This is a genomic window from Rhodoferax sp. GW822-FHT02A01, assembly GCF_038784515.1.
Lineage (GTDB): Bacteria > Pseudomonadota > Gammaproteobacteria > Burkholderiales > Burkholderiaceae_C > Allorhodoferax.
The window spans coordinates 3,135,535-3,193,205 of record NZ_CP152376.1 but is presented as its reverse complement, the minus strand read 5'-3'; the positions used below and the strand labels follow the sequence as shown (position 1 = coordinate 3,193,205).

53 protein-coding genes, 2 tRNA genes, 2 pseudogenes and 1 riboswitch (2 of these 58 only partly in view) are annotated in these 57,671 nt (G+C 55.1%); of the genes and pseudogenes, 22 read left to right on the top strand and 35 right to left on the bottom strand.

The window, feature by feature from the left end:
• Positions 1–29, bottom strand: partial view of a hypothetical protein gene (locus AAGF34_RS14935; protein WP_342616513.1) — the start only. The gene continues 349 nt to the left of window position 1, outside the view; only the first 29 of its 378 coding nucleotides appear in the window; its start codon is at positions 27–29; the stop codon falls past the left edge of the window.
• A gap of 141 nt (positions 30–170) precedes the next feature.
• On the opposite strand from AAGF34_RS14935, the gene AAGF34_RS14930 reads away from it, so the two are divergent.
• Positions 171–434, top strand: a complete 264-nt coding sequence (locus AAGF34_RS14930; protein WP_342616512.1) for a hypothetical protein — start codon at positions 171–173, stop codon at positions 432–434.
• Between the two features lie 111 nt (positions 435–545).
• Here the strand turns inward: AAGF34_RS14930 and AAGF34_RS14925 are convergent.
• Positions 546–622 (bottom strand) — tRNA-Arg (locus AAGF34_RS14925).
• Between the two features lie 86 nt (positions 623–708).
• Here AAGF34_RS14925 and dmeF point away from each other — a divergent pair.
• The 3 genes from dmeF to AAGF34_RS14910 all read left to right on the top strand — a co-directional run bounded on the left by dmeF (position 709) and on the right by AAGF34_RS14910 (position 3,251).
• Entirely contained in the window at positions 709–1,680 is a 972-nt protein-coding gene (gene dmeF, locus AAGF34_RS14920; protein WP_342616511.1) for a CDF family Co(II)/Ni(II) efflux transporter DmeF, read from the top strand.
• Between the two features lie 42 nt (positions 1,681–1,722).
• Positions 1,723–2,877, top strand: a complete 1,155-nt coding sequence (locus AAGF34_RS14915) for an MFS transporter (RefSeq protein ID WP_342621104.1) — start codon at positions 1,723–1,725, stop codon at positions 2,875–2,877.
• Between the two features lie 167 nt (positions 2,878–3,044).
• Positions 3,045–3,251 carry a CsbD family protein gene (locus AAGF34_RS14910; protein ID WP_342616510.1) on the top strand — a complete coding sequence of 69 codons (207 nt, stop codon included), beginning with the start codon at positions 3,045–3,047 and terminating at the stop codon, positions 3,249–3,251.
• A 57-nt stretch (positions 3,252–3,308) separates the two neighbouring features.
• Here the strand turns inward: AAGF34_RS14910 and AAGF34_RS14905 are convergent, their stop codons facing one another.
• The 19 genes and pseudogenes from AAGF34_RS14905 to AAGF34_RS14815 all read right to left on the bottom strand — a co-directional run bounded on the left by AAGF34_RS14905 (position 3,309) and on the right by AAGF34_RS14815 (position 25,902).
• Positions 3,309–3,683, bottom strand: a complete 375-nt coding sequence (locus AAGF34_RS14905) for a hypothetical protein (RefSeq protein WP_342616509.1) — start codon at positions 3,681–3,683, stop codon at positions 3,309–3,311.
• Between the two features lie 713 nt (positions 3,684–4,396).
• A complete protein-coding gene (locus AAGF34_RS14900; RefSeq protein WP_342616508.1) occupies positions 4,397–5,986 on the bottom strand; it encodes a methyl-accepting chemotaxis protein in 1,590 nt (529 codons plus the stop codon).
• A 55-nt stretch (positions 5,987–6,041) separates the two neighbouring features.
• Positions 6,042–8,066: a transketolase gene (gene tkt, locus AAGF34_RS14895; protein ID WP_342616507.1), complete on the bottom strand. Its 2,025-nt coding sequence runs from the start codon at positions 8,064–8,066 to the stop codon at positions 6,042–6,044.
• A gap of 62 nt (positions 8,067–8,128) precedes the next feature.
• Positions 8,129–9,085, bottom strand: coding sequence for a transaldolase (gene tal / locus AAGF34_RS14890; RefSeq protein ID WP_342616506.1), 957 nt, complete (start codon positions 9,083–9,085; stop codon positions 8,129–8,131).
• On the bottom strand, positions 9,082–9,876 hold the full coding sequence (locus tag AAGF34_RS14885) for an SDR family oxidoreductase (RefSeq protein WP_342616505.1): 795 nt from the start codon (positions 9,874–9,876) through the stop codon (positions 9,082–9,084). The genes tal and AAGF34_RS14885 overlap by 4 nt, the downstream gene beginning before the upstream one ends.
• 23 nt (positions 9,877–9,899) lie before the next feature.
• Entirely contained in the window at positions 9,900–10,667 is a 768-nt protein-coding gene (locus AAGF34_RS14880; protein WP_342616504.1) for an SDR family oxidoreductase, read from the bottom strand.
• 45 nt (positions 10,668–10,712) lie between these two features.
• Positions 10,713–11,615 carry a sugar-binding domain-containing protein gene (locus AAGF34_RS14875; RefSeq protein ID WP_342616503.1) on the bottom strand — a complete coding sequence of 301 codons (903 nt, stop codon included), beginning with the start codon at positions 11,613–11,615 and terminating at the stop codon, positions 10,713–10,715.
• A 116-nt stretch (positions 11,616–11,731) separates the two neighbouring features.
• A complete protein-coding gene (locus tag AAGF34_RS14870; protein WP_342616502.1) occupies positions 11,732–13,243 on the bottom strand; it encodes a sugar ABC transporter ATP-binding protein in 1,512 nt (503 codons plus the stop codon).
• 69 nt (positions 13,244–13,312) lie between these two features.
• On the bottom strand, positions 13,313–14,245 hold the full coding sequence (locus AAGF34_RS14865) for a substrate-binding domain-containing protein (protein ID WP_342616501.1): 933 nt from the start codon (positions 14,243–14,245) through the stop codon (positions 13,313–13,315).
• Between the two features lie 30 nt (positions 14,246–14,275).
• Positions 14,276–15,256, bottom strand: coding sequence for an ABC transporter permease (locus AAGF34_RS14860; RefSeq protein WP_342616500.1), 981 nt, complete (start codon positions 15,254–15,256; stop codon positions 14,276–14,278).
• Positions 15,257–15,308: 52 nt separating this feature from the next.
• Entirely contained in the window at positions 15,309–16,775 is a 1,467-nt protein-coding gene (locus AAGF34_RS14855; RefSeq protein ID WP_342616499.1) for an FGGY family carbohydrate kinase, read from the bottom strand.
• Between the two features lie 13 nt (positions 16,776–16,788).
• Complete coding sequence (locus AAGF34_RS14850) at positions 16,789–17,739, bottom strand: transketolase C-terminal domain-containing protein (RefSeq protein ID WP_342616498.1); 951 nt, start codon at positions 17,737–17,739, stop codon at positions 16,789–16,791.
• A complete protein-coding gene (locus tag AAGF34_RS14845) occupies positions 17,736–18,659 on the bottom strand; it encodes a transketolase (protein WP_342616497.1) in 924 nt (307 codons plus the stop codon). The genes AAGF34_RS14850 and AAGF34_RS14845 overlap by 4 nt, the downstream gene beginning before the upstream one ends.
• A gap of 420 nt (positions 18,660–19,079) precedes the next feature.
• The gene (gene ribBA, locus AAGF34_RS14840) at positions 19,080–20,195 is read right to left on the bottom strand and encodes a bifunctional 3,4-dihydroxy-2-butanone-4-phosphate synthase/GTP cyclohydrolase II (RefSeq protein ID WP_342616496.1); all 1,116 of its coding nucleotides are present in this window, start codon (positions 20,193–20,195) and stop codon (positions 19,080–19,082) included.
• 227 nt (positions 20,196–20,422) lie between these two features.
• Positions 20,423–20,569, bottom strand: a riboswitch (FMN riboswitch).
• A gap of 129 nt (positions 20,570–20,698) precedes the next feature.
• A pseudogene (locus AAGF34_RS14835) lies at positions 20,699–21,421 on the bottom strand (hypothetical protein); the annotation flags it as partial.
• A gap of 33 nt (positions 21,422–21,454) precedes the next feature.
• Positions 21,455–21,982 (bottom strand): annotated as a pseudogene (locus AAGF34_RS14830) (pyruvate kinase); the annotation flags it as partial.
• Between the two features lie 137 nt (positions 21,983–22,119).
• Positions 22,120–23,352 (bottom strand): glycerate kinase, encoded by a 1,233-nt coding sequence (locus AAGF34_RS14825; protein ID WP_342621103.1) that lies wholly within the window; start codon positions 23,350–23,352, stop codon positions 22,120–22,122.
• Between the two features lie 98 nt (positions 23,353–23,450).
• The gene (locus AAGF34_RS14820; RefSeq protein WP_342616495.1) at positions 23,451–24,755 is read right to left on the bottom strand and encodes a dicarboxylate/amino acid:cation symporter; all 1,305 of its coding nucleotides are present in this window, start codon (positions 24,753–24,755) and stop codon (positions 23,451–23,453) included.
• Between the two features lie 79 nt (positions 24,756–24,834).
• Positions 24,835–25,902: a tartrate dehydrogenase gene (locus AAGF34_RS14815; protein ID WP_342616494.1), complete on the bottom strand. Its 1,068-nt coding sequence runs from the start codon at positions 25,900–25,902 to the stop codon at positions 24,835–24,837.
• A 98-nt stretch (positions 25,903–26,000) separates the two neighbouring features.
• Between AAGF34_RS14815 and AAGF34_RS14810 the strand changes: the two genes are divergently transcribed.
• Complete coding sequence (locus AAGF34_RS14810; protein ID WP_342616493.1) at positions 26,001–26,918, top strand: LysR family transcriptional regulator; 918 nt, start codon at positions 26,001–26,003, stop codon at positions 26,916–26,918.
• A 509-nt stretch (positions 26,919–27,427) separates the two neighbouring features.
• Here the strand turns inward: AAGF34_RS14810 and AAGF34_RS14805 are convergent.
• The 4 genes from AAGF34_RS14805 to AAGF34_RS14790 form a co-directional block, all read right to left on the bottom strand.
• Positions 27,428–28,360 (bottom strand): hypothetical protein, encoded by a 933-nt coding sequence (locus AAGF34_RS14805; RefSeq protein ID WP_342616492.1) that lies wholly within the window; start codon positions 28,358–28,360, stop codon positions 27,428–27,430.
• A 1-nt stretch (position 28,361) separates the two neighbouring features.
• Positions 28,362–29,465, bottom strand: a complete 1,104-nt coding sequence (locus tag AAGF34_RS14800) for a ParB N-terminal domain-containing protein (RefSeq protein WP_342616491.1) — start codon at positions 29,463–29,465, stop codon at positions 28,362–28,364.
• Positions 29,462–30,292 carry a DNA adenine methylase gene (locus AAGF34_RS14795; protein WP_342616490.1) on the bottom strand — a complete coding sequence of 277 codons (831 nt, stop codon included), beginning with the start codon at positions 30,290–30,292 and terminating at the stop codon, positions 29,462–29,464. The genes AAGF34_RS14800 and AAGF34_RS14795 overlap by 4 nt, the downstream gene beginning before the upstream one ends.
• Before the next feature lie 68 nt (positions 30,293–30,360).
• Positions 30,361–30,615, bottom strand: coding sequence for a hypothetical protein (locus AAGF34_RS14790; protein ID WP_342616489.1), 255 nt, complete (start codon positions 30,613–30,615; stop codon positions 30,361–30,363).
• Positions 30,616–31,198: 583 nt separating this feature from the next.
• Between AAGF34_RS14790 and AAGF34_RS14785 the strand changes: the two genes are divergently transcribed.
• From AAGF34_RS14785 to AAGF34_RS14775, 3 genes are all read left to right on the top strand, one after another.
• Complete coding sequence (locus AAGF34_RS14785; protein WP_342616488.1) at positions 31,199–32,692, top strand: PIN domain-containing protein; 1,494 nt, start codon at positions 31,199–31,201, stop codon at positions 32,690–32,692.
• 67 nt (positions 32,693–32,759) lie between these two features.
• Entirely contained in the window at positions 32,760–33,356 is a 597-nt protein-coding gene (locus tag AAGF34_RS14780; RefSeq protein WP_342616487.1) for a hypothetical protein, read from the top strand.
• A 53-nt stretch (positions 33,357–33,409) separates the two neighbouring features.
• Positions 33,410–33,547, top strand: coding sequence for a hypothetical protein (locus tag AAGF34_RS14775; protein ID WP_342616486.1), 138 nt, complete (start codon positions 33,410–33,412; stop codon positions 33,545–33,547).
• 345 nt (positions 33,548–33,892) lie between these two features.
• Here AAGF34_RS14775 and AAGF34_RS14770 read toward each other — a convergent pair whose 3' ends face one another.
• Positions 33,893–36,451, bottom strand: a complete 2,559-nt coding sequence (locus tag AAGF34_RS14770; RefSeq protein WP_342616485.1) for an LPD7 domain-containing protein — start codon at positions 36,449–36,451, stop codon at positions 33,893–33,895.
• A complete protein-coding gene (gene mobC, locus AAGF34_RS14765; protein ID WP_342616484.1) occupies positions 36,441–36,782 on the bottom strand; it encodes a plasmid mobilization relaxosome protein MobC in 342 nt (113 codons plus the stop codon). Before mobC ends, AAGF34_RS14770 begins: the two co-directional genes overlap by 11 nt.
• Before the next feature lie 432 nt (positions 36,783–37,214).
• Here mobC and AAGF34_RS14760 point away from each other — a divergent pair, with 432 nt between their 5' ends.
• The 8 genes from AAGF34_RS14760 to virB5 all read left to right on the top strand — a co-directional run bounded on the left by AAGF34_RS14760 (position 37,215) and on the right by virB5 (position 41,609).
• On the top strand, positions 37,215–37,748 hold the full coding sequence (locus AAGF34_RS14760; protein WP_342616483.1) for a hypothetical protein: 534 nt from the start codon (positions 37,215–37,217) through the stop codon (positions 37,746–37,748).
• A gap of 2 nt (positions 37,749–37,750) precedes the next feature.
• Positions 37,751–38,446 carry a StbB family protein gene (stbB, locus tag AAGF34_RS14755; protein WP_342616482.1) on the top strand — a complete coding sequence of 232 codons (696 nt, stop codon included), beginning with the start codon at positions 37,751–37,753 and terminating at the stop codon, positions 38,444–38,446.
• A gap of 32 nt (positions 38,447–38,478) precedes the next feature.
• Complete coding sequence (locus AAGF34_RS14750) at positions 38,479–38,889, top strand: hypothetical protein (RefSeq protein WP_342616481.1); 411 nt, start codon at positions 38,479–38,481, stop codon at positions 38,887–38,889.
• A gap of 210 nt (positions 38,890–39,099) precedes the next feature.
• A complete protein-coding gene (locus tag AAGF34_RS14745; protein ID WP_342616480.1) occupies positions 39,100–39,438 on the top strand; it encodes a hypothetical protein in 339 nt (112 codons plus the stop codon).
• The gene (locus tag AAGF34_RS14740) at positions 39,438–39,635 is read left to right on the top strand and encodes a hypothetical protein (RefSeq protein ID WP_342616479.1); all 198 of its coding nucleotides are present in this window, start codon (positions 39,438–39,440) and stop codon (positions 39,633–39,635) included. Before AAGF34_RS14745 ends, AAGF34_RS14740 begins: the two co-directional genes overlap by 1 nt.
• Complete coding sequence (locus AAGF34_RS14735; protein WP_342616478.1) at positions 39,632–40,717, top strand: type IV secretion system protein; 1,086 nt, start codon at positions 39,632–39,634, stop codon at positions 40,715–40,717. The genes AAGF34_RS14740 and AAGF34_RS14735 overlap by 4 nt, the downstream gene beginning before the upstream one ends.
• Positions 40,714–40,905: an antitoxin VbhA family protein gene (locus tag AAGF34_RS14730; RefSeq protein ID WP_342616477.1), complete on the top strand. Its 192-nt coding sequence runs from the start codon at positions 40,714–40,716 to the stop codon at positions 40,903–40,905. Before AAGF34_RS14735 ends, AAGF34_RS14730 begins: the two co-directional genes overlap by 4 nt.
• On the top strand, positions 40,902–41,609 hold the full coding sequence (gene virB5, locus AAGF34_RS14725) for a P-type DNA transfer protein VirB5 (protein WP_342616476.1): 708 nt from the start codon (positions 40,902–40,904) through the stop codon (positions 41,607–41,609). Before AAGF34_RS14730 ends, virB5 begins: the two co-directional genes overlap by 4 nt.
• A 1,706-nt stretch (positions 41,610–43,315) precedes the next feature.
• Here the strand turns inward: virB5 and AAGF34_RS14720 are convergent.
• The 6 genes from AAGF34_RS14720 to AAGF34_RS14695 all read right to left on the bottom strand — a co-directional run bounded on the left by AAGF34_RS14720 (position 43,316) and on the right by AAGF34_RS14695 (position 50,790).
• On the bottom strand, positions 43,316–45,295 hold the full coding sequence (locus AAGF34_RS14720; protein ID WP_342616475.1) for an AAA family ATPase: 1,980 nt from the start codon (positions 45,293–45,295) through the stop codon (positions 43,316–43,318).
• A 99-nt stretch (positions 45,296–45,394) separates the two neighbouring features.
• Positions 45,395–45,700 (bottom strand): hypothetical protein, encoded by a 306-nt coding sequence (locus AAGF34_RS14715; RefSeq protein ID WP_342616474.1) that lies wholly within the window; start codon positions 45,698–45,700, stop codon positions 45,395–45,397.
• A 1,162-nt stretch (positions 45,701–46,862) separates the two neighbouring features.
• Positions 46,863–47,207: a hypothetical protein gene (locus AAGF34_RS14710; protein WP_342616473.1), complete on the bottom strand. Its 345-nt coding sequence runs from the start codon at positions 47,205–47,207 to the stop codon at positions 46,863–46,865.
• 157 nt (positions 47,208–47,364) lie between these two features.
• Positions 47,365–47,679 (bottom strand): GFA family protein, encoded by a 315-nt coding sequence (locus AAGF34_RS14705; protein ID WP_342616472.1) that lies wholly within the window; start codon positions 47,677–47,679, stop codon positions 47,365–47,367.
• Between the two features lie 844 nt (positions 47,680–48,523).
• Positions 48,524–48,721 carry a hypothetical protein gene (locus AAGF34_RS14700; RefSeq protein ID WP_342616471.1) on the bottom strand — a complete coding sequence of 66 codons (198 nt, stop codon included), beginning with the start codon at positions 48,719–48,721 and terminating at the stop codon, positions 48,524–48,526.
• Between the two features lie 1,130 nt (positions 48,722–49,851).
• A complete protein-coding gene (locus tag AAGF34_RS14695; RefSeq protein WP_342616470.1) occupies positions 49,852–50,790 on the bottom strand; it encodes a replication protein RepA in 939 nt (312 codons plus the stop codon).
• Positions 50,791–51,117: 327 nt separating this feature from the next.
• On the opposite strand from AAGF34_RS14695, the gene AAGF34_RS14690 reads away from it, so the two are divergent.
• Positions 51,118–51,768: a hypothetical protein gene (locus AAGF34_RS14690; protein WP_342616469.1), complete on the top strand. Its 651-nt coding sequence runs from the start codon at positions 51,118–51,120 to the stop codon at positions 51,766–51,768.
• Positions 51,749–52,762 carry a tyrosine-type recombinase/integrase gene (locus AAGF34_RS14685; RefSeq protein WP_342616468.1) on the top strand — a complete coding sequence of 338 codons (1,014 nt, stop codon included), beginning with the start codon at positions 51,749–51,751 and terminating at the stop codon, positions 52,760–52,762. Before AAGF34_RS14690 ends, AAGF34_RS14685 begins: the two co-directional genes overlap by 20 nt.
• A 63-nt stretch (positions 52,763–52,825) precedes the next feature.
• Here the strand turns inward: AAGF34_RS14685 and AAGF34_RS14680 are convergent.
• Positions 52,826–52,902 (bottom strand) — tRNA-Ile (locus tag AAGF34_RS14680).
• Positions 52,903–53,050: 148 nt separating this feature from the next.
• On the opposite strand from AAGF34_RS14680, the gene AAGF34_RS14675 reads away from it, so the two are divergent.
• The gene (locus AAGF34_RS14675) at positions 53,051–53,323 is read left to right on the top strand and encodes a hypothetical protein (RefSeq protein ID WP_342616467.1); all 273 of its coding nucleotides are present in this window, start codon (positions 53,051–53,053) and stop codon (positions 53,321–53,323) included.
• Between the two features lie 24 nt (positions 53,324–53,347).
• Here AAGF34_RS14675 and hrcA read toward each other — a convergent pair whose 3' ends face one another.
• Positions 53,348–54,355 (bottom strand): heat-inducible transcriptional repressor HrcA, encoded by a 1,008-nt coding sequence (gene hrcA, locus AAGF34_RS14670; protein WP_342616466.1) that lies wholly within the window; start codon positions 54,353–54,355, stop codon positions 53,348–53,350.
• A gap of 28 nt (positions 54,356–54,383) precedes the next feature.
• Between hrcA and AAGF34_RS14665 the strand changes: the two genes are divergently transcribed.
• The 3 genes in view from AAGF34_RS14665 to rapZ are tightly spaced (at most 29 nt apart) and all read left to right on the top strand, a layout consistent with a single transcriptional unit that may run on beyond the window.
• Positions 54,384–55,286, top strand: coding sequence for an NAD kinase (locus AAGF34_RS14665; protein WP_342616465.1), 903 nt, complete (start codon positions 54,384–54,386; stop codon positions 55,284–55,286).
• A 3-nt stretch (positions 55,287–55,289) separates the two neighbouring features.
• Positions 55,290–56,939 carry a DNA repair protein RecN gene (gene recN, locus AAGF34_RS14660; RefSeq protein ID WP_342616464.1) on the top strand — a complete coding sequence of 550 codons (1,650 nt, stop codon included), beginning with the start codon at positions 55,290–55,292 and terminating at the stop codon, positions 56,937–56,939.
• A gap of 29 nt (positions 56,940–56,968) precedes the next feature.
• Positions 56,969–57,671 carry the 5' portion of an RNase adapter RapZ gene (rapZ, locus tag AAGF34_RS14655; protein WP_342621102.1) on the top strand. The gene runs 191 nt beyond the window's last position, so only the first 703 of its 894 coding nucleotides appear in the window; its start codon is at positions 56,969–56,971; its stop codon lies beyond the right edge, outside the window.

Here is a 57,671-nt window from a genome sequence, read left to right as displayed (position 1 = left end):
CCAATGCTGGAAGCGTTGTGAATGTCCATAGCGTTTGGATAGGTGTAAAGGATACGAACTTCCATCCATCTTTAACATCGGCATTCCATTGAGCCGACTTAAACAAAACAGGAAGAACAAGGCATCGCTTCAGAACATCTTGCCTTGGCTCAGTCAATCACACCCACCAAGTGCAGACCTATGCCTTGGTGTTCAACATCTGCCCGAGGGGCTGGCCCATCGTGTTGGTTACAGGCTTGGGTTCCGAATTGCTGAAAGGTAATTTGCTTTCGGCAGCCTTTGCCGCTGGCACGTTGGAACCCAAGGGAACAATGGGTTTGACAGGTGCCGCACTTCCTACCGAATTGATGGCCATGATGACTTCCCTACCAAGAGATGAGGTACCAAGAGTCTGGCGGATATACCTTTTTGGGCTTGCGCCAAAAAAAGGTTAAAAATCCTCGCTTTTCACGGCTTAGCGATGAACGCGGTAGTGCAGGACCAAGCTTCGTCATGCTTCGGAAACGAAAAAGCCCTGGAACATTGCTGTTCCAGGGCTTGTCGTTTGGTGCGGCTGGCAGGAATTGAACCCACGACCCCTTGGTTCGTAGCCAAGTACTCTATCCAACTGAGCTACAGCCGCTAAGCCTCGAAGTATAGCACAAGATTTCCGGCTTTTAAGCCTTGCAAAACCCTCGGGTGGCACAATGGTCCACAAAGGACGCCTTTATGCAAAGTACTGACCTCTCCCTGTGGATGCACGACCACGTGTTTGACCAGACCAATCCGCTGGCCGAACGCAGCACCCGGCTGGTGATGTGGATCACCGCTGCCATGATGGTGATCGAGATCGGCGCGGGCTGGTGGTACAACTCTATGGCCCTGCTGGCGGATGGCTGGCACATGAGTTCCCACGCCATCGCCATTGGCCTGAGTGCGTTCGCCTACTCTGCAGCGCGGCGCTATGCACGGGACAACCGCTTTGCCTTCGGCACTTGGAAGATTGAGGTGCTGGGCGGTTTTGCCAGTGCCATTTTTCTGATGGGCGTGGCGTTGCTGATGGTCGTAGGCTCGGTGGAGCGTATTTTGTCGCCCCAGCCCATTCAGTACCGTGAAGCCATAGCCATTGCCGTGCTGGGCTTGCTGGTCAACATCGTCTGCGCACTCATCCTGGGCAAGGCACACCATCACGATCACTCTCACCACACTCACGATCATCACCACGACCACGCGCATGAGCACGGCGGATCGCATGACCTGAACCTCAAGTCCGCCTACATTCACGTCATTGCCGACGCAGCCACTTCGGTATTGGCCATTGCCGCACTCATTGGCGGCTGGGTACTGGGCTGGTCGTGGCTGGACCCGGTCATGGGGCTTCTGGGCGCGGTACTGGTAGCCGTATGGGCCAAGGGCTTGTTGGCAGAGACTGCAAAGGTGCTGCTGGACCGTGAAATGGACCACCCCGTGGTGCAGGAAATACGCGAAGTGGTGGAACTGGCCGAAGACGCGCAGGCACAGACACGCATTACCGACCTGCATGTCTGGCGCGTAGGCAAAAGCGTTTATGCCTGTGCTGTAAGCGTGGTCACCCAGGACCCAGACCTCACGCCCAGCCATATCCGGGAGCGTCTGGCTGTGCACGAAGAAATCGTGCATGCCACCATTGAAGTGCTTCGTTACCCACCAACCGCTGCCTGAGTCACCACTGTGGCTGCAGGCAAAACCAGCATACTGAAGCAGATGCCCGCGGGCATCTGGGTGCTGGGCGGCGTGAGCATGCTCATGGACATCTCGTCCGAGATGATTCACAGCCTGTTGCCACTATTCATGGTGACCGTGCTGGGCACTTCGACACTGACCGTCGGGCTGATTGAAGGCCTGGCCGAGAGCACAGCACTCATCGTCAAGGTGTTCTCCGGCGTCATCAGCGACTACCTTGGCAAACGCAAGGCGCTGGCCGTTGCCGGCTATGCGCTGGGGGCGCTCACCAAACCGCTATTTGCCATGGCGTCCTCTACCGGCATCGTGATTACCGCACGATTGCTGGACCGCGTTGGCAAAGGGATACGGGGCGCCCCACGTGATGCCCTGGTGGCCGATATCGCGCCTGCCCAGCTGCGCGGCGCTGCGTTTGGCTTGCGCCAGGCGCTGGACACTGTGGGCGCGTTCATGGGACCGCTTCTTGCCGTGGGTCTGATGCTCCTCTGGGCCAACGACTTTCGCGCAGTGTTCTGGGTTGCCGTGATACCCGGCCTGATGGCAGTTGCCCTGCTCTGCCTAGGCATTCGTGAACCGGTTTCGTCCAACCACGGTCAACGCAGCAATCCTGTTTCTACCGTCAATCTGAGGCGTCTAAGCAGTGCCTATTGGTGGACCGTAGGCATTGGGTTTGCGTTCACGTTGGCACGCTTCAGTGAAGCGTTCCTGGTGCTGCGCGCTCAGCAATCCGGTATTGCCATAGCCTGGATTCCGCTGGTCATGGTGGCCATGAACGTGGTGTACGCGGCATGCGCCTATCCCTTCGGAAAATTGTCTGACCGGCTGAACCACAACCTATTGCTGGCTGCAGGCCTGCTGGTGATGGTTGGCGCAGACTTGGTGTTGGCCTGGAGTACCCATTGGTTTGCACTGGCTGCAGGTATCGCTCTCTGGGGGATTCACATGGCCATCACCCAGGGACTGCTCGCTACCATGGTGGCCGATACTGCGCCAGCCGACTTGCGTGGCACGGCCTTCGGCTTTTTCAACCTGCTCAGCGGTATCGCCATGTTGATAGCGAGTACGCTAGCCGGCTGGCTATGGGATACCTATGGTGCAGCTTTCACGTTCTACGGCAGTGCCGCGCTATGCGGGCTGGCACTGATGGCCTTGCTGGCCAAACCACAGAGCCACTGAGAACTTTGGAGCGTCAGGTCCGCGCGGCACGCCGGTTACGACGCCGGCGCCCGATTGCTGCGGCTTATGTGTGACCGCGCACGGAAGGATGGTCTTGCAAACCCTAGCATGACCCCTGTGATGCCCAGGCACACACAGCACTCCCATTCACTTTCAAGAAAGCCAGTATGAACAAGGAACAGATCAAAGGTAGCGCCAAGGACCTCACAGGTAAGGTGCAGGAAGCCGCCGGCAAGGCACTCGACAACAAGGAGATGCAAGCCAAAGGTTTGCAGAAACAGATCGTTGGCAACGCGGAAAAGGCCATCGGAAACGCCAAAGAAGGCGTCAAGGACCTCACAGATGCGGTGAAACACGCCAGCAAGCGACCTTAAACACAGCGTGCGCCTTCATCCCAAGGCGCCGTAAGCGCCTTCTTTCTCACGCGCCGATCAGGAGCTACTTGCAGAGGACTCCATCTCTGCAGTGGCCCTCTGCGACGCACCCTCAGTGATCTGTCGGTGCTTTCGGATGGACACCTTGGTGGCCACGACGGGGGCAGGCTGCATGGCAGAGTGAGGCCCGCTTGCGGCAAATCGCCCTCCTTCCCCATACGCATAGTCAATCGCCCGCCGCACCCTGCCACCGTCCAGCTCCTGAACCACGGAGCCGTTGACGCGAAAGTAGACGCCACTGGCATCGGTAGCCAACAGCCCATACTCCTGACCCAAGCGCACGATCCCGATCACGTGGAACTCCTTGGGCGCCGTCACATAGGCCTTGAGACTGGATACACCCAGAATGACCCGCATTTGGTTGAAATTCATGCCACCCACCTTGCTTTTGGCGCCTTTCACGGATTGATGCGCGCACCTTCCGGTTTTAAATGCACCAGCCATGGCGGTCTGTTCTATATGTCACATATGGCGCATATAGGCCAAAATCGAAAAAGCTCGCTACCTTGAAGTAGCAAGCTTTTCATTGTTGTGGCGAAAGTTCCAGCCAATGCGTGCTCCGTTTCAGTTGGCTCCAGGTGGGCTGCTGCCGGTTTCAAAGACAAATACGAAGGGATTCCCTACTTTTGGGTAATAGCATCAACTGCCAAAGTTGGTCTGTAGGACAGGTCACTCTGAAACCGTTCAAAGGGAAGTCCTAAGGGTGATATTTCACGTATTGGTGTGGGTTTGGCCAAGTCTGTAATCCAGGTTCACGCCGTAGATGCCGGTGGCAAACTCGTAATCAATCGGCAGTTGAGTCGAGACAGGTTTCTAGCGTGGTACGCGCAACTTCCCGGAGGCAGCGTGTTGGCGATGGAAGCATCCGGTGGAGCCCGTCATTGGGCTCGCAAGTAATCGTTCTGGGGTTGAATGCGAAGGTGATCGCAGCCCACTTGGTGACGCCTTACCGTCTTCAAGGGAATGGTGTGTGAGAGATTCTAGACCGACACTTGATTTCCAACACTCCTTCTGCCCGCGCAGTACTTAGTGTGTCGCGTCGACAGGTTGAATCCACCACCAGTAGCGGACCTACGAAATATGTCTCATGAATAGTTGATGGCGGGAAGGTCTTCAAGCGTGCGATCGTCATGGATATTCAGCTTGAACACTGCCACCGACTGAACCAGATTGCCAGCCTGTGACCGCAAGCTGCTTGCGGCCGCCGCCATTTGCTCGACCATGGCAGCGTTCTCCTGGGTCATGCGGTCCATCTGGTTGATGGCCTCACACACATGAGCAACGCCTGCGGCCTGTTCACTGCTTGCACTGCTGATCTCTCGAACAATGTCGCTCACTCGGCGAATAGAGTTGACGATCTCGGTCATTGTTGCGCCGGCCTCATCGATCAAAGTTGTTCCCAGATTTACCCGTTCCACACTGGTACTGATCAGCCGCTTGATCTCCTTGGCCGCTTCTGCGCTTCGCCCTGCGAGGGACCGGACTTCGCTGGCCACCACAGCAAAGCCTCTACCCTGCTCACCAGCACGCGCCGCCTCCACCGCGGCGTTAAGAGCCAGGATATTCGTTTGAAAAGCAATCCCATCGATAACACCAATGATGTCAGCGATGCTCTTGGATGAGTCGTTGATCTCTTTCATGGTCCCCACTACACGTCCCACCACAGTACCGCCACGTGTCGCAATGGTTGACGCGCTCACCGCGAGTTGGTTGGCCGTGGTGGCAAGGTCAGCATTGTGGTGCACCTGTGTGCTCAATGCCTCCATGGAAGTTGTGGTCTCCTGCAGAGCGCTGGCCTGGTTTTCTGTGCGTGCAGAGAGATCTTGGTTGCCTTGGGCAATCTCTGCGCTGGCTGTGGCCACACTTTCCGAATTCTTGAGCACGTTGGTGACGACTTCCACGATGTTGACCTGCATCCGGTTCAAGGCATGCAGCACTTGACCCACCTCGTCCTGTGACTGGACGTCTATCTTCATCGTCATGTCGCCAGTGGCGAACTGGTCCGCCGCAACCTGGGCCTGATTCAGCGGCCGCATGATGGACCGTATCAGCCAACTGGATAAAACAAGTGCCAATACCAGACCCAGCGTCGCCGCAACGATGGTTGCATTGCGTGCCGTGGCGTAGGCATGTTCGCTGGCAAGGCTTTCAGCAACGGCGCCTTCATGATTGAACTCGATAAGCTTTCCGAGCTTGGCGTTGAGGTTCTCAAAACTATCCTTGGAGTCGAATTCCAACAGAGCCTTGGCACTCGACTTTTGATCCGTGCTGGAAGTGTCCAGGATCTGAGTGTGGAGCTTTTGATAGGACTGCCATTCAATCGCAAGGTCATCGAAGAGCTTTCGCTCTTCGTCGCTCACTATCAGATCGACGTAAGCCTTACGATCCTTTTCGAAATTCGCAACGATGCCCTCCATCGACTGTGCGATGGCGGACATGGTCTTCTCGTTCAGGTTCAACACGTGCTGAAACTCGGTATTCCGAAGGTTGGCAACTCCGGCAGCCATTTGGTTGATTCGCTCCACGCTGGGCAACCACTTGGTCGTGATCTGCCTGGAGGAGGCGCGCATCAGACCCATCTGCCACACTGCCAGTGCCGAAACGCACAGCAGTATGGCGACGACCAGTCCAAAACTGAACTTGAGTCGGTTGGCAAATTTCATTTCCTTGACCATATCGGTATGTCCCCTTCTTTCCGTCAACGGGATGTGCAAGCCGCAGGTTCAGCGGCTATTGCGGCTGCAAGAGCGTTTGCGGGGCCTTTGCATTCAACAGGGTTCTGGTGCGCGCAATCACGTTCTCTGTTGTCATGCCGAAATGGGTCGCCAAGTCATTGGTCGCACCGGATTCGCCAAACGTGTCGATTCCCAGTACATCTCCTTCGAGTCCGACAACGGCACGCCACAGGCGGGTTGCACCAGCCTCAATGGCCAGGCGGGGTACGCCGGCCGGCAACACCTCTTCCTGCCAGTCCTTGGGTTGATTCAGGAAGGAGTTCATGGAGGGCATGGAGACCACACGAACGCGGGTGCCTTCTTGCGTCAGCTGGTTTGCTGCGGATACGGCCAACTGCACCTCGCTACCGGTTGCGATCAGGATGACTTCCGGGGATTGGCCCTGGGGTTCCGCCACGAGTGTGTAGCCCCCACGGCTCACGGCTTTGACGGTGTCTTCATCGCGTGTATGCATGGGCAGGTTCTGGCGTGACAGTGCAAGGCATGTGGGCGTGCTGGTCTGTTTCACAGCCGTTTGCCAGGCCACGGCCGTTTCCAGCGCGTCACAGGGGCGCCAGCAATCCATGTTGGGAATCAGACGCAAGGTGGCCAGTTGTTCCACGGGTTGGTGCGTTGGCCCATCCTCGCCCAAACCAATCGAGTCATGGGTGAACACGAAAATGGGGGCAATGCGCATCAGCGCACTCATACGCAATGCATTGCGGGCGTACTCGGAGAACATCAGGAAGGTGCCACCAAACGGTCGGTAGCCACCGTGCAGGAAGATCCCATTCATGATGGCCGCCATACCAAACTCCCGCACCCCGTAGTGAACGTAGTTGCCACCGGTGTCGGCTTGAACGCTGCGGCATGCCGGCCAATTGGTCAGATTGGATGGTGTCAGGTCGGCAGAGCCTCCCAGAAATTCCGGCAGATGTGCTGCCAGCTCGGTGATGGCTTCCTGTGAGGCCTTGCGCGTTGCAACCGCACCTTCACGCTGGGACCACTTGGACAGCATCTGGGCACAGACCGCATCAAAACCTTCAGGAAGCCGCCTTTGGTTGCGGCGCATGAACTCGGCAGCCTTTTCGGGATATGCCGACTGCAGGCTTCCAAATAGCGCAGTCCATTGCTCCTGCTGGGCGTGGCCACGCTCCTTGGCACTCCATTGGGTGTAGACATCCTCAGGAACCACGAACGGCTCATGCGGCCAATTCAGAACCTGGCGCACCGCGGTAATTTCGTCTTTGCCCAATGGAGCACCATGCACCTCGTGGCTACCCGCCTTGTTGGGAGAACCCTTGCCAATAACGGTACGGCAGCAAATCAGCGTGGGCTTGGAGCCAGAGGTCTTGGCTAGTTCAATGGCTGCATGGATAGCGTTGGCATCATGCCCATCCACACTGCGAATCACGTTCCATCCATAGGCTTCAAAGCGTTTGGGTGTGTCATCGCTGAACCAACCTTCAACATGTCCGTCGATCGAAATGCCGTTGTCATCCCAAAAAAGAATCAGCTTGTTGAGGCCCCAGGTACCAGCCAGTGAGCAGGCTTCGTGGCTGATACCTTCCATCAGGCATCCGTCGCCACAGAATGCATAGGTGTAGTGGTCTACCACCGCATGCCCAGGCGTATTGAACTCCTTGGACAGCAGCTTTTCCGACAATGCCATACCTACGGCGTTCGCCACACCTTGGCCGAGCGGGCCGGTGGTTGTCTCCACACCAGGAGTCAAAAAGACTTCCGGGTGACCTGGCGTTTTGCTTCCCATCTTGCGGAAATTCTTCAACTCCGCAATAGGCAGGTCATATCCCGACAAATGCAGCAGCGCATACAGCAGGGCCGAGCCATGGCCGTTGCTCAGCACAAAGCGGTCTCGGTTGGGCCAGGCAGGGTCTGCAGGGTTGTGACGCAGATGCTGGTTCCACAGCACATCTGCGATATCGGCCATGCCCATAGGCATGCCGGGGTGGCCGGAATTGGCAGCCTGGACAGCATCGACCGCCAACATACGAAGCGCGTTCGCGCGAAGTGTCGTCATAGAGATTCCTTAGAGGGAGCGGCTGCCCGCCATGGGCTGCCCGAGGGCCTAGTCAGGCAAAGTCAGGACTGGATGCGGTCCAGGATCATGCGTTCCAGCGCAATCGCATCGGCTTCGAATTGCCGAATGCCTTCGGCCAGCTTTTCCGTTGCCATGGCATCGCGATTGAGATCCAGGCGGAATTGCTGTTCACTGATCTGGTGGTAAGGCGGTACAGCGGCATCCGTGACCGCAGTACCCAGGGCGCGGCTTACCGGCCCTTCAGATGCCTGTAACTCGGCCAGCAGCTTGGGGCTGATCGTGAGCAAGTCACAACCGGCCAAGGCGCATATCTGCCCCACGTTTCGGAAGCTCGCTCCCATGATTTCGGTGGCGATCCCATTGGCCTTGTAACAGGCAAAGATCTGACTCACCGAACGCACGCCAGGGTCGTTGGCTCCTGCATGGGCAAGCTCATCCCACCCCGTTCCGGCTGACTTCTTGTACCAGTCGTAGATCCGTCCTACGAACGGCGAAATAAGCTGTACCTTGGCATTGGCGCAGGCAATCGCCTGTGGCAGAGAAAACAGCAGCGTCAGGTTGGTATGGATGCCTTCGTTCTCCAGCGCCTTGGCCGCCTGAATACCTTCCCAGGTGGATGCCAACTTGATGAGCACCCGAGAGGTATTCACCCCTTGCGCCTGGTAGAGCGCCAGTATCTCCTTGGCCTTGCGGATGGAGCCTTCCGTATCAAAGCTCAGGCGGGCGTCAACTTCGCTCGACACCCGGCCTGGGATGCGCTGCAGGATTTCCTTGCCAAAAGCCACGACCACGCGGTCCGCGATGCGCTCCACGGATGCGCCCCGCGCTGCGTCCACCACCTGTTCAAAGAGCGGCTTGTACTTGGCGTCACGAATGGCCTGCAACACCAGAGACGGGTTGGTGGTGGCGTCTTGCGGCGCAAACTGCGTGAGAAGCTCAAAGTCGCCAGTGTCCGCAACAACCGTCGTGTATTGCCTCAGTGCTTCGAGCTGGTTCATGACATGAACATCCCACCATCGACATTGATGGTCTGGCCGGTGATGTAGGCAGCGTCGTCGGAGGACAGGAAGGTCACCACGCCGGCCACGTCTTCGCCGGAGCCGGGGCGTCCCATGGGAATGCCTTCAATCCATTCGGCCATCAGCTCGCCCGGCTTGTAGTTGCCAAGCAGCTTGCCCCAGGCCTCGTCGTTGTAGGCCCACATATCGGTTTCGATGATGCCGGGGCAGAACGCGTTGACCGTGATGCCTGTCTTGGCCAATTCCTTGGCCAGGCTTTGGGTGATGCCCACCACACCAAACTTGCTGGCAGCGTAGTGGGGGGTGTAGACAAAGCCCTGGCGTGCTTGACCCGACGCGGTGTTGATCAGGCGCCCCTTCTTGCCAGCCGCCCGCATACGCACAGCAGCCTCCTGGCAGCAAAGAAACACCCCTTTGGTGTTGACCGCCATCACCTTGTCCCACTCGGATTCGCTCAGGTCTTCGAGTTTTGCAATGGTGATCACGCCGGCATTCTGGATGGAGATGTCCACCTCACCCAGTTCGACCGCCACACGCGCATAGAGAGCCTTCACTTGCTCCTTGTTGGTCACATCCAACTCTGCGCCTATGACCTTGGCGCCTTCGACGGTCAGTGTGCCCAGCTGCTTTGCTGTGTCATGGACCAAGGCTTCATTGGCGGCCACACAGACACTGGCCCCCTCGCGCACAAAGCGTTGTGCAATGGCCTTGCCTATGCCTCTGCTGCCACCCGTGACGACAACGACCTTGCCGGCAAATCTTCTGCTCATGATGGGTTCCTTCGGAAATCAAATCACCAGCAGACAAATCCACCGTCCACAATCAAGTCCACGCCTGTGCAAAACGACGCAGCCCGGCTGGAGAGGAACACCGCAGGGCCCACCATCTCATCCACCGTGGCCATGCGACCGAGCGGTGTGTCGCGCTCAAAAATCTTGACCTGCTCAGCCACCTCCGGGCGAAGGTTCATGGGCGTGGCGGTGTAGCCGGGGCTGATGGAATTCACGCGGATGCCGCGTTCAGACCATTCCATGGCCAGGCTCTTGCTCATGTGGATCACCGCGGCCTTGGAGCTGTTGTAGTGGGCTTGTAGGAGCCCGCGATTCACGATGGAGCCCGACATGGAAGCAATGTTCACGATGGAGCCTTTCTTTCGGGGCAGCATGACGCGTGCCTGGGCCTGGCAGCTGAGAAACACGCCATCCACATTGATGGCATGCACGCGGCGCCACTGGTCGTAGCCCATGTCTTCGGCAGGCGCTGCATTGGCAATGCCAGCGCAGTTCAACGCAATGCTCAGTGCGCCCAGCTCGGCTTCGATGCGGTCAACGCTCGCCTTCAGGTCTGCAGCTTGGGTGACATCGCCGGTGCTGATGATCGCCTTGCGCCCCAACTTCTGAATGCTTTCAACGGTCGCTTCCAAGCCCTTTTGCTGTCCCGGCAAGTCAAAACACGCCACATCTGCGCCGGCCTCTGCCAGGCCAATCGCCAGACGCTGACCGATGCCGCTTCCGGCGCCGGTCACCATGGCCACTTCATCTTTTAGATCAAACAAATTCACTTGGACACTCCTTGCATCGCTGCGCTAATGGCACTAAGGCCTGCTCTATGGGCTCTCGATAAGCCGTTTTGCCGTATCGAGATCAGTAATCAATGTGGAAATCCATTTGCCACGCAGGGAGCCCCTGATGGCTTCGAACTTCCTTGGACCGCCTGCAACGCCAATGCGGCGGCGGGCCTTCAACACCTGATCGGCTTCTATGCCGATGATTCGGTCATTCAGACCTGTGCGAACCAGCTTGCCGTTTGCGTCAAAGAAACGCAGACAGACGTCGCCAACCGCGCCTGCGGCCTTGAGTTCTTCAATATCGCGGTCTGAAAAAATGTTGCCGCTATCACGCAGCATGCGCGATGGTGCGGTGGAACCAATCCCCATCAAAATGCCCGACAGGTTGTCAAACATGGTCAGCACATGGGTACAGGCGGCGTCGGCTTCTATGGCCCGCTTGGCCTCGGGTGAGGCAGCGATGCCAGGCGCCATCATGAAAGTGGGCTCGGCATGAGAAAGGTGCGCCAGCCGTTCGGTAAGCTGGGTCGCAAAGCGCTGCACACTGGGTTGCCCAACACCACCAAACGCCTGGACCACATGGCGCGTGACGCCAGAGGCCGTGGGCCGCATCACGTTCACTGCCGCCAACAGTGTGGAGCTCCAGGACGACACTGCGATGGACTCCATAGTCGGTACCATCAGCTCCAGGTAGGACGCAACCGAAGACGCCAATGCCTGGGAAATGGCGTCGTCAACATCCAGTTGTGCATCAGGAACCTCCACCACCAGGCACTCGTCAATGCCAAAGAGGCTTTCGACGCGAGACTCCACCTCCGCATGGACGCCAGGCGGAACGTGCACCGTGATTTTCACAATCCCAAGCTGCTCGGATTGCTTCAAAAGTCGTGAGACTTTGGCCTGGGACAAGCCCAGCTGTTCCGCAATTTGAGCTTGTCCCATTGATCGCTCAAAGTACATGCTGGCAATGCGTGTGGCTAAACGAAGGATTTCAGGTGTGGCGGCGCGGTGGTTTTTCATGCGGCAGATTCTCGCACCAGACCCTAAAAATGCACCGTTCAGTGGACCGCAAGGTCCATCACGTTCTGGCTGGTAGCTGCACCACGCTTCAGCTCACCCCGAACTTCGCCCCGTGCCAATACGATCACGCGGTGGGACAAGCCCAAAACCTCGTCCAGGTCAGAACTCACCACAATCACCGCCATGCCCTCGCGAGCCAGCTCGGCAATCACCTCGTAGATTTGAGCACGAGCACCCACGTCTACACCACGAGTTGGCTCATCCAAGATGATGACGTTGGGGTTGCGAGCTATCCATTTGGCGATCACGACCTTTTGTTGATTTCCCCCTGACAGGGAACCCGCAGATTGCTCGGGAACGCCCTTGACAGTGAGCTTCCTAATCAATTCTTGAGCAAAGGAGTCGCGCTTTTTGGGCCAGATCCATCCGCCCGCCCCCACCAGGTCGGCATTGCTGTATGCAATGTTCTCGGCGATCGAATGCGACAGGACTACTCCCAAGGCCTTTCTATCATCCGGCACCATGACTAGCCCCTTGCGAATGACGTCTATAGGAGATTTGGGACGAACATTTTTACCGTCGATGACAATCTCGCCCGAGGCAATCGGGTCCACGCCGGCAATGGCGCGCATAGCTTCCGTGCGCCCGGCACCCGAGATGCCGGCAAAGCCGAGGACTTCACCACGTCGGACATCAAAACTCAAATTCTTGAAGCGACCGTCCACTGCGGTCAGCTTGCGCACCGACAGCGCGACTGGGGCATCTGCGGGTGGTGTCGGAATTTCCGGGAAAAGCCGGTCCACGTTGCGGCCCACCATATCGCGCACCAGCAGATTGCGTTCCAGTTGCGCACTGGCATGGCTGGCAACCAGACGGCCATCGCGCAGCACTTCGATCCGGTCACAAATACGTGCAATTTCAGCCAGGCGGTGGCTTACGTATATGAACGAGACACCTTCTGCCTTCAGGCGTTTGACCTGCTCGAACAGACGGTCCGTTTCCTCTTCTCCCAATGCCGCAGTGGGCTCATCGAGGATGAGCATGGTGGCATTGAGCGTCAGGGCTTTGGCAATTTCCACTTGCTGCTGGGCGGCAACGCTCAGGCTGCTCACTTTGGTCCTGGCCGATACATTCAGCCCCAGCCTATGCAACTGCTCTTGCGCCCGCTCCACCATGGTGTCCATGTCGATGCGACCGTTCTTCATCAGCAGGCGTCCGACGAACACGTTTTCGGCAATCGTCAGATGGGGCAGCAAACGCATTTCCTGGTGGATCAGGCCAATGCCAGCCTGAAGTGCGTCTCCCGGCGTGCGGGGGTTGTAAGGGCGACCTTTCCACCACATTTGACCGCCCGCATCGGAGTGGGTCAGTCCGGCAATGATGGACGACAGTGTGGATTTGCCAGCACCGTTTTCACCCAACAGGGCCACACATTCGCCGGGTCGGATCTCGACGTTCACACCGCGCAAGACGGTGATGGAGCCGTAGGTCTTGCCCATGTTGCGGGCAACAAGACCGTTGTGTGGTGGTACAAATTCCGTGGATGACATGATCGGTGCTGACAGTGCAAATGGTTGGAAAGAGAAGGGGGATAACCGCCTTCCCTTTCCAGACTGGGCTTAAGGGTGCTGCTTGATGAACTGGTCCACGTTTTCCTTGGTGGTCACGCGGGCATCGGTCGGCTGATCCTTGGGCACAGCCTTGCCGGCCAATACGTCTGTCACAGCATCCACAGCCATCTTGCCCATGGTCCAGGTCTGTTGTGTAGCGGTGGCATCCAGGGTGCCGTTGTTCTTCATGGCCAGCAGGGCACCCGGGTCTCCGTCAAAGCCAACCACCCACACCTTGTGGTTGGGCTTGGCCAGCTTGACTGCCTGGGACGCACCCATGGCAATGCCGTCGGCCTGGCCGATGATGATGTTGATGGACGGGTCGCGCTGCAGCATGTCCTGGGCAATGCGGTTGCCTTCGTCAGCAGCCCAGCGTTCGGTCCACTGGTGTTGTGAAATCTTGATGCCGCAGGAAGCCAGACCAGCAGTAAAGCCTTCGGTACGTTCCTTCTCGGGGGTGGTGCCACGTTGGCCATGGATCATGACAGCAGTGCCCTCCCCGCCTGTCTTCTCACAAATCCACTTGCCCAGTTCAGTCGTAGCAGCCACTGAGCGGCCATAGATGAAGGTGTCGCCAGGATCAGAGTCCACATTGCGGTCCACGTTAATCACGGGGATACCGGCCTTTCGGGCAGCACGAACAGGCACAGCCGCGGCGGTTGCACCAGCCGGAATGTAGACGAGTGCGTCAATCTTTTGGGCGATCAAATCTTGGATCTGATTGACCTGTGTCGCAGCATCCCCTTTTGCGTCGACCACCACAACCTTATAGCCTTTTTCCTTGCCGTAATTTTCAACACCCTGCTTGATGATGTTGAAGAAATCAGCTTGCAGGTTGGGCACTGCTACGCCGATGGTCTTGCCGGCGCCTTGGGCGTATGCCGTTCCGGCCAGCACTGTTGTTGCCACAGCAGCCAACACGAGTTTTTTGAATTTGATCATGACGTCTCCTAATTGAACTTAAAAATGGTTTTATCGGGACTTACGCTTGTTGGTATCGAACATCACAGCGATGACGATGACGACACCGATCACGATTTGCTGAACGAACGGCGAAGTCCCGATAAGGTTTAAGCCGTTGCGCAACACACCGATCGTCAGCACGCCCATGAGCGTGCCGAAGATGCTTCCTACGCCGCCAGACAAACTGGCGCCGCCAATCACTACCGCTGCAATGGTGTCGAGCTCATAGCCCTGACCACCTGCTGGCTGCGAAGAGTCCAGGCGTGTGGACATCACCACGCCGGCCAAGCCGGAGAGAAGGCCGCATACCGTGTAGACACCTAAGGTGACGCGTTTCACCGAGATACCTGCCAGGCGGGCCACTTCGCTGCTGCCGCCAATGGCATAGAGCGCACGCCCCGTGGCGCGGTACTTCATGAAAATGCCTGCTACCAGGGTAAGACCCAGGAACAACGCCACAGAGACGGAGAGGAAGCCCATGTAGCGTTCAATGGACAGGTCGGAGAACCAGCCGGGGTAGCCCACGATCTGGCTGCCGTCAGTGATGATGTTGGCCAGCCCGCGTGCAATGGACATCACGGCCAACGTGGCAATGAAGGGCGGCAAGTTGACCTTGACCACCAGGAAGCCGGAGAACGCGCCGCACAGTGCACCGGCGACGAGCCCAACCAGGATGGCGATGGGCATGGGCCATCCGACCACATTGGCCAGCCAACCCATGACCATCATGGACAGCGCAAGAACCGATCCGACCGAGAGGTCAATGCCGCCAATCACGATCACTGCGGTCATGCCCAACGCCATGATTCCCAGTACGGTCAGCTGGTCCACCACGTTGAGCAAATTGCGTGTGGTCAGGAACACATCCGAGAGGATGGAAAAGACCACACACAGGACGATGAGGCTGATGAGTGGAATGTGCTCCGACAAGCGCTCTTTCCAAGCGATGCTGCTCGGCTTGGTTTGTGCTTTGGTTTCGACGGCATTCATTTGCTTGCTACCTTGTTCATGTATTTCGTGCTGTGTCTCTTGTGCGTTGTGTTCAGGCACTGCGTTGTGTGCGCGACCTGGTAACTGCCAGTGCCCAGTTGCTGCGAAGTCGCGAGATTTCTTCTTCGGAACGTTCCGGCACTTCGGTCGTGACCTGTGATCTCGCCAGGCTTTGCAAGGCCGCTTCATCCCATACGCCTTCACGCAGCCCAGCCAGATGAGCGACGCCCAGGGCCGAGAGCTCCGGATCCGTGCAGTGCACCACGGGCCGCTTGATGTATGCCGCAACCGATGCGCGTAACGTGGCATTGCGGGAGGGTCCTCCGTCCAGCAGCAGTTTCTTTACGCTGTCACCGCCACCATCCACGGCTGCGACGACGTCGGCCACCTGGTGGGCAATGGAGTCCAGTGCCGCAGCCAGGACCTGCTGTCGGTTGGTATCCAGGGTGAGGCCACTCATGAGGCCCACAGCCCGTGCGTCCCAGTAGGGAGCCCCCAGGCCGGAGAAGGCAGGGACGATGCACAGTTCACCAGCCGGAGCCAATACGGCTTCAGCCGCTGCAACCTCAGCGTCGATGCCAAACAGGTCTGCAGCCCACCGCAGGGTTGCCCCGGCAGACCGGATATTTCCCTCATGTGCCAGTCGTGGACCGGTGCCTGCATCCCATCCGACGGTCAGGCACATGCCTTCCAGCCGTTGCGCGCCCTTGCGAGCCAGGCCCATGACGGAAGATCCGGTTCCCATGGTGGCCTTTACTGAGCCCACTTCACGCACGCCGTGGGCGTACAGCGCGGCATGGGAGTCCGCCATCACCGATGAGACCGGAACACCCGCCAGGGACGGATGCAGGCCTGCAGCGTCTGCATGTTTTCTGATGGAGGGAACTATCTCGGGCAGCATCTGCACCGGGATGTTGAAGAGACGCAGCAGGTCATCATCCCACGCGGCATTGGCCACATTGAGCAATTGGGTGCGCGATGCGTTGCCCACTTCGATGGTGCTCTCGCCACCCAGGCGGGCCACGAGCCAGGCGTCCACAGTGCCTGCAACCAGATCTGCGTTGCGGCTGGCAGTGCGGTCGGGGTCAACGCGGTCCAGCAACCAGCGAATCTTCAGGGCCGAGAACATGGGGTCCAAGGGCAGGCCGGATTTGTCCAGCACCATGTCGGTGACATGGTCGGCGGCCAACGCTTCGAGCAAACCCACAGTGCGCCGGTCTTGCCAGCTCAGGAGCGGAGTCACTGGGCTGGCATCTTTTCGATTCCAGATCAGGGCGGACTCCCGCTGGGTGGACAGTCCCACGGCTGCCACACGTGCTTGCGGCTTTTGTTCAATGCACAGACGAACCGCTTCAAGCACACTCAACCAGATGGCTTGCGCATCCTGCTCCACCCAGCCCGGCTGGGGGTAGCTTTCACCCAGTGCAGCGCTGGCTTTGGCGACGATGCGACCCGTGGTGTCGACCAGCACGCATTTCGTGGCGCTGGTTCCCTGGTCAATGGCAAGTATGTGGCTCATGTTGATATCCGACTTAGGCGTTTTCAATCAACTCTAGTGCAGCCTTGGCAATGCCAGGTCCAGTGAGACCAAAGTACTCGAACAGGAAGTTTGTGGAACCGGTCGGTGCAAGCCCGGTCACGCCCAGAATACGCATGCGCGTGGGGTGCGTTTGCACAACCACTTCCGAAATGGCTGAGCCCAAACCGCCGTACACAATGGCTTCTTCCACGGTGACGATGCCTTTGGTCTCCTTGGCAGCAGCAACGACGGTCTGCACGTCCACCGGTTTGATGGAGGCAGCATTGATAACGCGTGCTTCGATACCGCCTTCGGACAGAAAGCTGGCAGCATCCAGGGCGCGTGCAACCATGGTGCCCGCGGCGATGATGGTCACGTCCTTGCCTTCGCGCAGGGTCACGAACTTGCCGGGTTCAAAGCTCACGCCTTCGCGGGATACGGCTGGTACCTTGGTGCGGCCGATGCGCATGAAGCAGGGGCGGCCGGATTTCAGGGCCCAGCGCATGGTGGCACGAGTTTCATCGGGGTCGGCCGGAACGGCAACGGTCAAGTCGCCGATGGCACGTGTCCACGCCAGATCTTCGATGGAGTGGTGGGTTGGTCCCAGTTCGGCGTATGCCATTCCGGGGCTCATGCCGCAGAGGACTACGGGGAAGTTGGAATACACCACGTCTGCCTTGATCTGCTCCAGCGCGCGACCTGTCAGGAAGGGCGATGCGGCACACACAAAAGGACGCATACCTGCGTTGGCCAGGCCTGCGGCCACGCCAACCATGTTCTGTTCGGCGATGCCGACATTGACCAGGCGATTGGGGAACGCCTTCTTGAAGGCTCCCAGATTGCTCGACCCGACGGAATCGTTGCAGACCGCCACAATGCGCGAATCCTCGCGCGCCATCTTTTCCAGCTCGTCCGCGAACGCCTGGCGGCAATCGAAACCTACGCTGCTATCAACCTTGCTCACGCTGCCACCTCTTTCATTGCTGCTTCGTACTGGGCGGCGCTTGGGACCTTGTGGTGCCACTCCACCCCGTTCTCCATAAACGACACGCCCTTGCCCTTGACCGTGTTGGCGATCACTGCGCGGGGGCGTTCACCGGGGGCCATGGAAAGCACATGCAGAAGTTCTTCATACGAGTGCCCGTTGATGACGTGGGTTTCCCAGCCGAAGGCGGTCCACTTGTCCGCCAGGGGCTCAAGCTCGTTGGTCTCGGCCGTGGTGGCACCTTGCTGCAGGCGATTGCGGTCCACGATCAGCGTGAGGTTTCCAAGCTTCTGCTGGGCAGCGTACATGGCCGCCTCCCAATTACTGCCTTCCTGCAGTTCGCCGTCGCCGACCACTACATAGGTCCGGAAATTCAAACCCTGCAGCTTGGCAGCCGTTGCACAACCCACGCCCACCGGCAAGCCATGCCCCAGAGGACCGGTATTGGTTTCGACGCCAGGGATTTTGTTGCGGTTGGGGTGGCCGTTCAGCGGAGACAGGTCCTTGGCGAAATGCACCAAGCGGTCAGCGCTGAAGTAGCCACTGTGGGCCAGAACGGAATACAGGGCTGCCGCGCAGTGGCCTTTACTCAGGATGAAGCGGTCACGGGTGGGCAGGCTGATGTTGGCCGGGTCTACGGCCAAAACACCTTCATAGAGGGTGACCAGAATGTCCGTCACCGAGAAGTCGCCACCGATGTGACCCAGGCCTGCGGTGTTGATCGTGGTGAGGACTTGGCTGCGAATGAAGCGGCTGGTTGCCGCCAACCGTTCGATCTTTTTACTTTCATCGGCCTGCACAAAGTCCTGACGACGTGCACGCCACTGCGATACCGCAGCGCCATCGACCACCAGAGGAGCCGAGACCTCGACACCGGTTGCCTTTTGAGTATGTTGCATATTTATTCACAATTGACTTGTTATGCATTAGTATATTCACTGTTGAATCGTTATGCACTAGGGTTTTCCCCAGATCAAGGGTTTGTCGGTAGGAATTGAGGGATACCTGATCAGGGTCATCGAAAGCGCGGCATCGACACACTGGTCGAGACAGTTGGTCAAAAAGCCTTCGAACTAGCTCTGCCAGCTTTCCTCAGCTGCGCCAAGTGCCTTGCAAGAGGCACGTGCGGTCCTCAACAGTGGCAGCTGCCATCCACGCACCTCGGTCAAACCCATTGAACGACACATGAATCCGTAGGTACTGAAAAGGGACGCGGTTGCCACAGAGCGCACCTTTGGTCGAAGTGCCTTTGTTTTTTCCGTCACAACAAAAACGCCCAGTAGTGCTGGGCGTTTCAAAGGGATTGGTACGAGCTAAGCTCAGGGCTTGGCGTGGCCGACAAACTCCACGGCATTGAGCTCGAAGCCACCCATGCTGGGAAAGCGCCGCTCGTTGCCCAGCACCTTGATGTGCTTGAGACCAAGACTACGTAGGATTTGTGCGCCTACGCCATAGGAGCGTAGATCGCTATCGATCTTTCCAGTCTTCGGGGCCGGTTTCTCAGCCTCACCCATTGCATTGCGAACCAGATTGTCTTGGTTCTCCACGACGTTGAGTAACAGGATGACCCCTTTGCCCTCAGCTTGAATGGCTTTCTGTGCAGCCGGCAGCGGCCAGGAATGAGCGCCATCAACGTCTTCCAGAAAATCCAAAACCGACAGCGGTTCGTGCACGCGAACCATGACAGCCTCATCCGAGGACCAAGTCCCGGCCACCATGGCAAGGTGAACACCACCAAAGCGATCCTGGTAGGTCTGCAGCTCGAATTTTCCAAAGCTGTTGGTGATGGAGCGCTTGCCCTTGAGCGAGACCAACTGCTCACTTTCGGTGCGGTACTTGATCAAGTCCGCAATGCTGCCAAGTTTGAGCCCATGCTGTTGGGCGAATATCATCAGGTCAGGAACTCGGGCCATGGTTCCATCGTCGTTCATGACTTCGCAAATGACCGAGGCAGGCATGAGGCCCGCCATTTCAGCCAGGTCGCAACCTGCCTCCGTGTGGCCAGCGCGCATAAGCACCCCCCCATTAGCCGCCCGCAGAGGGAAAACGTGACCAGGGCTCACCAGATTGGTCGATTTGGCATCCTTGGCCACCGCCACCCGGACAGTAGTGGAGCGGTCTGCTGCGGATATCCCTGTATCTATCCCATCGGCAGCCTCAATCGACACGGTGAATGCAGTGCCATGCTTGGTGCCGTTATTGCTCACCATGGGAGTCAATCCCAGTTGGTCGCAACGCTCAGGAGTCAGGGTCAGGCAAATGAGTCCGCGGCAATAGCGGGCCATGAAGTTGATCGCCTCGGGCGTTACGTGCTCAGCCGCCAGGATCACATCCCCCTCGTTCTCGCGTCCTTCGTCGTCGACGAGGATCACCATTTTTCCTGCCTTGATGTCAGCCACCAACTCGGGGACCGTCGCAAAACCATTTCCACTCATACCTTGCACTCCAATTCAATCAAACTCGAAATATCTGTCAGCGGCGGCCGTATCGAACGGCCGCAAGGATTCACACAGAACTGAGCGCCCCATGGGGGCCAGTGGGAGGTGTAAAGCGGGTGGGTAAAAACAAACTGATTCATGAACTCTTCAGTAAAAGAAAGAACAAAGAATCAGGGCACACGAGCACAGACGCACCTGACCAGCAAGGCAGATGGAGTTTGGTATCGCGCTACTCTTTCATCCGGACTGTGACCGTCGGCTCTGGAATCTCACCAGATCTGCTGACCCCGACGTTTGACATCGGGCGCTCGCGGGCTTGGCATTGCTGCCTTACCGCCGGTGGGGAGTTTCACCCCGCCCTGAGAACGCTGTCGACCAATTGGCCGACGAGCGAATTTTAGAGCACAAAGGAATGGTGGACGTCACAGCTGTTGACCATCCCGGCAAAACGGCGATGAGCGTACGAGTGCAATCACCCTTCCAGGCATCGTCGTATTGACTTAGGAAATGACGACGCTAAGTTCTCCCTCAATCATTAGTAAGCGGTTGTACTTGGCACCCCGGTCGGACCGGCATAAGAAACCCGTCTTAATCTGGGTGACCAGGGTACAGACGCTCAGGTCTGCAATGGTGGCGTCCTCGGTCTCACCAGAGCGGTGAGAAATCACGGAACTGTAGTCTTCGGCCATGCCGTCCTCAATGGTCATGATGGGGTATTGGTCGACCGATGCGGCGAGGTGGTCCATGAACTGGCCAGATCCAGCACATGGCCAATGTCTACTCCTGCCTTCTACCCAGCTTTCTCAACACCTTCCAATGAGCTGCAAGGCAGCCTCATTGGAAGGCAAGTTTGGCGCAATGCCGCCATCATCACCGACTGCCGTGGCATAGCGTTGCTACTTGAGCAGGCGCTTCAGGGAATGAAAGACCTCCACGCCCAAGCGCAACATCTCGAAGAAGCTGGGTGCGCCCACTTGCAGAATCATGAATTCCTGCATATCCACATTCCCTGGCGGGATGGTGGATGTACCGTCCAGCGCAATCGTCACCCGGTCCACGTCATCCCGGTCCATGACATTGAGACCCAGCAGTGCGCTGCGCAGTTCACCGTTGACGTGAGAAGCAGTTTTCTGAACGCCCGTGCCAAGATAGCGACAAGCGTCTTCCTCTCGCAATTCCAATACCTCGCGCGCCCCTGTCGAAGCCCCGGAAGGAGATGCTGCAAGCCTGATGAATTAACACCGTAGACTCTCCCGTTAAGCAATTTGGGCAATACGCATCAGGTTGGTGGTTCCCGAAGTTCCAAAGGGAACACCGGCGGAAATCACGATGGTCTGACCGGCCTGGCCCAGCCCTTCCTCTCAGGGGCCATGCGCAAGGCGGAATATCCTGAACTGGTATACGCCACCACGGCAGCGACCTTCAGAAGGTCTGCGACACCCCGCACCGCTACGCCGATGGCATCGCTCTCGGCGACGATGGCCTCCAGGCTGTTGATGGCTGCGGGCTTTTCCAGCTTGGCCACAATATCGGCGCGCCCCTTGACGATGGACTTGATTTCCACAATGTCTTCTGGTCGTTGAACAAACGACAAGGCAATCCAGTCGATTCCCAAGGTCAGGCCATAGATCAAATCGGCCCGGTCTTTTCCGGTTAACGCAGATAGGGGCAGCAACACACCGGGCACATTCACACCCTTGCGGTTCGACACGGCGCCACCGGCCATCGTCTAGCAACAGGTCGGTGCCGACCTCCAGTGCAGAAAAGATTTCGGGGTGCGGCATGGGTGCCCGCATCTGGTCACCGGGTTTTTCGTGGTAAGGCTTGGATGGTCGACCGGTCTGCGCTGGCGGGTTCGAGGGTTGCCACGATCTTGGCATTGCGTTTGCGGTGCATGAAAGTCCTTGTTGTTGAGAACGCGTTACCGGCCGATCAGGATGGCGCGGAAATCGTTCACATTGGTGAGCGTGGGGCCAGTGACGAGGGAGTCGCCCAGCACCTGAAAGAACCCATGGCCGTCGTTGCGGTCCAGGCTGTCCTTGGGATTGATGCCTAGTGCCCAGGCACGCTCCAGCGTACTCGGAGACAAATACGCGCCAGCTATTTCTTCAATCCCATCCACACCATCGGTATCTCCGGCCAGCGCATGGATGCCGGGTTCGCCTTGCAGGGCCACACCCAGCGACAAAAGGAATTCGACGTTGCGTCCACCGCGGCCATCTCCCCGGATGGTGACGGTGGTTTCTCCGCCAGACAGAAGAATGCAAGGTGCCTGAAATGGTTGGCCGTGGCGAGCGACCTGAAGTGCCATGGCAGCCATCACCTTGCCAACCTCGCGCGCCTCGCCTTCCACGCTGTCACCCAGGATGTAGGCAGACAAGCCCGCTGCTTCGGCTACTTTCGCCGCTGCTTCCAACGCCATTTGAGGCGTGGCAATCATGTGGACTTCCATTCCTTCCAAACGTTTGTCGTCTGGCTTGATGGACTCCCCTCGCCCATCGGTCAGCACCTTGCGGACGTTGTCCGGCAGGACAATGCCATAGCGTTTGATGATGGCCAATGCATCGGCGCATGTGGAGGAGTCACCTACCGTGGGGCCGGATGCAATGTCGCAGGGCTGATCTCCTGGCACATCCGAAATCAGTAGCGTCACAACCTTGGCAGGATAGCTAGCGGCCGCCAGTCGACCACCTTTGATAGCAGAAAGGTGGCGACGCACACAGTTCATTTCACTGATGCTGGCACCCGACTTCAATAGCTCACGGTTCACCCTCTGCTTGTCTTCCAGGGTGATGCCTTCCAGAGGCAACGGCAGCAAAGAAGATCCGCCACCCGAGATCAGGCACAACACGGTGTCATCGGCGGTGAGTCCCTGCACCTTTTGCAGGATGCGTTGTGCAGCAGTGAGTCCTGCATCGTCGGGCACTGGATGTGCCGCCTCCACGATTTCGATGCGCTTGCAAGGCACGGCGTAGCCGTAGCGGGTGACCACCAGTCCCTCAAGCGGGCCGCTCCAATGTTGCTCCACCGCGCGCGCCATTTCGGCCGACGCCTTGCCCGCACCAATGACGATCAGGCGCCCTTTCGGGACCGCCGGCAGATGCGCCGCAATGCATTGGTTGGGCTGTGCGGCCGCGATGGCCGCCGCAAACATGGACTGCAGCGGCCCCTTTGCCAGCGGGGTCTCTTTTTCTGGCGCTCCGGTTTGAAAGTTTTCAGTCGCCATGATTTGCGCTCCGTCCGCTAGGCAGCTTAGGCTTTGGCAATTGCCTCTTCGGCCTCGTAGAGGGCCTCCACGGTAGTGTCTTGGTCTAGCACACGGCTCATGCGGACCATGTCCAGGGCACCCACCCAACGGGCCACCGCCATAGTGGCCACGGCATTGCCAATGGTGTTGGTAATGGCACGGGCCTCGGACATGAAGCGGTCCACACCGAGCAGCAGCACCATGCCGGCAACCGGAATATTGCCCATAGAGGCCAGCGTGGCGGCCAAGGTAATGAAGCCGGAGCCGGTGACCCCTGCAGAGCCCTTGCTGGTCAGCATCAGCACGCCCAGGATAACGATCTGGTCGGTCATGGACAGCGGCGTATTGGTGGCCTGTGCAATGAAGATCGCCGCCATAGTGTAGTAAATACACTGGCCATCGGGGTTGAAGGTCACACCCGACGGTATGACCAGGCCGACAACCGGTTTTGACACTCCAATGTGTTCCAGCTTACGCATCAACTGAGGCACCACCGACTCGGAAGAACTGGTGCCCAGCACGGTGAAGATTTCATCCTTGATGTAGCGCAGGAACTTGAAAATGCTAAAGCCCGATAGCTTGGCGATGAAGCCCAGCACCACAAACACGAAAGCCACACAAGTCAGGTACATGCACAGCATCAGTTGACCCAGCGCGGAAAGCGAAGCCAGACCGTATTTGCCCACGGTGAAGGCCATGGCGCCGAAGGCCGCCAGCGGGGCCAGGCGCATGATCATGCCCACAATGCCGAACATGCTGTTGCAGAAGGCATCCAGCAGGTCCACTACCGGCTTGGCCTTACGCCCCATGTGAGACAGGGCCACGCCAAAGAAAATGCCGAACACCAGGATTTGCAGAATGTCATTCTTGGCCAGGGCTTCCACGATGCTGGAGGGCACCATGTTGACCAGAAAGTCTACAAAGCCACCGGATTTGGATGCCGCGGCGGTGTAGTTGGCAATCGCCTTGGTGTCCAGCGTTGCCGGGTCCACATTCATGCCCACGCCCGGCTTGAACACATTGACCACTACCAGACCGAGTGCCAGCGCGAAGGTGGAAACAACCTCAAAGTAGATGAGCGCCCTTACACCGACGCGGCCCAGTTCCTTCATGCTCTCCATCTTGGCGATGCCCAGCACCACCATGGCAAAAATGATGGGTGCGAACACCATCTTGATGAGCTTGATGAAGACATCGCCCAATGGCTTGAAGTCCGCGCCCAGGGTTGGGTAAAAAATCCCCAGCAGCACACCGGCGCTCACGCCGATAAGCACCTGCACATACAGCTTTCCAAAGAAACGACGCAACATGTTTGTCTCCTAAATATTTATTTCGAACCAGTGGGTCGCGGCTCTTGCTGGCCGCTTCTCCAGAAATGCAATTGCGGTCTTATGCAGCTATGCGGGCGCAGACAGCGGCGGTCACCTGGGCGGTAGTGGCCTTGCCGCCCAGGTCACCTGTGTGCAGGGAGACGTCGGCAGTGACCTGCTCAATGACTGCCATCAGTTTCTTGGCAGCATCCACTTCACCCAGATGGTCCAGCAGCATCACGCAGCTCCAAAAGGTTCCGACCGGATTGGCCAAGCCCTTGCCCATGATGTCAAAGGCTGAACCATGGATAGGCTCAAACATGGAGGGATAGCGGCGCTCGGGGTCGATGTTGCCGGTCGGTGCAATACCCAGGCTGCCTGCCAGTGCTGCGGCCAGGTCACTCAGGATGTCTGCGTGCAGGTTGGTGGCCACTATGGTGTCCAGGGTAGCGGGGCGGTTCACCATACGGGCCGTAGCGGCGTCCACGAGTTCCTTGTCCCACTTCACATCGGGGAAGTCCTTGGACACTTCCAAAGCAATCTCGTCCCACATCACCATGGCATGGCGCTGGGCATTGCTCTTGGTCACCACGGTGAGCTGCTTGCGGGGACGGCTTTGTGCCAGCTTGAAGGCAAAGCGGATCACGCGCTCCACGCCCACACGGGTCATCATGGTGACTTCGCAAGCAGCCTCGATAGGGTGCCCCTGGTGCACGCGACCACCCACGCCAGAGTATTCGCCTTCGGAGTTTTCGCGCACGATGACCCAGTTCAGGTCCTCCGGCTTGCAACGCTTCAAGGGCGCATCAATGCCAGGCAGGATGCGCGTGGGGCGCACATTGGCATACTGATCGAACCCTTGGCAGATCTTCAGGCGAAGACCCCAGAGCGTGATGTGGTCCGCAATCTCCGAGTCACCAGCGGAGCCAAACAGAATGGCGTCTTTGTTGCGCAACGCATCCAGTCCGTTGGCAGGCATCATTTCACCGTGGGTGCGGTACCAGTCACCGCCCCAGCCAAAGTTCTCGAAGTCGAAGGTGAACGTGCTGCTGGCCGCGGCGAGGGCCTCCAGCACCGTTTGTCCAGCGGGAACGACCTCTTTGCCGATACCGTCGCCGGGGATACAAGCAATCTTGTATGTCTTCATAACGTCTCCAAAATGGGTTGTGGTGGGGACGGAATGTACCTATTGCTGAATTCCACGGTTCAACTTAAAGTGACTCCATTGTTTACTATGATTTAACAATGTCCACCCCCTCCTCTGCTCCTTCGGAGATGGCCTTTTTCAGCCTTCTGGCACGCATGGGCAGCTTCTCTGCGGCCGCCAGAGAAATGAATGTCACCACACCGGCGGCGAGTAAGCGCCTGAGCCAAATGGAGGCGCGCCTGGGTGTGCAACTGCTGAACCGGACCACGCGCCGTATCAGCCTCACTGCCGAGGGCGAGCTGTACCTGGAGCACGCCCGGCGCATCCTCGCCGACATTGAGGACATGGAGCGCCTGATCAGCAGCGCCATTGCCAAGCCCAAAGGCCTGTTGCGCGTCAATGCCACGCTGGGCTTTGGTCGCACCCACATTGCTCCGCTGATCTCCAGCTTTGCCAAGAAGTTTTCGGATGTGCAGGTGCAACTGCAACTCACAGTCAATCCGCCCGCGTTGACCGAAGACACATTCGATGTGTGCATCCGCTTTGGCGAACCACCGGACGCAAGGGTGATAGCGCGCCGTATTGCTGGGAACCGACGGTTGATTTGCGCATCACCTGCTTATCTCAAGGCTCATGGCACGCCACGTGCTCCGCATGAACTGGCCCAACACAATTGCATAGGTATTCGCCAAGGTGATGAGGCTTATGGCATCTGGCACCTGAGTGCTGGCCAGAAGACGGAGACCGTCAAGGTGCGGGGAAACCTGAGCACCAATGACGGTGAGATTGCGGTGAACTGGGCACTTGCTGGTCACGGCCTGCTGATGCGGGCGGAATGGGACATCACCAAGTACCTGCACAGCGGTCGTTTGCGCCAAGTACTAGAGACATGGCAAACACCACCTGCGGATATCTACGCGGTCTATCCCCAGCGTCTGCAAACCGCTGCGCGCGTAAAAGCTTTCGTCGACCATGTGGTCGACGCGTTTGCGGCAACATCACCTGCCAAGGCTTAAGACTCAGAGAATCCATCGTTACCGCGAAGCTCGGCGAACTCAGTTACAAGGAAGTCGACGCCCAAGCAGGACTGTGGATGACAGCGAAATCACTTAGCAGATTTTCAGTGTCGTCCCTGGAAGACCCGCTGTGGGCACACTGGCGATGCTCGCCAACGTCTGCATGCCACAATTGTGGCTACACAGTGGCTACATGAAACCAAAAAAAGAAAAAGCTTGCTACCTTTTAAATAGCAAGCTTTCCTTTGTTTAATTGGTAGGCCGTGAGTGACTTGAACACTCGACCAAAGGATTATGAGTCCATTTTTCACGACCGCATTGGGTCGCAATGTATGTGCATTGCCAGTGATGCCAACACAATATAGCCGTCAGAAATCGCATTACCAGTGCATTAGTTCGCAATGCCGTTGACACTTTGTTGACGCAAGAACGGTCATAGAGGCCGTCAGCGATCGGCACGTGTTTGTCGTACCAATCGTCATCGCCTTGCCAAGCCAAGCCAAACTACTTTAGTTCATAGCATTCTGGGCGAATGCAGCGGCGGCCGCATTCCACTGCCGCACACGAACCATCAATGGAACTTCAACTTGATCAAGAAAGTCTACGACTCTCAGGCGATCAAAAAGAAGTCCTGCATAGCCTGCAAGGCCATTCCACTTTGAGGGGTGAGTTGCCTCAGAAACACAAAATGCTCGAACAGGAGTAAGCACAAAAGAACGCGCTGAAGTCCAACGTCTGAGAAATGCGTCAGGCTGGAGTTGGGTCACATGATCCTTCCAATTGGACCCTGTCTTACACTGGCAAAATACTACGAGCTTCCCCGCTCTACCATCTGTGAATGGTACCCAAGCAACGGCATCCAACTTGTCATCGTTTGCGTCTACCGGACCTGGATCAATGTTTTCAAACATGCCTCCTTCACCGATATCCTGACAAAGCCTGCGGATCTTGTTCTCAAAGCCTCCTGCAACTGCCGTTCCAAAGACAAAAGACTGGGCTCGCTGCGGCCCCAGATAATTGCGCAGAACATTCGCAGCAAGCTCCTCCAGCAACTGAGTCCCATCGATATTATTCTGCACCTTATTGGCCGTCATATTCAGCCGAGTGCTAAGGAGAAGATATCGATAGACATCTGCACGCTCAGAGTTGTCACCAACTTGATGACGTACTACAGTGCCTTGCAGATCGAGTGAAAATGGGTAGCCAACAACACAAGCTGCACCACGTCTACCAATTTCAACCATCACTTCGTCTATAAAGTCAGCGTTGATGTCGTCTTCATCATCAGCACCTTGATTGAATTCGTTATCTCCAAGTTGCCCCAAATAACCAAGGATCTCCCGTATAGAGACAGAATTGTTTTGCCAAGCCAACAGCTCAGCAAAATCCGCAAGCTCATGAATACCTGCCCGGGCAGAGGGCAAAGCCGGTAGCTTAAACATTTCACTCAGTTATCCGAGATTTCTTTTCCTGGGGGCGTGTCTTACGCTCCATCTCGGTATACATATCATCCGCGAGAGTGGCGATAGTTCCAGCAATCTTCAACAACTCGATCGAGTTGTCATAACCGCCAGAAAGCGCAGCCCGAGCAGTAGTGAGTTCCCGCTTTGCAGCAAGAAGCGCCTCTTCGAAAACTGTGGTCGCTGGCCGAGAAATTTCGAAGGACTTAGATAAATCTTCACCCGCACGCAATGCAGCGACAGCCTCTCTGTTTGCCACCACAGCATTCAGACGCCGGAGATCAGGGTTCTGTGTCTCGACCACCGGAGGAACAGCTTCAGCCTTATTGCCGTACAGCCACACCAAAAGCTCACCAAGTTCCTTAACTTTTTCCTTGGGAACAGGATCGTCGGTCTCCGTTTCCTTCGGTGCGATGTTTAGGAAACCACCGATACCTTCATAATCAAGTCCTGTATAAAGGTGCGAAAAAGCCAACCGACTTCTGAATACATTCTCACGGTTGTAGACGCCTTCTCGCTCCGCCTGCTCTAAGACCATTAAGCCGCGATAGAGCCTCTGAACCGTGTTGTGCCGATCACCAATTTGATTGGCGATATCCGCAAGCGGAATACCAAATGTTTTGTGAACCGTGGAAATGTAAGCAGCCTTCGCGTAGCTACTCCATTTGGCCGGACCATTCACGTGCTTGAAACCGAGAAACCGCCAGGCTTCTTCACGATTGGACATTATTACCGGCAAGGTTTGGAGCGCAGCTTTAGCCTCTGCAGTCAATTCAGGAATAGCCCAACCACGCTCACCGTCTCGATCACCGGCTAGAAGCACTTTAACGGCGGCAAGACGCCGGTTGCCTTCAATAACGATCTTGCGACCATCCTCTTCCGCAACGATTAACGCTTCTTGAGGGAAAAAACCACTAGCGGCAATAGACTGCACCAACTCTCGTACATCCATTGCGTCCCAAAGAATCTGTAGGACCTCATCCTCCGGCGTAGCGCTTGTAATTCCATACTCAGCCAGGCGAGGATTCTCATGATCAAAATGCAGATCACTCACACTAACCTGTAACACATTCAATTGTTGAGTCACGCCACAATCCTCGAATTAACTTCCGTGAGAACGAATTTCCGAGCTCCAATCCTAAGAGTCCTAGGCAAGCGAACATGATGCGGCGCAATCACCAGCTCATTCGCTGAACGCTTTTCTTGAAGAGAATAGTTAATTGGCAATAGTCCAATTTGCTGTTGCTTGTAGAGATCTCGAACCAACTCGGCATCGTCATACGACATCACCCAAGGAAGGATTTTTTGGGACCCGACATAGCGCGCAATCTTGCCATGATCATTTGGCTCATATGCATTCATATACAAACGCTGCCCCTTAACTACATATGGCGGATCAAGATAAACAAAAGCACGCTTTCGGCCAATACCCTTAGGCAATTTCGACTTTAGAAAATCGACAGCATCATCATTAGAAACAGAAACGCAATCTTTGACTTTTGCCAATTCAAGAACCCGCTCAGACAGAGCAGGCTTCATGAAACGAACATCAAGTCGCCATTCGCCCTTCTGCTCGTAACCACCAATCGGACCTCCGTTCAGGACACCTGACCGATTGCAGCGATTCATATAGAACGCGGAAAAACCAACGTCCCGCATCGAGTGACCAGATGGATTGAGACAAACCTCCCTGTGTGCACGCCATTCATTCAGATCAAGGCGTGCTGACATGATTTTCTCTACAAACCACGCGGATTCATCCAGAACGGTCTTCCAAAAAGAATAGATGCGCCAGTCCGCATCATTGATGGAGATGTGGCTAACAACGTTATCCACCAGCAAACTGAGCGCAGCACCAGCACCACCCGCATACGGTTCGAAATACTCGGCACCTCGAAGAGCGTTGAGATCCAAGACATCCGTTAAAAACGGCGTCAGACTAGCTTTCCCACCAGGATATCGAAGAGGACTTAACGACCTTGTCATAACTGATCACCACTAAGGTCAGAGATCGCCAATAGCTCATTTTTAGCGACATTTGCTGCACTTTTCCCCGCTTGCCGAAGCCCTGCATCAACCAACCGTCTTACCGCCTCAGGGCGGGTAGGGATGTCGGGTTGTTGTTTGCGCCACTCATCTATAGCGCTCAACAAATCCGGCTGAAAACGAGTACCTACAAGCATCCCGACCGATGTCGAGCGCTGCTTTTGCGGTAAAGATGATGTGGAAGATTTCACGTTAACACGATACCACATCTTCTACCATGCCAGGAACAGAAAACTTCCCCACCAAGACTGTGCATGGCCTCTCTGGTTTGTCCGTATGCTAAGAGCATTCGAAGTACGCATTCTTACTCCCAAAAATCGTTAATGGCAATAAAAGGACAGACCTAGAAAAGCTCACAAATCTCATTGCACCAGGCTGGGCAGTGGAGTTTCTAATCACAAGAAATGGACTCAAATAAGTGCCCAAGCTCCAGACGTTTTCGAATCCTGGGTGCCCTTTCCACTCCGTAGATACTCCATAGGACGGATTTTCATGATTCGCTGAAATATCACATTTAGTGAAAACGCCTATCATTTTCATTAAAAGTGATATTTCAGCAACACGTGAAATGGGGTGAATGAGTGAAATAAGCCGACCTCAACACAACCTCAATAGGCTCTCACCTAAGTCTTCTCAGATACTGACTGGAATCACCATGGTATCCATGTTACAAACCAACATCTGTACAAAATACCAGTATATTGCTGCGATCTGCCTAGAAGCGGCAGCTTTCAAAGAAGGGGAAGTTATGGCAACCGACGTCTCATACACGCCATGAATCTTGCAAAAACTCTGTACCTATTCCCCGATACCAACATCTTCCTTCAGTGCAAGCCGCTCGAACAGGTTGACTGGTCATCCTTCGCCGAGTGGGACAACATACAGCTTATCCTCACCAGACCAGTACAGGCAGAAATCGATGCCTTCAAAGGTAAAGGGAATGGACGGCAAGCGTCGAAGGCCAGAGCAGCATCCACTCTGATTCGAAGACTTCTCGATGCAGATGATGAAGGTATCGGACTACATTCCTCACCTGCAATTCATCTTTACTTGCGCCATGACTTACGCCGCGACGAGTCGGTGGCAGAGGATTTGAATTACGAAGAGCGAGACGATCAATTGGTCGGAACCGCATTGGCTTTTCAGAAAACAAAGCCAACACAGGACGTGAAGCTGCTAACAAACGACACCGGTCCGATGGCCAGCGCCAAGGCAGTCGGTCTTGCATATCACGTCGTTCCACCTGACTGGCTTCTGCAGTCCGAGACTGATGATGCGGAAAAGCGTGAGAAAGCACTTAAGACTGAAATCGCCAAGTACAAGAGCGCAGAACCCATCTTCGAAATCAAGGCTTCACACGATGGTCCAGTGATAGCCAACATTTCTGTCTACAACCATCTCACCGATGGTGAGGTTCGAGAGCTGGTACACAAACTTACCACACGATATCCCTTAGAAACCTACTTTGGCTCTATTGAACGACAAGAACGATCGATCGATCAAGGTATGGCTTCCACCATGTATTTGCCTAGGCTATTTGGGGCCACCAAGGAGGTTTTTGAACCAGCCACATCCGAACAAATTGAGCAGTACAAGAATGCATATGCTGAATGGAAAGAGACATGCCACGAGGTGTTGCTAAAACTACATGAGACGCTCAACTCTAGCCATACTTGGCCGACTCTGACTTTCCGAATTAGCAATGTGGGCTCTCGCCCAGCAGACGATGCGCTAGTCGTATTTGAACCTGAAGGAACTTTTTATCTGGTTCCGGCCAAGAATAAAGACGCGAGCGATGACGCTGCGACTACTGACAGCGACCAGCCGTATTTTCCGCGTCCGCCTGTAGCACCCAAAGGAACTTGGAAACGCATAGATCAGTACGCATCCACCCTTGGGGCTTTAGCTCGCTATCAGCGGTTGACAGAACATATGTCTCTGAACGGAATGCACGTTCCGCAACTGTTCACCCGGCCTGCTTCACGGGACCCAAACGGGTTCTACTTCAAGGAAGGGCAAGCAGGAATGCCCAGCAAAATTGTCTCATTCATCTGCAGTCAGTGGCGTCATGCACACGAGCCTGAAAACTTCGAGATGTCCATTCATTGTCCACGGACATCGGGAACCCATGCTGGCCTTTTGAGGGTAACAGCACACGCTGCCAACCTGACTACTCCCGAAGTCTTGAGTTTTCCTTTACGTCTGACAGTAACAGAGACATCCAGTCTTGCATTCGCAGAGAAAATCCTAGCTAGTCTAGAAGACTAGATTGGGAATGCTCACCTGTTATCTCATGAAAATGAAACGCAAATAGCAACTATCTTCAAGATTCATCATGGATTTAAAAACAGCACTTCTACTCCTAAAACGGTATGCATCAAATACATTACTCGTCTTACTTATTTTTGGGGGGGGTATGGCCTATTTCGCAAAGGAGTTGCTTGTCCAAAAGGAAAAGCTCGCCGCTGACCAAATGCAATTGGCAAGCGAAAGAGTTACCTATGAGAAATACAGAGCAGATATTTCAATCGCTTTAAAAGAGCGTCTCTATGAAATCGAGAAGCGTGAATTTATAGTTCAGCAATTGGATAGTCAGAGCAAAGAACAATCGGCAAATTTGCAGAAGCGATCCGCGACATATGAGGCAGATTTCAATCATCTAAGGCAAGCCCAAGAAGCGGTAAGTACGTCGCAGCGAATGAAGACCGCAGAAGAGCAACTGCAGAAATTGATGCATGAATTCTCAGACCTTGGGATGAGTTTGAATGCATCAATTCCATGTGATGATGCCGAAGCGCAAAGAAAATTCACGACTGCCAAATCAAAATTCTACGAAGCGCTTGCTGTAGCCGAAGCAAACGGCCTTACTAAACGGTATGACCAGTTCTTCTTCCACAACGGTCAAATGGTCCAGCATGCTTGCTACAAATAGGGAAATTTTCCACGCGCAATCTTGGACTTTTCAGTAAATGAAAGAAGCTTGACATGAGCACTACCTTGACTGTCATCGTTATGGGCCTGATCGTAGTTGGCATTGGAGCCTGGGCCTCCCTGTGGCCGCAGTCCCAGTGCGAGAAGCACAAGGACTGCCACGATAAAAATCACCCCGTTACTTCGGAGTGACGGCCGCTCAAACTGTTTCAATGGATTACTGGTTCCAAATACAGATATGGAACATCCGAAAGCCTCTCCATCGCTCGATCAAGAGACCTGAATCTGATCTGACGCCCGCGCTCATCAACAATTTTGTAAATTCGATCGCCATCGCGTGCTGTTAGTGCGAAACTCGCTCTGGTAGGCGTGAGGCAGGCATAGACTTCCTGTCTGGTTTCATTGCGCTTTGGATCGTCGCAAAGCTCCTCTAGCTCCTTGAAATTTAGGCAGCTTGGTTTGTCAATCTGGGGGCTCATTTTTTGACACTTCATGATGGGACTCCTTTTTAAAGTGCTATCGGACTGGGTTTGTGTTTCAACGTTCGATATCGGGTAGATTTCGTGCTCTCTCCCTGTCATGCTCTGGCGGCAGCTTCTTGATTACCGGTGGTTGCTCAACTTTCGAAGACTTTGTTCTCTCTCGATCGATAAACTCCTTTCCACGAGCGTTCAGCTCATCACGCTCGATTCGCTTGCGTTGCAATTCGTCATTCATGGCTTTGCTGGTGAACTCCACATGCATGCCATTTTTGAATGCCACATCAATGATTTCGCGCTTGAATTCTTCGGTACCGGTGATGTGGACCTTGGAACCGAACTTCTGCAGCGCCAGGCGCAAGCCCATTTCAACCGCCTTGCGGTCGTCGGCCGATTCGACATTTACACGCGGGCCTGTGTCCGTCACGAGCGCCCTCTGCTTGGCCTGGTCGGCGTAATAGGTGACGTTGCCACTTGGGTCGACCGTGTAGACCAGGTTGCGCAAGAAGGGCGCGACTGCTTCGACGCGCTTTACCTTCACGCCACGCTCGATGCCGTTCTCATCGCCAAGAATCGGGATCGTCGCCCGCTGTCGGCGCAACTCAGTTAAAGCGCCCTCATCGCCGGCACTGGACAGTTCCAGTAAATAGGTGCGATAGCGCTCTTGGGGTGCCTGGGCATATTTGTCCCTGAGCTGCTGACGCTCCATAGCCACGACATCCCGCAAAGTCATGTCCTGGTTGACCCGCTCCATGTGGGCAATCGAAAATGCCGCTTTGCGTTCTGCGAGGTTGCGTGTGCGGTCGTTGTAAATGGCGCTGCGTACGGCCTGGTAAGTCTTGCGAATCTGGGCGCGCCGTACCAACTCCGTTTTCCGCTGCGCATCCCAATCCTGGGCCTTCTGCCGGTTACGTTGGGGTTGCGCATTGCGATACGCATCCCACAATTCACGTCGCGGGGTGCGGCGGGTTTGCGGCTCCAAGTCCTGAGCGCGTTGCTGTGCATGTGTCGTGCGCAGGATCTGCGCCGCTTCATTCCAGGGTAGGTGCAGCTCCTTTGTCAGGAAGTCCGACACATTCAAACGTCGAGAGCCGGCTTTGATACGGTCGCGGCCATCTGCGCCCTGCTCTACCTTGTATTTTTCAGGCGTCACACCGTGGGTGTGACTGAGTGTCGACAGTAGCTGCTTGGCGTTCAGCTCGGTTTTGATCAGCGCGAATTCGTCGCGTTCAGCCTCCTGGCGTGCAGTCTTTTCCAGTGCATCCCGGTTGAGTTGGCCAACAACGTTATCCGTACGCCCTATTCGATGAACATTCCGTCGCAGGCCTGGATCACCGTCGGCTTCTTGCTGTTCCAGCTGACGATGTACATCACCCGGCAATAGCAACTCAGATCCGCTGTCGAACTGAACCATATCGAGTTCGGACAGGTCTCGCAGGCCGTGCCTTGCACGGGGTGGCGGTTCTCGGGTAAGTCCCGCAGTGTGGGACTTACCACGTCCGTTTCTTCTTCCTTGTTCTTGCCCATGGGTTTCGTCCTTTCGGTGAGGTTGGTAAAACAGTGCTTCACGCTCGGCCAGGATGGCGAGGCGCAGTTCGGGATCTGCGTGCTTGTAGGCCGCATACAGCTTCTTACTGCCGGCGTTCAGATACTTCAATTCACGGGAGCGCACTGCGTGCCAGTGCTGCAGACGGCCTCGCAATTCCTGATCCGTGGGCCTGGCTTTGCCAGCTTCTACGTATACGCGGCGGGCCTCTATGGCGAGGCGTTGGCGCTTCCCGGCGGTGGGCAGTTCGATGAACTCGCGGGAGAACACCCATTCCTTGAGATTCACCCCTTTGGTGGCGTCTTCGGGTTTGACGTTCAGGTATTCGCCAGGCTGGCCCGCACGGCGCATACGCGCCTGACCATGCTCGGCCACCAGCAAGGCGAACTGGTCAAAGCTGGTGACATTGCGCTCCAGCACGCCGTACAAGATTCGGCTTTTCAGTTCAGCGCGTTCGCCGTTGAACATATCGCCCTTGTAGCGGGCGATGATGGCGCTCTCGTCCGTGAATTCAATGCGCCGATGCTCTTTAGGGCTGGCCAGCCCGTATTTCGCATTGGTGTGTTCCTGGAAGGCTTCCAACCATTGCAGTTGAGATTCCGGCACCAGCAGCCGCCCAGTAGCCTTGTCCATCACGGGCCGATACAACGGATCCAGCATCGTCTGCGTCAATAGATTGACTTTGGGTATGACGATGTGAATGTGTGGCTTGCGTTCTATGTCTTCGCCTGTGCGCTTGTTGGTGTAACTCTTGATCTTGGGTAAATGCGCTTCAGCATAGAAGCCGTATTCATCGGACTCGTAGGCTGACATGGCGAATGCACGAAATTCATCCGTGATCGCCTGCAGGGTTTCCCTGCTGATCACGTCTTCTTTAAACGCCAAGGTGATATGCAGATAGCGTTCGCCCTCGCGCTGTATGTCATTGATGATGGTGTCGGTCAGCGGCAAGTCACCAGCAAGCATCACGCGCTCATCGAGCTGATCGCGTGAAAACTCGCGTCCGCTCTTGATTCCACGCTCAAGGTATTCCTTGATACCGGAACTGCCGCCACGCACCCTAATCAACATGGCCAACGGTCCTTTTGATATAGGTGGTGAGCGCATCCAGATTGAACAGAACCCGCAAATAGGTTTCCTCACTGATCACACCTGAGCGGTGAGCGGCATTGACCTGGTGCGCCAGCTGGTTGATGTTGTTGCTGGCCTTGTTCATCAAGAACAGCATCCGCTTGCGGTCGGCACTTGGCTTGGGTCTGGCGACCACCTGGGAGCGCAGGATGCATTCGCGCAGGTACGCCGCAAGGGATGGGCTACCAGCCTCAGTGGCCTTGCGCTGGAATTCGGCGCGTTCTTCATCAGCAAGCCGGATGGGAAAGCGCCCTGCCCTGGGCTGGCTCATTTTCACGCGATCAATCACTGTGCAGCCGCTTTCACGCCCGTCGCCCTGCGGCGGGAAAAGGCAATTGGTCTGCCAGGGTGCGGCGTGAAGCCGCCCATTGCACGCCCTGCGCGCATTCCCCGCCGGCCGCACTGGGTCGATCTAAGCACCTGGTGTGCGCAAATCGTGGCCACCGGCGCAGGCATGCGGACCTCGTTAGAGGGACGGCCTTGCAGGTTTCCAAAGGAGACACTCCTTTGGGCACGGCTATGAGGGACTCGCGTAGCGAGGCACACATAGCGGACGTGCCTATGGGCTCCTGAAAAGCATCTTCTTCAGCGAAGCACACAACACTTTCACCACATCCGCACAACAATTGCATATCCACTTTTTCTGTACCTGTTATACAGAATTCTATTACAATATTGCAAATGGAGGCAACTGGAAGATGGAATGCACAACAAGTCCTCTCAGAAAACACTCAGTCGCTATCGCCATTCACTACATATGGATAAGAAATCAGTTCAAGACGCGTTGCTTGCTCTAACTCATGAGATGGAGTGCCGCTCCAAGACCGCTCAGTTGCAACAGGTCTTGCCACAGATTGAGGATGCACAAAGAGCGGGGGTCAGAAACGCCAGGATTGTTGAAACCCTCAATAACCAAGGCTTTGCCCTGACGCTTAAGACGTTCGAAATGATGCTTTACCGGATCCGTGAGCGGCACAGAACAAAGCGCGAGAAAACTACCGATACGCCAGCTTTTCCAGCCGAAGGCCTTAGCACCAACAAAGGAGTCAATCAACCCTCTCTGCTCAATCTCCCTGTCACGCCCATCGGCTTTTCTGCCTCCCAAGAGAGGACCCGCCTGTTATCAGACGACTTCGCTGACCTAGATGAAAAGCAAAAGCGGGAACGTCTTGGGAATCATTTCATCCCCGATGCTCCGGCAAATCCACTTTTAAAGCGCATAAAAAAGGACACCTGAATATGAAACTTGCAGTAATCAATTTCTCCGGCAATGTTGGGAAATCCACCGTAGCCCGTCACCTACTCGCCCCTCGCCTAAAGAACGCGCAATTGATCGCCGTCGAAAGCATAAATTCCGACGGCTCTCAAGACGAAGCAATACGTGGCAAACAATTCGGTGAATTGTTGGAAGCACTTGCATTGATGGGCGATGCAGTAGTGGACATTGGCGCCTCCAACGTAGAGGATTTCATTAATTTGATGAAGCAGTACCGTGGAAGCCATGAAGACTTCGATTACTACGTGATCCCAACGGTGTCAAAAGCCAAGCAGCAGCGCGACACAATTTCGACCATTCACGCACTCACCGAAATTGGTATCCCGGCAAAGAAAATTCTTCTGGTGTTCAACATGGTCGAATTGAACGAGACGCCTGAACGTATCTTCTCTGGTCTCTTCGAATATCACGCAAGCGCACGTAGCTTCACGCTGAAGCCGAATGCAGTGATTCATGTTAATGAAATTTATGGAAAGCTCAAAGGTACTGAGCAAGGTATTTCAGACATTTTGAATGACTCGACCGATTTGAAGGAGCAGCTGAAAGCTGCAACCGACTCAGACGAAAAGCTCCGCATCAGTCGCCTGATAGGCGTTAAGCGCCTTGCTGCGGGCGTCACGGAAGAGTTGGATACGGTTTTCAAAGCCTTGCTTAAGTAGGTTCCGATATGGTCGGGAACACTGCTCTAGATATGCTTGTCGCCGAAATGCTAGGCGACATTGGAAAATTGCATGATCAATTGGCAGCACTCAATGAAGCCATGCCAGGCTTCCTTGATGATGTCGATAGCCGGCTTACTCAAAGTGTGGGGATGCTGGTCAAAGCAGGCTCAATGTACGAAGGTACTTTGAAAAACCAGACCATGCTGATTGTTCGCGATGCCATAACTCAGATCCGCACCGAAGCCGCAAAAGCCAGGGCTGATGCCGCAGCTGCGGCAAAGCACGAAATTGATGAAACTGTCATGAGAGCAATGGCTGATATTCCGGGGGAAGTCATTGCACTGCTGCAAGCAGGTGCCTGGCGAACAGTGGCACTTTGTTTTGGCGCCAGCATGTTCAGTTCTCTATTTGTTTTAGTCGCATTTTTACTTCTCAAATAGATCATCATGGTTGACTTTCCAATCGCAATTGGCTACTGTGAAACTCAGTCCCACCTAGACGTGTGCGACGGTCTGGGCTCCAGAAGCCTATTTTTTTCAAGCTGGATTTTTGAGGCCAACAAACACCGGCCTGCCACGGTGCGCTTCTTATCAAGTTCGCTTCTTCGTGCATAGTGATCTATTTTCAGTTTTCAATTGCGAGCTATTTCTATGGCTGATCAATCCATCATCTTGCTATTTCACTTGGCTTTGCTGACCATTCAAGTTATTTGTTTGAGTAGCCTGGTTACTCCCTACGTAGACGCGTTAAAGGAGCAGCGTTGGAATGCATACCTCTTGTCGGCTTCTTACACATTCATTCGATTTTTCTTCGATTCGTTTGCGTGCGTTGTGTTTGCATCTCATTTATTTTTTTGGTCCATTGAGCCAAATGGCCCACAGGAATACACGTTGCCAACCATTGGGATCGTGTGTGGCTGGACCGCGATGCTTGCCATGTGGACCAAGTACCGCCAGAAGATTTCCAAATCGGAAGGAAAGGTGAAGTAATGAAATCCCTACTCACACTCCTGAGCATTGCCATGATCACAATTGCATTCGGTGGCTGCAAAAGCGAAGAGGAAAAAATCGCTGAACAAAAGCACCAACAAGACATCAAGGACTACTCCAACAGGAAGAGCGCCGGCAGCACTTGGATTCCACCCAATCTCGGTGCTCCAAAGAACGGCAAGGATGCGAAACCATGAACAGCATATTCGTTGGCATAGGCGCATCCATTGATAGTTTTCTTGCGACGTATGTGAACACCGTCTCCGCCAAGATGTCTATTGCGTTAGTGCCACTAATGGCATCTGGAATCACACTTTGGGTCATCCTCTATGGCTACAGTGTCATGTGGAATCAAGTCAATGATCCAGTTTCAGTATTCCTTCAAAAGACGCTGAAATTTTCCATGATTATGGCCATCGCGCTGGGTGGCGGCATCTATCAAAGCGAAATCATCACTGCTGTTTATGGATTTCAAGATGGGATTGTGGCGATCATGTCGAGCGCTTCCGGTGCCACATCGGCCGTTGGAAACGGCGGCTTCATGCAGATTCTCGATGACTTTAGCGAAAAAGGATCGCAATTAGCCTTCGCCATCATCGGTGCAGGCATGACCAAACTCCCAATGGGAGGATATTTGGATCTACTTGCAGGGGTGATCGTATTCGCGGCGAACGTTGCAATTTTGATTGTTAGTGGCGTATTTGTGCTGATCACTAAGGTCGCGATGGCATTTGTTCTTGGCATAGGGCCGCTGTTTATTGCAGCTCTCGCATTTCCTGTAACGGCCAAATTCTTTGAAGCCTGGTTGGGCAAGGTTGTGAATTACGCGCTTTTGGTGGGTCTGTACGCGGCCATGATTGGATTGGCAATTTCGATTTGTGATTCTTACCTGGTGCACACGATGGATTCATTCAATTCCGGTGAATCCAATGCACTCGCAGATGCCTTCAGCCTGGTTACTCTTTACGGCGTATTGATTGGCGTCATGACTCAAGTCCCACACATTGCATCTGGTCTAGGTGGTGGAGCATCTATATCGAGCGGAGGACTGGGGCAAATGGCACTTGGTGCAGCACAGAAGCTGATTGGAGGCGGCAGTAACAGTCGAAATGGGGATTCATCCAGTCGCGGTTCCAGTGGCGGTGATATTGAAAACCAGTCCACTGCCGGCGGTGGCCGCAGCAACGGCGGCGATATTTCCAGTGGCAGCGCTGGATCCTCAAGTGTTCCCGCCTACAGGCGGGCAACTATGAATGCAATGGATAGGAAACGTAAATGACGACAATGACCGAACGGGCCGAGCATGTACGCCAGGCCAACGCAAATCAAGCTCTGGAAGGGCTAAAACCAGATGCTCAAGACCTGGAGATCCAAGCCAAGTACATCGAAGGTACGGCCAGTCTGGATGACCTTCTGCGACACGCCAATAACTTTGCCACCCAAGTTAGAAAGGGGGATCCATCATGATCAAGCTCACTCGCATCATCGCAATCGGATTCTTCTTCGCGGCTACCTTTGATCAGGCGCATGCCCAAATTCCGGTAACGGATGCTGCCAGCCTGGCACAGCAGATCCAGCAAGTCGCGTCCTGGGGTCAGCAGATCCAAGGGATGAAGGACCAGCTCACGCAGCAGCAGCAGCTCTTTAGCTCCATGAATGGAACCAGAGGCATTGGCCAGTTGTTGAACAATCCGGCTCTAAAAAACACACTGCCCGCCAACTGGCAACAGGTCTATAGCGCGATTCAATCAGGCGGCTATGCCGGCCTTACTGGATCAGCCAAGGCCATCAGGGACGCGAATGCCGTCTACCAATGCCTCATCGGCTCTGCTGACGCAATAGCCCGTTGCAATCGCGATCTAAACAAGAGTGCGCAGGACAAGGCATTTGCGAATGATGCCTATGCTGCGGCGCAGTTGCGTCTCGACAATATCCAGGCCCTCATGGGCCAAATCGATAACGCGACCGACACAAAGCAGATCCAAGATCTGCAAGTGCGGATGCAAGCGGAGCAAGCCACGATCCAGAATGAGCAGACCAAGCTGACCATGTTCAAAATGATGGCCGATGCTGAGGACAAACTGATCGCCCAACAGAAGCGCGAACAGGATATGAAGGACTACACATATAAGAAGAACTCTGGTACCGCCTGGGTTTCACCAAAATACTAGGAATGGCCACGCCCTGCGTGACCTGGTCCATCTGGTCATCAATAGACGGCGCTTCCCGCCTGGTTTCGCGCCCTGCGCGAGTGCCATCTGAACGATCGCGGCATATCGAGCGTCAGGCGTGCACTGCTGCGGTACGGATCGCCCTTATGATGCCAGTCACGTAACGCGAAAGCCCAATCCACCGTTGCACCAGCACCAATTTTTTGAACGATCTTAGGACAAAAGTGGACCGCGATTTGCGGTGTGCTCACCGAGAGGACGGGGCGCGCAATAACAAGCCCTTGCGCTCCATCGCCGCAGTCATGGCGAGAGCGCTAGCGGTTGCCTCTTCCAATGTTTGGGCACCGCGGGCAAAGGATTCGGTTAGTCGACTACGACGAGCACGCGCCTCCACCGACGTGAGTCGGTCGGTAGTTTGTTCTGCAGTGTGCTTGTGAGTCATGGTAACCATGTACGAAGCTTACTCATTTTTGATTAAACCTACAACTCTCACCTAGAGCCAATAGCCATTGCAACGATCCCGCTGCTCCAGCGCCATCTGCATCGACGCGAGGGTTCGTTTTCCGTTGGTATCCAGCGATACGAATTGTCAAAAGCAACGCTACGGCCCTTGTCCACTATCGAGCGTTGCTCGACTGAGCGCGGTTCAATAGGATTCGCTGTCAGATCGGAACATGCAGGAACGATGTCTTAGATGGAACGGATAGACTAGCAATCAGCCGATCGACTAGGCCTAGCCAAGTTGCAAGTCAGCGTTTCCTCTCCCATCCGGGCGCGCAATTTTCTCAAGACGGTCCACCTCAATCTTGAGGGCTTTATGCCGCGAAAGGCCCTTGAAGCCATCCCAGCGGCGCAAGCCGCGATCTAGGGGACGGCGGTCACTGGCTGTACCTGCTAAGGTTCACCGTAATGATGGCGAACTAAGGTAAGAAAACAAGACGGGCACCCAGCTCGAAGCAATAACGCCGTGCGGCGAGCACGCTCTTGCGCGGAATGCGCACAGATCCGAGTCGGCCGGACAGCACCAGGCCAGCGATAGACCGCGCAGCGGTGGTTTTTGATTGGCGCGGCCGGGCCCGGATGGTCTGGCCAGGCCCACGCGGTATTTGCGTCGGCAAGGGGAAGGTTGAATGGGCAGGCGCAAGCGCGGACAGGCAATGCGTGCTGCCCCTGCGGTAGTTCTTCGGCGCATATTTGTTGCATGCGCCGGTGGCAATTAACCGTCATTGGCCGAGCTGACCACCGTGCTGGCTCAGCTTATCCAGCCGCTATCGGCGGCGGACATTCATAAGCGCCAATTTCTACCCCTTGGAAGCTACCGGTGGATACGACGTCCCGGATTTGAATTAGCGCGGGCCCGATCGCTTTAGGCCCAATTTCAATTGATGGGCAGCGCCGGCGGATTCAACCGGTCGATGCAACAAGTTGGCTGAATCGACCGGTTGAATCCGCCCGGCAATCTTGACAGCCATGGGCAACGGTGAACATCCCCCATCCGGGTGATTTCACTGGAATTGCCGGCCATCAACCTGACGTTGGGCAGTGGTGGGCTGGTTGCGGACGGTCGTTGTTCATCATCCAATTCACACAACCGACCCACCAGTGACATTCGAGCGTTCGGATTCGAAGATAGAAAGCGGCCTTCCGGGACCGGCGCGATCGATCAACAGGTCCCGCCGCAAAGCGGAAATCGAGTAACCAGCGCATTACGCGGGTGCAGCTTCATCCGGTTCAACTGTGGCAACCTGAGAGGCGGCAACGTTGGGGCTGTGTGCCATCCAAATTGAATCACAAATCACCTCTAGTTCGCCGCGATGCTCTGCGGGCAATGCGTTGAAAAAATCGTCTTCTGCGCAGAGATTAATTACTTTTTCTAAGTCCTTGCTTTTATGCCCAATCGGTAGGTACGCCTCTATCGCGCCCTGTCGCAGCAGGTAAGTCCCGGTAGCCGCGACCTCATCAATAAAGGCGTCAAGTTCCTTCTTCTCAGCAGGGCTTAAATCATCCCGGAGCTTTCGCCGTTTGGATTTAATATATCCCCATATATCGCGCGAACTATCCCAGTTGCCACTGGCGAGAGCTGCATCGACTGCGCTGACGAGTGTCGACGCATCAATGCTTTTGATATTCTCCAAAACATCTTCCTTGATTTCTTTTGAATTTAGCCTAAAGAGGATCTTCAGCTTTTCAGTGCCAATCTGCTCTATATAGTCTCGATCTGCGATTATGGAGAATGGAATTTTGCAGGCGTCAAGCAACTTTCTATAGGCTCCGAAGAAGCCCTTTCCTCCGACCTCCACAACCTCAATTACTGGCTTTGCCGCTCTCCCCACAGAACGAACCTCCAGCATACGTTGGAATACAAGCCTGTCGGAGATGCCTTCAACCAGCACTACGGCGTCCGCAAAGAAAAGCCGCTCGTTGTTTTGACTGTTGATAATGTTCAAGAGGTGTTTTGCGTCCGGCAGAGTGCCACTATTAAGTCGACGAATCTGACTCTTTTGTTTTACAGAGGATACTCTTGATACATACTGGATTGACTGGGGTGATATAAAGGTGGGCGAATGAGTAGCAATAAGAAATTGGTTTCCAGTAGCCTTAGAGAGCTTGACAAAAATGGAAAGCAAGGTTCTCTGCCATTTAGGATGCAAGTGAAGTTCCGGCTCATCAACGACTACCAATGCGTCGCGAACATTGAGGCCGAAAATAACAAATAGGTACGTGAGTAGTTCGCGCTCACCGGAGGAGGCCGCATTCACTAGGAATGAAGTCCCCTGTTTGCTGAGTCGAATGCTGTACTCATTGGTCATTGGATTGATCGTCTCCAACTTCCACTCATAGCCGAGTCCCTTGAGAATTTCGGTCAGTTGTTGCATGTTCGCGTCGCTTGCGAATTCGGTTTGCGCCTTACCTTTATCTTCTTCGAGCAAAAGGCGGTACTTTTTGGCTAGCCGGCCGATCGCCAACTGCACATAATTTCCGCCGGACCTGGAACTTGTAGCATCGAGCGATCTTTTTGTTTCGAATTCGTTGTAGCCAGAAAGGCCGATGTTCGATTGAAAGCCGGAGGCGGCCCGAGTAACGGGAAGATACAATACTGGCAGCGATAACTGGTCATAGTTAAAATCCTCGCGGACTCGCTTATCCATTTCATACATTCTTAGGTACTGCAGAAAGAATGTCGCGTGGTGCGAGTTGTCGTGCGTGATTGCATTGTTCTGGAGCTGGTACCTTACCAAAGTGCCGATAGGTAAAGATTCCAAGTTCCAACTCAACGCCTCTTGCAAATTAAGATTTCTATAGCGCCTAGAAGCAATCTTAATAAGTGCTTCAGCATCCTTCTGCATCGCCTTCATGTTATCGATGTCAGGTTGAGTCACCTCAATCTCGATTTCAACAAGTTGTGTGGAATCAAGGGCGCCGGAATGCTTGTCAAGTACCAACTGGTTGAGTTGGTCGTTCGCCCTAAACTCATACTGAAGTTCCTGATCGGCTGAGCCTTGCATCTGCACCGGATATGTCGATGCGAAAAGGCTTTTTCTCAGTGAGATCACTACGGTGTCAAGTAAGTTGGTCTTGCCTCCGCCATTGGGGCCGATGATTATCGAAATGTCGCCGTCGAGCAGTAATTCTTGGCGTTCAAGAAAGCTGCGCACGTTCGTTACCGCGATCTTTTTTATTTTCATAAAATGCCTTCAAGTGTGCTAACGCAGATTGGACTACTGGCTGAAGTATGCCGCTGAAGAGTCGAGCACTTGAGCGCGACGGGTGACTGCTTTCGCGGCTTAGCGAGCATCATACTTTTTCGTCAAAGCATCCCTCCAGTCCGTCAATATCTTCGCAACTTCCTTGGAGCGCTCAATATCTTCCGCCAGATTCATGTTGCCAGTAACAAAGTCATTCAGTGCTGATGCGACTTGACTTGCCTTCAATCCACTTTTCAGCATTTGGAAGACAAGCGGTAAATAGCTGTTGTATTCGCCCCGTGCTGCCGGTATACCAGCAACCCCAATCGGGTCCCAAATGAAGTGAAGAACCTCATCGACGCGCTGATATAGCTCATTGTCGTGTGGTGAAAGTTTGTGTCCCATGCTTTTTTTTGAATTTCAATTGAGCCTGTGACTCCAGTGACCGCTTGCGCGGCATTTCTGCCTTAGCGAGGACTTGAAAGTTCTGCCATAACTGCCGCATCGTCTGTGACATAGAAGACTGGCTCCAACTTTCGATGCTCAATAATTTCGGTGATTCCACCGACAGTGACAATTTCATATTCCGGATAACCTTCTGGGTGACCGGACAACTTTGCTTTTCGCTGGAGCGGTATAGACCCTGTTAGATTACCCGTCACCTTTGAGACAACTGCTCCACTTCCATCTCGCATAGTAAATGTGGCAGTTCTGCCAGAAGAGTTTATCTGGTAGTCCATCGTCACTGTGACATTCGTGCGCTCTAGGTTGGGTGAAAGATTGAACCACTTTGGGAGTCTTGATTCGCTCGCAAGCGCAAACGATGATTCCGGTTAGCGTCCGCAGCTACCAAGCGCTAGGAACGCAAGGGCAATCATTCCAGCTGTATGAAGTCTAAAAAAACGGTTTGACATGGGAGTTGACTGAGTAGTATTCCCAGAAATTTATGATGATATGAAGATTCCGATAATCCCCGCCGTCAGCTGCAGTCAATATTGACGGTTCAATCTGGCCTCGTCTATCCGCTAATTGGGGGAGCCCGTTCAATGACTGCAATCGCGGCAATACCGCCACTGCCCATGTTGGAAAACGCATTATTTCTCCTCCCGCTCGCGGACTGAAACAGAAGTTGTGCGGTCAGAAGCCTCTAGGGCCAGAACATATTGACCACGTTCCATTGTCATTCGAGCCAAGGTGGAATCAAAGCGTGGCTGCCAACCAGCACTTTTAAACGCGCTGCTGAGTCGGTCAAGATTGGCCGGGCCTCCACCACAGGAAATCAGGAGGGCGCCCTTGCTTCCCGAACAAGTCAGAGACTCAACCGAACCTCCTGCGGATTTATATGCCGCTCTTATTTCCGCAAGCACAGCGCTACCAACTGGGCCAAGTGTTGGTGGTGTTGGTCCACTCAGAAAAAATGGAATCAAGGCTGCAGTAAGTCCAACTGATAGAAACACAAGAAGAAGTTTCCAAGCGAATGGGTATTGGCCATTGGACATCTGCAGTGGTCTATTCATTATTCAAGAAGCGCAGTTTGGGGAAATAGCACGGGATGTCAGCTTTCGGCTTACCTGAAATCCTGACGTCGGGACCAGCGATACCACCGAATTCCTTTTCCGATTGCCATTGCTACCATCAACGAAAGAATCCAGAACCTCTCATCGTCAGTCGTACGAGGTGGTAAACCAAGCAGGAACAGAATTACGGCACTTGGGACAATACCCAAAAGAACACCCGTCATAACCTTCACGCCAAGTGATGCAATAAATCCAATCACTGTATCCACACCAAAAAGGTTGCGCTCAGGTCCATCTTTAAGACTTTCCGCATTGGAACGAAGCATCAATCCGAATGGAATTCCACAGCACAAATTCACGACTGCGATGACCACCCAAGTGTGCATCATCTGCATTCCTTGAACTCTGGGTTAGTACGTTTCATAAAAATTCAGCCTTCGCTCAGTCAGCTGATACGAATGTCCGTAATCGCGGCCAAGCCGAACTCTGACACGGGCCGGAAGCGGGCGGTCTAACATATGTAATTGCAGACACAAACCACTTGCCTTGAAGTTACTCGTTCGGAAAAAAACGTAGATAACCCGCAATACTTGGGCCACTGCCAGTGGCAGAATCTTTGGGATGTGTTCGTCCCTCATTTACTTGCACCTCGTTAAAATCAAATGGGCTAACGCCCTCTAGGCACGCAACATTGATTCCATATTGCGTTGGGTTAGAGCGGCGCTGATGATGCGTGTAGATTCCGCACTTCGAGCAAAAATAATGTTTTGCTTCCATGGTATTGAATTGATACAGAGTCAGCGCCTCTTCGCCCTCCAGTATTTCGATATCCTTCAGCTCAGCGGAAACTGCAATTGCGCCACGCATGCGGCAATACGAGCAGTTACACCGTCTTGCTGTGTTCAACCCATCCGTGAGCTGCACATGAAATTGCACTGTCCCACAGTGACACGCTCCACGCATGCTGTGTCGGCTCTTTTTCATACACTCTCCGATAGATAGAAGTTTCTTTACATGTCTATTTGAACCATTCCAAATAGAACGTTTGAGTCTGACCAATTGTGCGGACTCCTAAAAGAGGTAGACGTCTGCTGTCGTGGCAGTATTGAATTTCAAAACTCTCCGAAGCTGATCTTCAATTATTGCCGACTTCTTCCTGGGAAACAGGTTTTGTCCCGCCGAGCCCGTGTCCAACATGGCGTTGGAACAGGTGGCGGTTTTGGATTGGAATGACTGGCCAACTTTCCACTGGAATGGTGACCGGGTTTGACTGGAATATGCAATTGGCTTCGGTGTGCGTTCGCAGGTAGGGTTCCGCGCCCGAACCGGCTACGTTACTGGCTTGCTGCCTTTTCCCTTGTTTTCCCGTGCAAAGCCTGCTATACCGAACTTTGCCCGTTCCTGGACAACAACATTCAGAGCTGACGCTTACCCATTCTGCGCAATAATTGCCCCGTTGCCCTTCGAGGCCATTGTGTGTTTTACCCTTGAGGGACCCGCGAAGCCCGGCTCTGCTGGGCTTTCGCCTTTCTGGATACCGATCTTAGGCTAGCAATCAGGGCAGCCTGCCCCCAATCGCCCCGCTAACGGGGCCGGCCTGCCGGCCTCTCACTGGGGACCAGTGCTGTGGCCGCGCCATCCCGTGCGCGCAATATTCTCAAGGCGGTCCACCTCAATCTTGAGGGCTTGGAGGTCGCCAAAGCCATTGGCATCACTCCTTGCGAGACCTGAGGGTCCGAACTGCGCAAAAGCAGGCAGCAAGTGCGATACCTTTGACCAAGTCCAAGCGGAACCCATTGGACATAAACGACAGCACCAAAAGTCCTCCAAAAAAGACCAGCATCAATGCGGCCCCAACCCGAGAAGCAAATACGGCACGCACACCACAGATTGTTAAAAATACATCCATGTTTTCTCTCCTAAAAGTTGCAGTTGATACCAGGTTGACCGGATTCCAAGATTCCGAGTCCTTCGTTTTGTTTTGCTGAGACTGGAGGCTCTTGGAGCCTGTCGCCGTTTTTCCTTAGTTCGTCGTCCGGTGATCCGGCAGCAGGTACATCAAGCTAGGGAGCAAGGGCAGCGTGGAATAAATAGAGAGTGGGCGCAGCGACACGAACGGCTTTATGCCGCGAAAGGCCCTTGAAGCCATCCCAGCGGCGCAAGCCGCGATCCAGTGAACGGCGGTCACTGGCTGTACCTGCTAAGGTTCACCGAAATGATGACGAACTAGGGTAAAAAAAACAAGACAACCACCCAGCTCGAAGCAATAACGCCGTGCGGCGAGCACGCTCTTGCGCAGAATGCACACAGATCTGAGTCGGCCTGGCTGCGCCAGGCCAGCGATAGACCGCGTAGCGGTGGTTTTTGATTAGCGCGGCCGGGCCCGGGTGGGCTGGCCAGGCCCACGCAGTATCCGCGTCAGTAATCCGTGCAGTATGTCTGCCGGTGCCGCCTTCTGGCTCGGCAATGGAAGCGCTGGTTGAATGGCAAGCGCCGTGGCAAGGTTGCATGCGCGGACAGGCAATGCCTGCTGCCCTCGCGGTAGTTCTTCGGCGCATGGTTTGTTAACGATCGTGCACAAACCTTGGGTTTGCGGTAGTTCTTCAGCGCATTCGTACTGCAAAGCTACGTGTGTTGAGGCTGGTTGGCATCGGAACTGACAAACAAATGCGATTAAAAGGGCCTAGGAGGCCCGCGCAGGCTTGTCCTGCACCCCGGTTAAACGGTGCCTGGCTGTGTTCCCGCAATTGCGCTGCAAGTTATCCCCAAAAATGGGCGCTCTTGCTATAGGTAAGAGTTATAGGAATACCTTAAAGGCAACCTTATAGGTTTAGGGAGGGGGTAATTCGGCGTGAATTGGGGGGGGATTCGGCGCAAGAATACAAGTCTAGGGGGGGGTGATTCGGCGTAATGGAGGGGGGCGATTCGGCGTGGATAACTAATGCAACTCACAGGCTTGTCCCCGTAAACAAAAACCGCGCCATGTTGGCGCGGTGATGTGAAGGGGGGGTAATTCGGCGTAGTGCCTAATCCAACGCTTCAAAGCTGATATGGAATTGGTGGTGGTGATGGCAGCAGCAATAGACCTCCGGTTACTTGCTTCACCTTGGCCTGTGGGTAAACCGCCATCACTGCACGCAACGCTATCAAAAACGCTGTCTTGAAATCTTTGTCCGCATTTTTCCCTTGGTATTCTTGGGCAAACTGATCACGTAGGCTGACCCAATGGAGTACAAGCGACTTTCTGCTAATGCGGTGTAAACGCTCAGAGAGCCAGGCATAGACGTCAAGTGCAAGTGCTGATCCCTTAAGGGCGTGCAATGCACGGATGTCTAAAGGTACAGCGTGTTCAATAAGTGTCTTGAAATACTCTTCCGAGAATGACACGGATGCCGGCCATAACGAGCGCTGTTCTCCCGTGTTGTGAGGCCATGCTTCAAAGTGCTTTATTGGCTTCCCGTCATACGTGTGCGCCTTGCCGTCCGCATTAAAACCGAGGGTCATGCGACAGGCTGAAAAGGCTTGCACCTGCTTGCGGAAGGTCGTAAATGTTCCACGCTGGCCACCGTTAGTCTGTTTGCCAAGCATTCGCAGAAAGTCGCTTGCACTGTCGCCGACCGGAATCTCTGGCGTCTTGTGCCGTACTGCATAGGTATTCATCCACGCCATCATTAATCGCGGCATAGTGCCATAAGGAATTGGCTGTTGAATAAATTGCTTTCCATCCCAAAGCTTTCCGGCTTCAACCAGCAAGGCGGAGTTGCCGGATTTGCGCTCGAACTGCAATCCATCTACTTTTGATCGAGGTAGGCCAACTTGGCACATGATCGTGTGCATAAATGCCAAGTCATCGCCGTTTGGCCTTTGACCTGCGATCTGTTGGCTTGCATCCATCAGCTTACGTTCACGTAGGGTTGCTTGTGTCGCCTCCCCTTGCACGATTTCTGACTCCATTGACACCGAAGTGCCGTAGGTCATTTTTTGAACTCTGCTTCCAGTGCCTGCTTACGAACAAGCTCGACGTTAATGAACCGCCGTTTCCCAATTCGGACGATTGGCCAAAGACGTCGATCTGCTTGCGCCTGGCACACACTTACAGGGATTCCTACGAGCTGAGCGAACCGCTCTACCGTCATAAGGGGAGTTGCTTCAGACGAGGTCAACGGCGCTTGAGTTGTATCTGGCTTCATAATTAGGAGACGATCATGTAAATGAATTCTGTATTTATTGTACAGAATTCATTTGGCGTTGTCACGGCAATGCATCGGCATTGCATCCTCAAGTCAAAATTCTCAGGAACGCTAAGTGGCCAGATTAAATATCGATACCGACGTCAGTGAACGTGCCCGAACGTTCGTCGCTAGTCAATTCTCTGCGCGCGGCCGTTTCACACTTCTTGAAAAGATGAGCGGTGTTAGCTCGGCTCAATGGCAAAATTTTTACTATGCCAAACAGGGCCTGAACGACAAGATGTTGGCCTTTCTCGTTAAGAACTTTCCTCACGATGAGATTTGGCTTCTCACAGGCCGGAAAGCACCGAAGCAATCAGACTTCCCATTTTCAGCGCCCATCCCAAAATCAACCGACTCTGACACGGTTGGCAAAAGATTGAATTGGGTGATAAGACAATTTGCAGGGCCTAAAGGACTGCAGCTTTTCAAATATCTCGAACAAAGATCTGAGGGAGGCGATACAAAAAAATCCTTCATTTCCGCTGATGAATGGGCTCCGGTAGTCCTAGGACTTGCCGAGCCAAATCTAAGAATGGTTGAAGTTGTTTGCGCAGCACAACCTATGTTCACACAATGGGTGGTTTTGGGATATACAAGTTCTGATCAGGTTGATCCGACTAACGAAGTTTCTGTCAAAGAATGGAAAGCTAGACAAGAAGCAGAATGGAAGGAAACTGAGAGAGCGTTTCTAACGAAAACGAAGCATGGCAATAAAAAAAGTTGAAGGGGGATGGTTAGTTGACTCTCAGCCTGCTGGCAGGGGAGGAAAGAGATTTCGGAAGACCTTCAAAACACAAGCCGAAGCCAAGCAGCATGAAGCATGGTTGAAGACCAAGGTAACTCAGAATTCAGAATGGGCACCTGATCGACGTGACGTAAGGAAACTGCTAGAGCTTGTTGACCTCTGGTACCAGCACCATGGTTCAAGTCTGCGGGCGGGCGCAAACACATATAGCCGCCTCAAGAACATGGTTGCCGCGATGGGCAATCCAGTATCCGACCGATTCTCCGTCGATGTATTTACAGACTACAGGACGAAACGAATTGAAGAAGGGATTAGCCTTAACAATTTGAATCGAGAACACGCGTACTTGCGTGCTGTATTCAATGAACTGATCACATTGGGCTATTGGAAAAAAGAGAATCCATTAGCCAAGTTGCGGCAATTCAAAATTCAAGAAAATGAACTGATGTTTCTCAGTGAGAAGCAAATCCCCACACTGCTGAATGAACTAACTGCGTCCGAGAATCGACACGCAAAGTTGATTTCAAAAGTGTGCCTTTCGACTGGTGGCCGCTGGGGTGAAACTGAGTCATTGAAAAAGTCGCAGCTGAGAAACCAACTTATTCAGTTCGCCCGCACTAAGAGCGGGAAGGTCAGAACCGTTCCGATTAGCAAGGAACTAGCTGCAGAGTTGCTTGCACATCACGCCCCTGGAGAAACCGGTGACAGATTTTTCGCCTCTGCCTATTCGGCATTCAGAGAGGCAATCGAGCGGGCGAAAATAGACCTGCCTAAAGGGCAATTGACCCACGTACTCCGCCATACGTTCGCAAGTCACTTCATGATGCGCGGCGGGAACATCGTCGCGCTACAGAAGATCCTCGGCCATGAAAGCTTGACCATGACAATGCGCTATGCGCACCTAGCCCCTCAATACTTCCAAGATGCTGTGAAGTTGAACCCCTTGGCTCCATCACGGAGAAAGCTTGGTTGACACTTCGTTGACATTAGGGGCAATAATGCTATATTTTCAATAGCGCCAAAGCCTTGTAGGGAATGGTAGGCCGTGAGTGACTTGAACACTCGACCAAAGGATTATGAGTCCTCTGCTCTAACCAACTGAGCTAACGGCCCAACCGAAGGCGAGATTGTAATGGGGTTGACGCCACACCAAACCTGGGCGCAACATCACCATCCGTGAAAACCCTCTCAAAAGGACCCAGGCTGGATAGAATCTCTGGCAAACAAGTGCGCATTGTCGGCAACGGCAAGGGGGAATTCCATGACTCAATCATCAAGCGATCCGCGTAAAGAAACGAACGCCATCCTGGTTTCCGTGCTGATGCACGATGGTTCACGCTACCGCGGCTACATTCACCTGCCCAAGGAACACCGGCTGCAGGATCTGCTCAATGACGCCCGCTCCTTCATTCCACTGGAGCAGGCGGCCAACAATGATGCCGTCACCATTGTTTCCAAGCACTTCATCGTCTCCATCGAAGAGCTGCGCGAGGGCATGCACGAATTCGGCCTGAACGCCATTTCACTGGCCTGACGGCCCCGCCAGCGCCCCGCAGCCCTATTTGCTGTGGTGGCTTAGCGCGTTGCTGACCAATTTGGACGTAATGTCCACAATCTGGATCATGCGGTCATAGGGCATGCGTGTTGGGCCGATAACGCCCAACGTACCCACCACCTTGCCATCCACTTCGTAGGGGCTGCTGACGATGGATAGCTCCTCAAACGGCACCACCTGGCTCTCGCCGCCAATGTAGATGCGCACTCCTTCAGCCTGACCGGCGATGTCCAGCAGACGCATGAGCTGGGCCTTTTGCTCGAACAGGTCAAAGGCGCGCCGCAAATGGCTCATATCGCTGGAAAAGTCGGACACGGAGAGCAGGTTGCGCTCACCAGCGATCACCACCTCATCCTCGGTATTGCTCATGGCCTCCGAGCTGACGTTCACCGCCGCCTGCATCAGGTTGGCTATCTCGGAGCGCAGGCTTTCCACCTCCCCCTGAAGGCGCGTACGGACCTGGTCGATGTCCAGCCCCACGTAGTTGCTGTTGAGGAAATTGGCCGCTTCCACCAATTGGGACTGTGAGTAGTCCACCTCGGTGAAGATCACGCGGTTTTGCACATCGCCGTCGGGCGAGACAATGATGACCAGCAGGCGTTTCTCCGACAGGCGCAAAAACTCCATGTGGCGGAAGGTCGATGTGCGGCGTGGCGCGATCACCACACCCACAAACTGCGACAGGTTGGACAGCAGGTTGGCCGCATTGGAGATGACCTTTTGCGGCTGATCCGGAGCCAGGCTGTGCGATGCATATTGCGAAGGCTGCACCGTGAGCATGGTGTCCACAAACAGGCGATAGCCGCGCGCCGTGGGTATGCGCCCGGCCGAAGTGTGGGGGCTGACGATGAGCCCCAGTTCCTCCAGATCCGACATCACATTGCGGATGGTGGCAGGCGACAGTTCCAGGCCCGATGCTTTTGACAGTGTGCGGCTGCCAACAGGTTGTCCGTCGGCTATGTAGCGCTCTACCAGAGCTTTCAGCAACAACTTGGAACGTTCATCGAGCATGTAAACATTTTAGTGCTCTAATTTGCGAATGAAGTCGCTGTCTCAATTTCGCCAAGTCGCTTTGGTCGGCAAGTACCAAAGCACCATTTCCGGGCCGGCTGGCGCGCATTCTCGCCAGGCGCTGGAGGAAATCGCCAACTACGTTCTGGACCTGGGCTGCGACCTGTATCTGGAGGCCGAAACCGCTTCCAACATGGGCATGACACGCTATGCCACACTGAATGTGGACGCGATTGGCCAGCAATGCGACCTGTGCCTGGTGGTGGGTGGTGACGGCACCATGCTGGGTGTGGGCCGCCAGTTGGCGCCCTACAAGGTGCCGCTGATCGGTATCAACCAGGGTCGGCTGGGCTTCATCACCGACATCCCCTTTGGTCAGTACAAGGCCGTGCTGGCACCCATGCTGGCGGGCGACTACATGGAAGACCAGCGCAGCCTGATCCAGGGCAGGGTCATTCGCGACGGCACTTGCGTATTCAGCGCGCTGGCCATGAACGACGTGGTGGTCAACCGGGGCGCCAGCTCCGGCATGGTGGAGCTGCGCATGGAGGTGGATGGGCACTTTGTGGCGAACCAGCGCGCCGACGGCCTGATCATCGCCTCCCCCACCGGCTCTACCGCCTATTCGTTGTCCGCTGGCGGGCCACTGATGCATCCAGCCATTGACGGCTGGGTGATCGTGCCGATCGCGCCGCACACCCTGTCCAACCGGCCCATTGTGCTGACCAGCGCGGGCGAAATCGCGGTGGAGATCGTTGCCGGGCGCGATGCCAGCGCCAGCTTTGATACGCAAAGTCTGGCATCCCTGATGCACGGCGACCGCATTGTGGTCACGCGCTCCGAGCACCGGGTGAAGTTCTTACATCCCAAAGGTTGGTCGTACTTTGATACGCTGCGTCAGAAAATGCATTGGAATGAAGGGGTAGTCTGAGCCATGGCCTTGAAGCGCATTGTTCTGCGGGACTTTGTCATCGTCAGCGAACTGGAGCTGGAGCTGGAGCGCGGTTTCACCGTGCTGACCGGCGAAACAGGAGCGGGCAAATCCATTTTGGTGGACGCGCTGCAGCTGGTCACAGGCGCGCGTGCCGATATGGGAGTGATCCGCGAAGGCGCCTCGCGCACGGACGTGAGCGCAGAGTTTGACCATGCGCCAGCCTTGCAGGCCCTGCTGGATGAAGCTGGCTTTGAAGCGGGCGACTCGCTGCTGCTGCGCCGCACGGTGGACACCCAGGGCAAGAGCCGCGCCTGGGTCAATGGCAGCCCGGCCACCGCGCAGCAGCTGCGCAGCATCGGCGAGCAATTGCTGGACATCCACGGACAGCACGCCTGGCAAAGCCTGACCCGACCCGATGCGGTACGCGGCCTGCTGGACGCCTATGCCAAGATTTCCACCGCCACGCTCAGCCAGCTCTGGACCGCGTGGCGCAGCGCCCAAGCCGCATTGGAAAAAGCCACGCAAGCACAGGACTCGCTGCAACGTGAGCGCGAGCGCCTGGCCTGGCAGATCGGCGAGCTGGAAAAGCTCAACCCGCTGCCCGACGAGTGGCCCGAACTCAACACCAGCCACAGCCGTCTGGCCCATGGGCAAGCCCTGCTGGACGCCGCCCAAGGTGTGGTGGAACTGCTGGAAGATGCGGACACCAACGCATTGCACGCAATGAATGCAGCCTTGCAGGCCTTGCAGCACCAAGCCCATCTGGAGCCCGACTTTGCCGACCCTATTGCTGCCCTGGGCAGCAGCGTGGCCCAGGTGGAAGACGTGGTACGCACCCTGCGCGGGTATGCAAGGCGCACCGAACTCGATCCCGAACGGCTGGCGGAGCTGGATTCCCGCATGACCTTGTGGGTGTCCCTGGCGCGCCGCTACAAGCGCCCGCCCGAAGAGCTGGCCGGCCTGCTCGCGTCCTGGCGCGAGGAACTGGCCCAACTGGACGCTGCCACCGATCTGCAAGGCCTGGAAAAGACCGAACGCAAGGCGCACGCTGCCTACATGTCCGAAGCAAAGGCGCTGTCGGCCCAGCGCGCCAAGGCCGCCCCCAAGCTGGCAGCCTCCATCACCCAGGCCATGCAAGGTCTGGGCATGCAGGGCGGGCAGTTCGTGGTGGCGCTGGAGCCACTGGCTCAGCCACAACAAAGCGGCCTGGAAGAGGTGCAGTTCTTGGTGGCTGGCCACGCCGGCAGTACCCCACGACCGGTGGGCAAGGTGGCTTCCGGCGGTGAGCTCTCTCGCATGGCATTGGCCATTGCCGTGACCACCAGCCAATTGGGCACCGCACAAACCCTGGTCTTTGACGAAGTGGATTCCGGCGTGGGTGGCGCCGTGGCCGAGACCGTGGGGCGGCTGATGCGCCAGCTCGGCGTGGACCGTCAGGTACTGGCCGTGACCCATTTGCCCCAGGTGGCTGCCTGCGCCGATCACCACATGCGAGTGTCCAAACAGATGCAAGGCAAGATCACACTCAGCACCGTTACCGCGGTGCTGGGCGAAGCACGGGTGGGCGAAATTGCGCGCATGCTGGGTGGCGAGAAACTCTCCAGCACCACCCTGGCACATGCCAAAGAAATGCTGCAGGCCGGCACATGACGACCGCCTCCAAAGACAGCGGCAGCCCGATGGAGATCGTGCTCATCACCGGCATGTCGGGCTCCGGCAAATCGGTGGCGCTGCATGCGCTCGAAGATGCCGGTTTCTATTGCGTGGACAACCTGCCCCCGGAACTGCTGCTGCCCTTCGTGCAACTGGAGCTGCAGCACAGGGCCCGTCAGCTTGCGATCGCCATGGACGTTCGCAGCGCGACGTCCCTGCCCCAGGTTCCCGAACAGCTGAATGCTCTGCGGGCCCAGGGGGTGGTGGTCAAACCTCTGTTTCTGGACTCCAGCACGGATACTCTGGTCCGGCGTTACTCAGAAACCCGGCGCAAACATCCGCTCTCGCAAGCACCGACTCGGATTGCCGCAACCGACACCGCCAGCACGGACCAGCGGCACGCGCTGATAGAGGCCATTGAACTGGAGCGCGACCTGTTGGCTGCGCTGCGCGCACAGGCCCACGTCATCGATACCAGCATGATCCGCCCGGCCCAGCTGCAGGGCTATGTCAAAGCGCTGGTGTCCAGTCCAAGTGCGCAACTGACTCTGGTGTTCGAATCATTTGCATTCAAGCGCGGTGTACCTACGGATGCGGACTTCATGTTTGATGTGCGCATGCTACCCAACCCGCACTACGAGCCTGAACTGAGGGCACTGACCGGACAGGACAAACCGGTTGCAGATTTTCTGCAAGAGCAGGCCGATGTGCGGCGCATGTTTGAGCAGA

Excerpts from the sequence above, each read along its gene's own strand:
- dmeF (WP_342616511.1), top strand. The coding sequence starts at position 709 with ATGCAAAGTACTGACCTCTCCCTGTGGATGCACGACCACGTGTTTGAC.
- AAGF34_RS14915 (WP_342621104.1), top strand. The coding sequence starts at position 1,723 with ATGCCCGCGGGCATCTGGGTGCTGGGCGGCGTGAGCATGCTCATGGAC.
- AAGF34_RS14910 (WP_342616510.1), top strand. The coding sequence starts at position 3,045 with ATGAACAAGGAACAGATCAAAGGTAGCGCCAAGGACCTCACAGGTAAG.
- AAGF34_RS14905 (WP_342616509.1), bottom strand. The coding sequence starts at position 3,683 with ATGAATTTCAACCAAATGCGGGTCATTCTGGGTGTATCCAGTCTCAAG.
- AAGF34_RS14900 (WP_342616508.1), bottom strand. The coding sequence starts at position 5,986 with ATGGTCAAGGAAATGAAATTTGCCAACCGACTCAAGTTCAGTTTTGGA.
- tkt (WP_342616507.1), bottom strand. The coding sequence starts at position 8,066 with ATGACGACACTTCGCGCGAACGCGCTTCGTATGTTGGCGGTCGATGCT.
- tal (WP_342616506.1), bottom strand. The coding sequence starts at position 9,085 with ATGAACCAGCTCGAAGCACTGAGGCAATACACGACGGTTGTTGCGGAC.
- AAGF34_RS14885 (WP_342616505.1), bottom strand. The coding sequence starts at position 9,876 with ATGAGCAGAAGATTTGCCGGCAAGGTCGTTGTCGTCACGGGTGGCAGC.
- AAGF34_RS14875 (WP_342616503.1), bottom strand. The coding sequence starts at position 11,615 with ATGGGACAAGCTCAAATTGCGGAACAGCTGGGCTTGTCCCAGGCCAAA.
- AAGF34_RS14870 (WP_342616502.1), bottom strand. The coding sequence starts at position 13,243 with ATGTCATCCACGGAATTTGTACCACCACACAACGGTCTTGTTGCCCGC.
- AAGF34_RS14865 (WP_342616501.1), bottom strand. The coding sequence starts at position 14,245 with ATGATCAAATTCAAAAAACTCGTGTTGGCTGCTGTGGCAACAACAGTG.
- AAGF34_RS14860 (WP_342616500.1), bottom strand. The coding sequence starts at position 15,256 with ATGAATGCCGTCGAAACCAAAGCACAAACCAAGCCGAGCAGCATCGCT.
- AAGF34_RS14855 (WP_342616499.1), bottom strand. The coding sequence starts at position 16,775 with ATGAGCCACATACTTGCCATTGACCAGGGAACCAGCGCCACGAAATGC.
- AAGF34_RS14845 (WP_342616497.1), bottom strand. The coding sequence starts at position 18,659 with ATGCAACATACTCAAAAGGCAACCGGTGTCGAGGTCTCGGCTCCTCTG.
- ribBA (WP_342616496.1), bottom strand. The coding sequence starts at position 20,195 with ATGAGTGGAAATGGTTTTGCGACGGTCCCCGAGTTGGTGGCTGACATC.
- AAGF34_RS14825 (WP_342621103.1), bottom strand. The coding sequence starts at position 23,352 with ATGTTTGCGGCGGCCATCGCGGCCGCACAGCCCAACCAATGCATTGCG.
- AAGF34_RS14820 (WP_342616495.1), bottom strand. The coding sequence starts at position 24,755 with ATGTTGCGTCGTTTCTTTGGAAAGCTGTATGTGCAGGTGCTTATCGGC.
- AAGF34_RS14815 (WP_342616494.1), bottom strand. The coding sequence starts at position 25,902 with ATGAAGACATACAAGATTGCTTGTATCCCCGGCGACGGTATCGGCAAA.
- AAGF34_RS14810 (WP_342616493.1), top strand. The coding sequence starts at position 26,001 with ATGTCCACCCCCTCCTCTGCTCCTTCGGAGATGGCCTTTTTCAGCCTT.
- AAGF34_RS14805 (WP_342616492.1), bottom strand. The coding sequence starts at position 28,360 with ATGTTTAAGCTACCGGCTTTGCCCTCTGCCCGGGCAGGTATTCATGAG.
- AAGF34_RS14785 (WP_342616488.1), top strand. The coding sequence starts at position 31,199 with ATGAATCTTGCAAAAACTCTGTACCTATTCCCCGATACCAACATCTTC.
- AAGF34_RS14780 (WP_342616487.1), top strand. The coding sequence starts at position 32,760 with ATGGATTTAAAAACAGCACTTCTACTCCTAAAACGGTATGCATCAAAT.
- AAGF34_RS14775 (WP_342616486.1), top strand. The coding sequence starts at position 33,410 with ATGAGCACTACCTTGACTGTCATCGTTATGGGCCTGATCGTAGTTGGC.
- AAGF34_RS14770 (WP_342616485.1), bottom strand. The coding sequence starts at position 36,451 with ATGTTGATTAGGGTGCGTGGCGGCAGTTCCGGTATCAAGGAATACCTT.
- mobC (WP_342616484.1), bottom strand. The coding sequence starts at position 36,782 with ATGAGCCAGCCCAGGGCAGGGCGCTTTCCCATCCGGCTTGCTGATGAA.
- AAGF34_RS14760 (WP_342616483.1), top strand. The coding sequence starts at position 37,215 with ATGCACAACAAGTCCTCTCAGAAAACACTCAGTCGCTATCGCCATTCA.
- stbB (WP_342616482.1), top strand. The coding sequence starts at position 37,751 with ATGAAACTTGCAGTAATCAATTTCTCCGGCAATGTTGGGAAATCCACC.
- AAGF34_RS14750 (WP_342616481.1), top strand. The coding sequence starts at position 38,479 with ATGCTTGTCGCCGAAATGCTAGGCGACATTGGAAAATTGCATGATCAA.
- AAGF34_RS14745 (WP_342616480.1), top strand. The coding sequence starts at position 39,100 with ATGGCTGATCAATCCATCATCTTGCTATTTCACTTGGCTTTGCTGACC.
- AAGF34_RS14740 (WP_342616479.1), top strand. The coding sequence starts at position 39,438 with ATGAAATCCCTACTCACACTCCTGAGCATTGCCATGATCACAATTGCA.
- AAGF34_RS14735 (WP_342616478.1), top strand. The coding sequence starts at position 39,632 with ATGAACAGCATATTCGTTGGCATAGGCGCATCCATTGATAGTTTTCTT.
- AAGF34_RS14730 (WP_342616477.1), top strand. The coding sequence starts at position 40,714 with ATGACGACAATGACCGAACGGGCCGAGCATGTACGCCAGGCCAACGCA.
- virB5 (WP_342616476.1), top strand. The coding sequence starts at position 40,902 with ATGATCAAGCTCACTCGCATCATCGCAATCGGATTCTTCTTCGCGGCT.
- AAGF34_RS14720 (WP_342616475.1), bottom strand. The coding sequence starts at position 45,295 with ATGAAAATAAAAAAGATCGCGGTAACGAACGTGCGCAGCTTTCTTGAA.
- AAGF34_RS14715 (WP_342616474.1), bottom strand. The coding sequence starts at position 45,700 with ATGGGACACAAACTTTCACCACACGACAATGAGCTATATCAGCGCGTC.
- AAGF34_RS14710 (WP_342616473.1), bottom strand. The coding sequence starts at position 47,207 with ATGCAGATGATGCACACTTGGGTGGTCATCGCAGTCGTGAATTTGTGC.
- AAGF34_RS14705 (WP_342616472.1), bottom strand. The coding sequence starts at position 47,679 with ATGCGTGGCGCAATTGCAGTTTCCGCTGAGCTGAAGGATATCGAAATA.
- AAGF34_RS14700 (WP_342616471.1), bottom strand. The coding sequence starts at position 48,721 with ATGGATGTATTTTTAACAATCTGTGGTGTGCGTGCCGTATTTGCTTCT.
- AAGF34_RS14695 (WP_342616470.1), bottom strand. The coding sequence starts at position 50,790 with ATGACCTACGGCACTTCGGTGTCAATGGAGTCAGAAATCGTGCAAGGG.
- AAGF34_RS14685 (WP_342616468.1), top strand. The coding sequence starts at position 51,749 with ATGGCAATAAAAAAAGTTGAAGGGGGATGGTTAGTTGACTCTCAGCCT.
- AAGF34_RS14675 (WP_342616467.1), top strand. The coding sequence starts at position 53,051 with ATGACTCAATCATCAAGCGATCCGCGTAAAGAAACGAACGCCATCCTG.
- hrcA (WP_342616466.1), bottom strand. The coding sequence starts at position 54,355 with ATGCTCGATGAACGTTCCAAGTTGTTGCTGAAAGCTCTGGTAGAGCGC.
- AAGF34_RS14665 (WP_342616465.1), top strand. The coding sequence starts at position 54,384 with ATGAAGTCGCTGTCTCAATTTCGCCAAGTCGCTTTGGTCGGCAAGTAC.
- recN (WP_342616464.1), top strand. The coding sequence starts at position 55,290 with ATGGCCTTGAAGCGCATTGTTCTGCGGGACTTTGTCATCGTCAGCGAA.